Raw genomic sequence first — 44,831 nt, 5'->3', positions numbered from 1 at the left:
CAGCAGTAAATCCCGATGCATCCGTAGCTCAGCTGGATAGAGTACTCGGCTACGAACCGAGCGGTCGGAGGTTCGAATCCTCCCGGATGCACCATATTCTCCTCCTTTGTTTATTCCTTCGACGTTTCGTCAGCAATCACTCTCTCTGTCAGCGACAAAGATCCCCTTTTACGATAAAGTAATGCTTTGTTAATCGTTTAGCGAGAGCACGATGTACGCACAGTATGACGGTTTGATCTTCGACATGGACGGCACCCTCCTGGATACCGAACCCACGCATCGTCAGGCCTGGACCGAAGTCCTGGGCCGTTACGGTATGCGTTTCGATTTACAGGCGATGATTGCCCTCAATGGATCGCCCACCTGGCGTATCGCACAGGCCGTGATTGAGCTGAATCAGGCCGATCTCGACCCGCATCAGCTCGCGCGTGAAAAAACCGACGCGGTAAAAGCCATACTGTTAGACACCGTGCAGCCTTTACCACTCATTGACGTCGTCAAGGAGTGGCACGGGCGTCGTCCTATGTCTGTCGGTACGGGCAGCGAGAGCGCGATTGCTGAAGCGCTACTCAACCACCTTGGCCTGCGCCACTATTTTTCTGCCGTCGTTGCCGCCGATCATGTTAAACATCACAAACCCGCACCGGATACCTTCCTGCTCTGTGCAGAATTAATGGGTGTTCCACCTGCAAAATGCGTGGTGTTTGAAGATGCTGATTTTGGCATTCAGGCCGCGCGTGATGCCGGAATGGCGGCGGTGGACGTTCGCTTACTGTGAGTGACGCGCTGTCACTCGCTTCATTATTCGCCAGCAGTTTTTTAAGCTCCACCCTCTTACCGGGGAATTCGGAAGTGGTGCTGGTGGCGATGCTGTTGTCCGGTGTAAGTCAGCCCTGGTTGCTGGTCTTAATAGCAACAATGGGTAATAGCCTTGGAGGGCTGACTAACGTTATTCTTGGACGTTTCTTTCCGCTACGCGAAAAATCTCGCTGGCAGGAAAAGGCAGTCGGCTGGCTAAAACGCTATGGCGCTGCCACGCTGTTATTAAGCTGGATGCCTGTAATAGGCGATTTACTGTGTCTGCTGGCGGGATGGATGCGCATTTCCTGGGGACCGGTGCTCTTTTTTTTGTGCCTTGGCAAGGCGTTACGCTATGTTTTACTGGCATGGGTAACACTACAGGGTATGACGTGGTGGCACTAATTGGTGGAATGAATTCGCGACCTTCAATCGTCAACCATTACAATTATGCTGAGTGACAATTTTTTGACAGGCGGGAGGTCAAATTGATCCCGGACGTATCACAGGCGCTGGCCTGGCTGGAAAATCACCCTCAGGCACTGAAGGGTATTCAGCGTGGGCTTGAGCGCGAAACGCTGCGCGTAAATGCGGATGGTAGCTTAGCGACTACGGGACACCCGAAGGCGTTAGGCTCGGCGCTGACACATAAATGGATCACAACCGATTTCGCCGAAGCGCTGCTGGAGTTCATCACGCCAGTAGACGGTGATATTGATCATATGCTGACGATCATGCGCGACGTGCATCGCTTCACCGCCCGCAACCTCGGCGACGAGCGTATGTGGCCGCTCAGCATGCCGTGCTATATCGAGCAGGGGCAGGATATCGAGCTGGCGCAGTACGGCACCTCGAATATTGGTCGGCTGAAAACGCTGTATCGCGAAGGACTGAAAAATCGCTACGGCGCACTGATGCAGACGATCTCTGGCGTGCACTACAATTTCTCTCTGCCGATGGCGTTCTGGCAGGCGAAGTGCGGTGAAACGGATAAAGAAGCGATCTCCGCGGGCTATTTCCGCCTGATCCGCAACTACTACCGCTTTGGCTGGGTTATTCCGTATCTGTTCGGCGCGTCACCGGCCGTCTGTTCTTCGTTCCTGCAAGGGAAACCGACCACGCTGCCGTTCGAGAAGACCGAATGTGGCATGTATTACCTGCCGTATGCGACCTCCCTGCGCCTGAGCGACCTTGGCTATACCAATAAATCGCAAAGTAATCTCGGAATTACGTTTAACGATCTGCACGAATATGTGGCAGGCTTGAAGCGGGCGATAAAAACCCCGTCGGAAGAGTACGAAAAAATCGGCCTCGAAAAAGACGGTAAGCGCCTGCAAATTAACACCAACGTATTGCAGATTGAAAACGAGCTGTATGCGCCTATTCGTCCGAAGCGCGTAACGCGCAGCGGTGAAACGCCGTCGGATGCGCTACAGCGCGGCGGGATCGAATACATTGAAGTGCGCTCGCTGGATATCAACCCGTTCTCACCGATTGGCGTTGACGAACAGCAGGTTCGCTTCCTTGACCTGTTTATGGTCTGGTGCGTACTGGCGGATGCGCCGGAAATGAGTTCCGACGAACTGCTGTGTACCCGTGCCAACTGGAATCGCGTGATTCTGGAAGGGCGCAAGCCGGGTCTGACGTTAGGTATTGGCTGTGAAACGGCTCAGTTCCCACTGTCTAAGGTAGGGAAGGATCTGTTCCATGACCTGAAGCGCGTAGCCCAGACGCTGGACAGCGTGTACGGCGGCGAAGCTTACCAGAAGGTCTGCGACGAACTGGTTGAAAGCTTTGATAACCCGGAACTGACATTCTCAGCACGTATTCTGCGTTCTATGATTGAGCAGGGAATTGGTGGCACAGGGCGTTCACTCTCAGCGGAGTACCGTGAGATGCTGATGCAGGAGCCGTTAGAGATCCTGAGCGAAGCGGATTTTGTGACAGAGCGTGATGCGTCCGTTGTGCGTCAGAAAGAGGCCGAAGCGGCGGATACGGAGTCGTTTGAGGCGTTTCTGGCGAAGCAGGCCTGAACCAAAAAGAAAAAGGCCACATCGCTGTGGCCAAAATATACATCTCTGAATTCAGGGATGATGATAACAAATGCGCGTCTTTCATATACTCAGACGCGCATTCTGTAGAAGAGTTCAGTTTATTTTAAAAAAATCACTATCGGAGGTGACGTATGCCGTTATTAGATAGCTTTACTGTCGACCATACCCGTATGGAAGCACCAGCAGTCCGCGTGGCGAAGACCATGAACACGCCGCACGGCGACACGATCACCGTTTTCGACCTGCGCTTCTGCGTGCCCAATAAAGAAGTGATGCCAGAGAAAGGCATTCACACGCTGGAACACCTGTTCGCCGGATTCATGCGCGACCACCTGAACGGCAACGGCGTGGAGATCATCGATATCTCTCCGATGGGCTGCCGCACAGGTTTCTACATGAGCCTGATTGGTCAGCCTGATGAGAAACGCGTCGCGGATGCGTGGAAAGCGGCGATGGAAGACGTGCTGAAGGTGAAAGAGCAGAACCAGATCCCTGAGCTGAACGTTTACCAGTGCGGCACTTACCAGATGCACTCTCTGGAAGAAGCTCAGGAGATTGCCCGTCATATCATCGAACGTGATGTTCGTGTAAACAGCAATGACGAGCTGGCCCTGCCAAAAGAAAAACTTCAGGAACTGCACATTTAGTATCGTGCCTGTGGATGCCCGGTGGCGCTTCGCTGACCGGGCCTACAATCCTGATGACGACAACCACCACCTTCTCCTTTACCCATCGCCCGCTTGTGCCGTTTTCGCATGATTATGCTCATGGCGACAGCGAACCGTGGCATCAGCACGACTGCGCGCAGCTCCTGCACAGCCTCACCGGCGTCGTGCGGGTCGATACCGCATCCGGCTGCTGGGTGGTGCCGCCCGGTCGCGGCGTCTGGCTACCTGCGGGTACGCAGCACGCCTTGCGCATCACCGGCAACGTTGCTGCCCGCACGCTGTTTATCGACCCGCTGGCGCGCGCCGATCTTCCGGCGACCTGCCAGATCGTGCAGATCTCGCCCCTGCTGCGCGAGCTGATCCTGACCTCCCTTACGCTTCCTGAATCTTACGCACCCGGAAGCCGCGATGAACGTGTTTATGAGCTGATCCTCGATGAAATTCGCCTCATGCCGGTACTGCCGTTTCACCTGCCCGAGCCGGAAAGCGAAGCGCTGCGCCACCTCTGCCAGCAGATTCGAATGGCCCCGGGAGAAAGCTGGAGCAGCGCCCAGGCCGCAGGTATTGTGGGGATGAGCGAACGCACGCTGAACCGCCATTTTCAGCAGCAGACAGGCCTGAGCTACGGCGAGTGGGTGAGAAGGGCGCGACTGCTGGAAGCCTTAGTGCGGCTGGCGCAGGGCCAGCCGGTATTACGCGTGGCGCTGGATTTGGGGTATGGCAGCCACAGCGCCTTTACGGCAATGTTTCGCCGGGTAATGGGTCTCTCACCCAGCGATTACTTCAGGAACGACTGACTGCGTTAAAAAGCGCCTGAATCGACGCGCGTGCCACGTCGCTGTCGATGCCCACGCCCCAGCGGCTGGTCCCATCCTGGAACAGGCAGCGGATATAGGCCACCGAGCGGCTGTCGCTGCGTTCGCCTAACGTATGTTCGTGATAATCCTTGATCACAAACGGTGCGTTGATCCAGCGGCTTAAGCCGTGAGCGGCGGCGGAGAGCAAACCGTTTCCCTGGCCTTCCAGCTGGCGGGTGCCCCCTTGCGTGGCGACGCTTGCCGTCAGCCGCAGCTGGCCGTCCTGCTGGCTGTCGCTGCGGTACGATTGCAGCGCTAATGGCGGGCTCGCCACCAGGCCGTAGCGGGCGCGGAACAGCTGCCAGAGCGCATTCTGCGTCATCTCTTTTCCATGGTTATCCGTTTCCTGCTGCACGTGCTGGCTAAAATCCTGTTGCAGGGCGCGAGGCAATTTCAGGCCGTGGTTTTGCTCAATAAGCCAGGCGCTTCCGCTTTTTCCTGACTGGCTGTTCACGCGGATCACCGCTTCATAGGTACAGCCAATATCCTGCGGGTCGACGGGCAGATAGGGCATCTCCCAGCGTTCGCCAGGCTTACGGGCATCGAAACCTTTCTTGATGGCATCCTGGTGCGAGCCGGAGAAGGCGGTGTAAGCCAGACGACCCGCCCACGGATGGCGCGGATGGACGGGCAGCTGGTTGCAGGTTTCTACCGTTTCAACCACCCGATTCATATCACTGAAATCCAGATTCGGGCTAATGCCCTGGCTGTAGAGGTTCATCGCCAGCGTCACCAGGCAGACGTTGCCCGTGCGCTCACCGTTACCAAACAGGCAGCCCTCCACGCGGTCAGCCCCGGCCATGACGGCCAGCTCTGCGCTGGCGACGCCGGTACCGCGATCGTTATGCGGGTGCACGCTGATACAGACGTCACTGCGGCGGCTGAAGTGGCGGCAGAAATACTCGATCTGGTCGGCATAGACGTTCGGCGTGCTCACCTCGACGGTAGCGGGCAGGTTGACGATCATCGGACGCGCCGCGCACGGCTGCCAGATCTCCGCCACGGCTTCACAAATCTCCAGCGCAAACTCCGGTTCGGTAAAGCAGAAGGTTTCCGGGGAGTACTCGTACTGCCAGCAGGTGTCAGGGTTCTCTTCACACAGCTGACGAATCAGGCGCGTCGCGCGCGTCGCCAGCTCGACGATTTGCGCTTTCTCCATGCCGAATACCAGACGGCGGAACAGCGGGGCGGTGGCGTTATACAGGTGAACGGTGGCCTGCTTCGCGCCGCGCAGGGAGTCGAAAGTGCGACGGATAAGATCGTCCCGCGCCTGCGTTAACACCTGAATGGTGACGTCATCCGGGATGCGGTTCTCCTCAATCAACTGACGCACAAAATTGAAGTCCGTCTGCGAGGCGGACGGGAAGGCGACTTCGATTTCTTTAAACCCGCAGCTCAGCAGCAGATCCCAGAATTGCAGCTTGCGCGCGCTGTCCATCGGCTCGGCCAGCGCCTGGTTACCGTCGCGTAAGTCGGTCGAGAGCCAGCGCGGGGCGCGGGTAATAATCTGCTCCGGCCAGCGGCGGTCGGGCAACGAAAGGGTGGGGTAAGGCTGGTATTTGTCGGCGGGTGTGTTCAGCATGGTGCGCTCCTGTTGTCTTTTCACTATCGTGAATCGATTTCAGGCGCGCTGCTTTATCGGAACTGACAATCGCTGTCGCGTTTTGGACAAGGGGGGCGATTGTTGCCCGGTGGCGCTGCGCTTACCGGGCCTACGATCGTAGGCCGGGTAAGGCGTAGCCGCCACCCGGCAACCCGTGCACAGGGCTAGTGCGCCCCACCGCCCCCGCTACCGGCCCCAAACGGTGGTTTGGCAAACCACACCAGCCCCAGCAGGACGATGAAGATCCCCGCCGATATCCAGAAAATCTCGTTTGCCGAGATAATCAGCCCCTGGTTGGTGATCTGCTGGGCAAGCCAGCCGGACGCCTGCTGCTCCGTCATCCCCATCCCCTCAAGCTGGCTATACATCTGCTGAGCGTTAGGGTTGAACGGGTTCACCGCTTCGGTGAGTTGAGCATGGTGCATCGATTCCCGGTTGGTCCACAGCGTGGTGGTGATCGAAGTCCCGATGGAGCCCGCCAGCGTACGGGTGAAGTTCGACAGGCTCGATGCCGCCGCCATCCGCTCAGGCGGTAAGCCGGAAAGCGTAATGGTGGTTAGCGGCATAAAGAAGCACGCTACGGCGAAGCCCTGAATAAACTGCGGCCACGCGGAGGCGCCAAAGTCCATTCCCGGTTCAAACGTATACGCGCGCCAGTAGAAGCACACGGCGTACATGATGAAGCTGAACGTCACCAGCCTGCGCATGTCGAGCTTATGGGCGAAACGGCCAATAATCGGCGACAGCAGAACCGGAATTAACCCCACCGGCGCGGAGGCCAGCCCCGCCCAAGTTGCGGTATAGCCGTACACCTCCTGCAACAGCTGCGGCAGCAGAACAATCGCGCCGAAGTAGAGCATATAGGCGAGGCTGATACAGAGGCAGCCGATGGTGAAGTTTCGCGATTTAAACAGCGAGAGGTCGACTATCGGATTATCGTCCGTCAGCTCCCAGACAATCAGGAAGCTGATGGCCACCACGGCGACCACCGTCAGCACAATGATTTCCGTAGAGGCAAACCAGTCCAGCTCTTTGCCGCGGTCGAGCATGATTTGCAGGCTGCCGATGCCGACAACCAGCAGTGCCAGCCCGATGCCGTCGATCCGCCGCTGTTCGGTCCGCGTTTCGCGACCACGCAGAGACTGTAGCGTCATCAGCACCACCAGCGCACCGATGGGCACGTTGATGAAGAAGATCCAGCCCCAGTGATAGTTATCGCTGATATAGCCGCCGAGGATTGGCCCGCAAATTGGGGCGACGATCACCGTCATCGACCACAGCGCGAGCGCGATGGAGCGCTTGGCGGGCGGATAGTTGTTCAGCAGCAAACTCTGCGACAGCGGAATCAACGGCCCGGCGACAATCCCCTGGATGACGCGGAAGAAAATCAGCATCGTCAGGCTGCTGGACATGCCGCAGGCCCAGGAGGCCAGCACGAACAGGATCGTCGACCAGAGGAACAGCTTCACTTCACCGACGCGCTTCGCCAGCCAGCCGGTGATGGGAATGGAGATGGCGTTCGCCACCCCGAACGAGGTAATGACCCAGGTCCCCTGGCTCAGCGATGAGCCAAGGTTCCCGGCGATCGTAGGGATCGCCACGTTTGCGATGGTGGAGTCCAGCACCTGCATGAATGTCGCCAGCGACAGCGCAATGGTCATAATGACCAGCTGCGCCCCCTCCAGCGGTTTTTGCGGCTTTTGCTGTTGCATAACGCTCACCTTCGGCTTAACCGGCGTTTGCCTTCACGATGTCATCGATCAGCTTATTGACCGGATCGAGGCTAATTTCACGGGCGTTACTTTCATAAGCTGGCGTACTGCGCACCTGGCTTGCGAGGATCTGACCGTCGCGGTTGGCGGTATCGACCGTCACCAGCGTGGAAAGGCCAATTCGCAGCGGATGGTCTGCCAGCTGCTTAGGATCCAGCTCGATACGCACAGGCAAGCGCTGTACCACTTTGATCCAGTTGCCGGTGGCGTTCTGTGCAGGCAGCAGGCTGAACGCGCTGCCGGTCCCCATGTCCAGACCGACCACTTTCCCGGTGTACTTGACGTCATCGCCGTAAATATCGCTGACCACGGTCGCGGTCTGGCCGATACGCATATGCGCCAGCTGGGTCTCTTTGAAGTTCGCATCGACCCACAGATTGTTCGCCGGAACGACCGCCATTAGCGGCGTGGTGGTGCCAATCTGCGCCCCTGGCTGTACGGAACGACGGGAAACGTAGCCGGTCATCGGGCTGACGATTTTGGTACGTTGCAGGGCAAGCCATGCGTTACGCACTTCGGTCGCTGCCTGTTTCACCGCTGGCTGGTTTTCCAGAGAGGTGCCCAACACCATCGCCTGGTTGGCGTTGTACTGTTGGATCGCCACGTCCAGCTGCGCCTGTGCGCTGGCCACCGCGTCGCGGGCGTGCTGCAACTCTTCACGGCCAATCAGGTTGGCGGTGCCGAGAGGAACACGACGATTGAGGTCGCTCTGCGCCTGAGCCAGGGCCGTTTTCTGCACGTCGATATTGGCCTGAAGCTGCTTGCTGTTGATCATCAGCTGGCGGGTCTGGCGAACGCTGGAGGCCAGCGCCGTTTGTGCTTTTTCAAACGCCTGTTGGGCGTCGGTCGGGTCGAGCGTGACCAGCACATCGCCTTTTTTCACAAAGTCGGTGTTATCAGCCCAGACTTTCGTCACGCTGCCTGACACCTGCGCCATGATTTGAACCTGATTCCCTGCCACGTATGCATCGTCTGTCTCTTCAACATGACGCAAGACTAAAAACCAATAGATCCCATATGCCACGGCAATAATAATAAAGAGCAAGGTCAGCAGAATAAGGGCGCTCTTACGTTTGCCCTTTTTGTTGGCCGGTTGCTGCGGGAGGGTGTTCTCCGCATTTGCGCTCATTGTTGTTCTCCACGATCTTTTTATTTTCACATCGGCTGAGCCGACCTGTTGTCAGAAAGGCCAGCAGTTTCACGTGCTGGCCTGTCAGTTTTTCTTTTTAGCAATCTGGAATGTTGAGCGGATCGTCGCGTTAGCGCAGCGCCTCAAGGATGACGCCATCTTCATCCATCTGGTCCAGACGGGTGAGCAGCTTGCGAGTGATGTGCTCAAGCTGGTCGCGCTCGGCGGTGCTGAGGGCAGACCAGAGCTGGTGCAGGCAGTTGTGCTGCGGTGGCAGCACTTCGCGCAAGAATTCGTGACCTTTTTCAGTCAGTTGCAGATGCAGGCAGCGGCGATCGTTATCGCTTTCACGGCGTTCAATCCAGCCGCGCTTTTCCAGTTCATCCGCGATACGGGTCGCATTGGTACGGGATGACCCCAGCGCACAGCTCAGTTCCGACGGCTGAATGCTGTGATTTTCCTGAGACTCCAGCGTAATCAACGCCATAAACAACGTCTCGTTAATCCCCTGCGCTTTCAGCATCTTGTTACGATTTTCCAGCAGCTTACCCTGCATGTGCATGCACAGGCGGGTCAGCAGAATTTCCTGATACGGGAAGTCCTCATGACGACTGGCGCGGAACTTAAGCATTTGTTCAATGGGCGTAAACGAACTATCCATTTTGGGCATAACCTCATTAATTACAGCCGATATAGTAACGACAGTGACAAATAATGTAAATGAATTATTTGTGCGGTTATATCCGCCAAACGTATGTCACCATCAGAAAGCGCCGGGTAAATCCGTGACCCGGTGAGCACAGAGAGCGTGGGGTGTGTACCCGCGAAAGAGGGGATGTGAGGACAGGGGTCTGAACTATTCATGCCGGTAGTAAATATGTCACCCACAGTAAAATTTCTGGGATAAATGATTACCGTTACCTTAACAGATGCAGGCCCCCTTTACACCCCAGGGGGCCCAAAGCAATGTAAAACTTAGTGAATTGCTTCCTGACGGTGATAGCCGCGCCACCATACCAGCAGATTTATCGCCGCGACGATGGCGCCGATGGCGCACACGCCCGTCCAGCCCGCATGCTGCCAGGCGGAGGCTGAGATGAGCGAGCCCGCCGCGCCGCCGATAAAGTAGCTGGTCATGTACCCGGCCGTCAGACGGTTACGGGCATCCGGCTTCACGCGGTAAATCACGGTCTGGTTGGTGATATGTACACCCTGCACGGTGAGGTCGAGCACCAGAATACCGACAATCAGCGCCAGCACGGAGACGTGTCCGTACCAGATGGCCGCCCAGGAGAGCAGGAGTAAAACCAGCCCTGCGGAGGTGGTCATATGAGATTTGCCTTTGTCGGCCAGCCCACCCGCCGGGCGCGCGCCCAGTGCGCCAGCCGCGCCTGCCAGCCCGAACAGGCCAATCACGCCTTCTGAGTAGTTAAACGGCGGTGCGGCGAGCAGAAACGCCATCGACGTCCATAGGATGCTGAAGTTAGCGAAGGTGAGACACCCCAGAACGGCGCGCGTGCGCAGGAGTTTATCCCGGGTGAAGAGGCTGAAAACGGAGGCGAGGAGCTGCGGATAGTTCAGGTGATTTTCCTGCTTCACCTTTGGCAGGCCGCGCCACAGGGCCAGCGCCATGATAACCATCAGCACGCTCGCCACCCAGTAAACGGTGCGCCAGCCACCGAGGCTCGCCAGCAGCCCGGCAACGGTTCGCGCCAGCAGGATGCCCAGCAGCAGGCCGCTCATGATAGTGCCGACCACTTTGCCGCGTTTTTCCGGGGAAGCCAGCGTCGCGGCGAGGGGAACCAGAATTTGCGCCACCACCGAGAACAGCCCCGTCAGCGCGGTGCCGATAATCATCATCGTTAACGACTGGCTGCTGGCGGTGATCAACATCCCGCCCGCCGCCAGCAGCGTCATGGAGACGATAAGCATCCGGCGCTCAAACATATCGCCTAATGGCACCAGGAACAGCAGCCCGGCCGCATAGCCGAGCTGTGCGGCGGTGACAATAAACCCGGCGGAGCTGGCTGAAAGATCGAAGGCGCGTGCGATGGTGTCGAGCAGTGGTTGTGCGTAATAGTTGCTGGCGACGGCCAGACCCGTTGCCACGGACATTAAAAGGATGAGTGCGGGGCTAAGCCCTTGAGTTGTTTTTGTCATTAGTTTCAGGAATCGTGAGTTAAGTGATTATTTTTCCGGAAACATAATAACCAATGATGGTGAATGTTGGGGAATTGTTACGTGGTGGATTGTGCGGTTAAGGTTGGGTGCGGTTTGATCCCCTCACCCCGACCCTCTCCCAGGGGGAGAGGGTGGTCATCGTTCCCTCTTCCCCTGGGAGAGGGTTAGGGTGAGGGAAAATGTTTTACTTCTGCGCCTCAAGCGCCTCTTTCACCCAGCCATCGAACTGCTGCTGGTGGGCTTTGATCCAGCCATCCACGTGGCCTTTGATATCAGCTTCGGATGATTTACCCGCGTGCATCATCGCGTTCTGGGCGTTAATGTCTGCCAGCGGCAGTTTCATCACCGAGAACAGCTTCGCCGCCGCCGGGTTTTTCTCGGCCCAGGCTTTGTTCGCCACAATATGCATGGTGTTCACCGGGAAGCCATAGTTCATGCCGTTTGGCAGTTTGGTGTCGATATCTTTCTGCTCGCCTGGCAGGGAGGAGAAGGGCACCTGCAACCACACCACGTCTTTGCCCGGCTTCAGCACGTCGCTCACCCAGTACGGCGTCCAGGTGTAGTAGATCACCGGCTTTCCTTCTTTAAAGCGGGCGATGGTGTCGGCCATCATCGCAGAGTAATTGCCGTGGCTCACGTCGACGGTCTTCGCCAGATCGAAGGCTTTGTTCTGGTGGTTAATCACCGCTTCACAGCCCCAGCCCGGCGAACAGCCCATCATGTCGGCTTTACCGTCACCGTTGGTATCAAACAGTTTTGCGATCTTCGGATCTTTCAGCTGTTCAATATTGGTGATGTGATATTTATCGGCGGTTTTCTTGTCGATCAGATATCCCTGCGCAGCGCCGGTCACAAAGGTGCCTTCGCGGTAGAATTTCTTGTCACCGCCTGCGGCGGCATACATGTCGTCGTGCAGCGGCTGCCAGTTCACGGCGGTAAAGGTGGCATCACCGGAGGCAATGGAGGTATAGCCCACGTTGTAATCCACTTCGCTGGCGGTATTCACCGTATAGCCCAGTTTCTCCAGCGCACGGCTGACAATCTGGGTCTGGAAGGACTCTTCCGAAATGGTGCTCTGCACCGGCTGCACGGTAATGCCTTTGCCCGGCAGGTCAGCGGCAACTGCGCTGGTGGAGACAAGGGTCGCAAACGCTGTGGCAAAAAGTACGTTATGTCGCATCGTTGTTCCTTATTTTGTAAATGGGCGGGTGAGTAACCCGACAGGGCCGGTGGTGTACCAGCGACGGTTGCCGCGACTACGTGAATCACGACCGACAGCCTGGGTCAGGCGGTCAAGAATGATGGCGAGGATCACAATCCCGACGCCGCCGACGGTCGCCAGCCCCATATCGAGACGGCCAATGCCGCGCAGTACCATCTGACCTAACCCGCCAACGGCAATCATCGAGGCGATCACCACCATCGACAGCGCCAGCATCAGCGTCTGGTTAACACCTGCCATAATGGTCGGCATCGCCAGCGGAAGCTGAACCTTAAACAGCATCTGACGCGGGCTGGCGCCGAACGAGCGCGATGCCTCTATCAGATCCGCAGGCACCTGGTTAATGCCCAGAATGGTCAGGCGAATAATCGGTGGCAGGGCGAAGATTATGGTCACGACCACCCCCGGTACGTTACCGATGCCGAACAGCATCACAATAGGCACCAGGTAAACGAACGCTGGCGTGGTCTGCATCGCATCCAGCAGCGGGCGGATAATCTTCGCGGCCCGGGGGCTGCGCGCCAGCCAGATCCCCATCGGCAGGCCGATCACCACGCAGAACAGCAGGGCGGTCAGCACCAGCGCCAGGGTGATCATCGCCTGAGACCACGCGCCAATCGCGCCGATGGCAATCAGGGAGATGAGCGTGGCGATCCCCATACCCGCGCTGCCGAACTGCCATGCGATCAGCGAGAACAGGATAATCGCCACCGGCGCGGGCATGCCCAGCATCAGCTGCTGGAAGCCGTTCAGGATGTAATCCACCGGGATGCGGATCCCCTGGAACACCGGACGGAAGTGGGTAACGACCCAGTCGATCCCCTCCGTTACCCAGCTATCCAGCGGGATCAGCGTCTTGTGGAACGGATCCATAATATTGAAATGCTCTGGGGCAGGCGCTGGTGCGCTGTTGAGCCAGTCTGCCGCGCCGCCGCCATCGGCAGGCGCAGGCGTCGACCCCCACGCATCGGCAGATTGCGCCGCGCTGTCCGCTGCTTCAGTGGTGCCCCATGGGTTTGATTGATCAGCCATTGTTTGTCCCCTCGCGATCTAAAGCCTGTAGCAGCATCCGCTTTGAGATGATGCCAACGTACTGTTGTTCTTCACCGACGACCGGCACGGCGCACGGCGCCTGACCCACGTGAGAGAGCAACTCGCTGAGCGGCGTTTCGGCGTCCACGGCAAGCGGAGCGTCAATCAACGCCGCATCGATTCCCTGGTTTTCGCTCAGGGCGGTTTTCAGAGAGTCGATGGAGACCACGCCGACAAATTTATTGCCGCGTTCAACCAGATAACCGTATTCACGGTCTTCGTCCTGCAACAGCTTCAGCGCGGAGCGCGGGCCAAAACCTGGCGTTTTACGAATAATGCCGTTTGGTGTTCGACGGGCAATATCTTTCGCACTGAATACGTGGCTAATATCCACGCCGCGGAAGAAGGTGCGCACATAATCATTCGCCGGATTATTGAGAATTTCATCCGGTGTGCCGACCTGCACCACTTCACCATTTTGCATAATGGCGATACGGTCGCCAATACGCATGGCTTCATCCAGATCGTGAGAAATAAAAACAATGGTGCGCTGATGTTTGGCCTGTAATTTTACCAGCTCATCCTGCATCTCGGTGCGAATTAAGGGATCGAGCGCCGAGAAGGCTTCGTCCATTAATAAAATGTCCGGATTAATCGCTAATGCACGCGCTAATCCCACACGCTGACGCATACCGCCGGAGAGTTCATCCGGATACGCATGAGCATAATTTTCCAGCCCGACCTGACGCAGTGCATCAAGGGCTTTTTCCTGACGTTCCTGAGCGGGCGTGCCGGCTAACTCCATGCCAAAGGCGGTATTATCGAGTACCGTCATGTGCGGCATCAGTGCAAATGACTGAAACACCATCGCAATTTTCTTTCTGCGCACCTCGCGGAGTTCGGCGTCTGATATTCTGGCGATATCCACGCCGTCTATCAGCACCTGTCCGCGGGTGGGTTCAATCAGGCGATTGAGAAGGCGAACCATAGTGGATTTACCCGAACCGGATAATCCCATGATGACAAAAATCTCGCCTTCTTCAATGGCCAGACTGGCGTCTTTAACGCCAAGCGATAGCCCGGTTTTTTCCAGAATTTGCTCTTTCGAAAGGCCTTTCTCAATATATTTGAAAGCACGCTGCGGGTGCTCGCCAAATACTTTATAAAGATTTTTCACTTCTAATTTAATTGCCATGCAATAGAGAGTGTCCTGTTATTTGTTTATGTCGATATGATTACCATGGTAAATAGTTAACTGGCATTACCCTAACATACTCAGAATCTGAGACAACCCTGGGCCGGCCTGAGGCCGGAATTTTGCCGCAAGCGAAACGGCTGAATTTCCCATGAATAAAGGGCTGAGGGCGGTTTGAATTTTTCTCAATTTTTTGCTGTTGCATGGGAGAATTTCGCCTGAATCGGTGTGATTCAGGCGAATATGACGGGGAAATTACAGTGTAGTACGTAGTGGAATATTTGGCTGGAAATAATGAAATGCAGAGTTAATTAATGAACGTTAATTCATTCATTAAAAATCCCAGTCCTCGTCTTGCGTCTCCACCGCTTTACCCATCACGTACGACGAGCCGGACCCGGAAAAGAAGTCGTGGTTTTCATCGGCGTTGGGCGACAGCGCCGCGAGGATCGCCGGGTTCACCTCCGCCATTTCTGGTGGGAATAACGCTTCGTAGCCCAGGTTCATCAGCGCCTTGTTGGCGTTATAGCAGAGGAAGGCTTTTACGTCCTCTTCCCAGCCCGTTCCGGCGTACAGCTCTTCGGTATAGCTCAGCTCGTTGTCATACAGATCCATCAGTAAATCGAGGGCAAAACCTTTGAGTTCCTCGCGTTTTTCCGCGCTGACTTTCTCCAGCCCTTTCTGATACTTATAGCCGATGTAATACCCGTGTACCGCTTCATCGCGGATGATGAGGCGAATCAAATCGGCGGTGTTGGTGAGCTTGCCCCGGCTCGACCAGTACATAGGCAGCCAGAAGCCGGAATAGAAGAGGAAAGATTCCAGGAACACGCTGGCGATCTTCTTCTTCAGCGGCTCGTCGGCCCGGTAATATTCCAGCACCAGATCTGCCTTGCGCTGCAATGACGCGCTCTCTTCACTCCAGGCGTAGGCCGCGTCCACGTCTCTGGTCTGGCACAGGGTGGAGAAAATCGAGCTGTAGGAGCGGGCATGGACCGCCTCCATAAAGCTGATATTCGACATTACCGCCTCTTCGTGCGGGGTCAGCGCATCACTCATCAGCGCGGGCGCACCCACGGTATTCTGAATGGTGTCCAGCAGCGTCAGGCCGGTAAAGACGCGGATTGTCAGCTGCTGCTCGGCATGGCTCAGGGTTTGCCAGGCCGGAATATCGTTGGAGAGCGGGACCTTTTCCGGCAGCCAGAAGTTGCTGGTCAGGCGGTTCCAGACCTCCAGGTCTTTATCATCCTGAATTTTGTTCCAGTTAACGGCACTTACGCGTGACAGTTTCATCCTTTCTCCTTACAGCGCGCAGGACACGCAGCCTTCAATTTCGGTGCCTTCCAGCGCGAGCTGGCGCAGGCGAATGTAGTACAGCGTTTTGATGCCTTTCTTCCAGGCGTAGATCTGCGCTTTGTTGATATCCCGCGTGGTGGCGGTGTCCGGGAAGAAGAGCGTCAGTGACAGCCCCTGATCCACATGTTTAGTCGCCTCGGCGTAGGTATCAATGATCTTTTCCGGGCCAATCTCATAGGCGTCCTGGTACAGCGCCAGATTCTCGTTGGTCATAAACGGGGCAGGGTAGTAGACACGCCCGGTTTTGCCTTCCTTACGGATTTCAATCTTCGACACGATGGGGTGGATGCTCGACGTGGCGTGATTGATATAGGAAATGGAGCCGGTTGGCGGCACCGCCTGAAGGTTCTGGTTATAAATGCCGTAGCGCATCACCTCTTCACGCAGCTGTTGCCACATCTCACGCGTCGGCAGGGTGATGCCAGCGCGGGCAAACAGCGCGCGTACTTTTTCGGTTTTCGGCTGCCAGTCGCCTTCCAGATACTGGCTGAAATACTCTCCGCTGGCGTAGCGGGACTGCTCAAAGCCTGCGAACCGCTGGTGGTGTTCGCGCGCCAGCATCATCGAGGTATGCAGCGCATGCCAGGTGATGGTGTAGAAATAAAGGTTGGTGAAATCCAGCCCTTCCGGGCTACCGTAGGCGATGCCCTCCCGCGCCAGATAGCCGTGCAGGTTCATCTGCCCAAGGCCGATGGCATGCGACGCAGCGTTGCCCGCCTCAATGGACGGTACGCTGCGGATGTGGCTCATGTCCGATACCGCCGTCAGCCCGCGAATGGCGGTCTCTACCGTGCGGCCAAAATCGGGTGAATCCATGGTATGGGCAATATTCAGCGACCCGAGGTTACAGGAGATATCCTTGCCCACGTCCGCGTAGTCGAGGTTTTCGTCGTAGCTGGACGCGCTGTTGACCTGCAAAATCTCCGAGCACAGATTGCTCATGTTGATGCGCCCGGCAATCGGGTTAGCGCGGTTCACCGTGTCCTCGTACATGATGTACGGATAGCCGGACTCAAACTGAATTTCAGCCAGCGTCTGGAAGAAATCGCGGGCGTTGATGGTTTTTTTGCGAATGCGATCGTCGGCCACCAGCTCGTCGTACAGCTCGCTTATCGCCACGTCGCCAAAGGCTTTGCCGTAAATCCGCTCAACGTCATACGGTGAGAAGAGCGCCATGTCGGCATTCTCTTTAGCCAGCTTAAACGTGATATCCGGGATCACCACGCCGAGCGACAGGGTTTTGATGCGGATCTTTTCGTCGGCGTTTTCACGTTTGGTATCCAGAAAACGCAGAATGTCCGGATGGTGCGCGTGCAGATAAACCGCGCCCGCGCCCTGACGTGCGCCGAGCTGGTTGGCGTATGAGAAGGCATCTTCCAGCATCTTCATCACCGGGATGACGCCGGAAGACTGGTTTTCGATGCGCTTAATCGGCGCGCCCGCTTCCCGCAGGTTCGAGAGCAGAAACGCCACGCCGCCGCCGCGTTTCGAAAGCTGTAGCGCCGAATTCACCGCACGGCCAATCGACTCCATATTGTCTTCAATACGCAGCAGGAAGCAGGAGACCAGTTCGCCGCGCTGGGCTTTCCCACAGTTAAGGAACGTTGGCGTGGCGGGCTGGAAGCGACCGGAGAGGATCTCCTCCGTGAGTCTTTCGGCCAGCGCTTCATCGCCCTGCGCCAGCGTCAGCGCCACCATCACCACCCGATCTTCAAAGCTTTCTAAATAGCGTTTGCCGTCAAAGGTTTTCAGGGTGTAGCTGGTGTAATACTTCCACGCGCCGAGAAACGTCTGGAAGCGAAAACCGCTGGCGTGCGCCCGTTCAAACAATGCCACCACGAAGGCGCGGTCGTAGCGTGTCAGGACACGCTCTTCGTAATAACCCTCTTTTACCAGCCAGTCGAGACGTTCCTGCTGGCTGCCAAAGACGACGCTGTTCGGGCGTACATGAGCGGCAAAAAAGGCGTCCACCGCCTCATGATCTTTGCCAAACTGAATGCGCCCCTCCCGGTCATAGAGGTTTAGCATGGCGTTTAATGCGTGGTAATCCGGCGTCGCCTGAATCACGCGTTCTGCGGTTGTCGTTGCCAAAATTCGTTCACTCCTTTACGCACGTTCTCTACGTCCTGCTGTGTCCCCATCAGTTCAAAACGATAGAGATACGGCACGCCGCATTTTTGAGAGATGACATCCCCGGCGCGGGCAAAGGCCTCGCCGAAGTTGCGATTGCCTGCGGCGATCACGCCGCGAATCAGCTGCCGGTTATGGGGATCGTTCAGAAAGCGGATCACCTGACGAGGCACAGCCCCTGCGGTGCCGCCACCGCCATAGCTGGGCACCACCAGAATGTAGGGTTCGTCTACCTGAATACGCTCCCGCTCGTTCAGCGGAATGCGTATCGCGGGCAGCCCGAGACGCTCCATAAACCGAAGCGTGTTTTCCGAGCTGCTGGAAAAGTAGACCAGCGTGCTCATGCACTGACGCCCTGAGCGGCAAGGCGGTTGATCATGTCCGGACGGAAGCCAGACCAGCTGGTGTCGCCGGCAACGACAACCGGAAGCTGACGAAACCCCTGCGCCCGCAGGGTGTCTGCCGCGTCGGGCACCTGATCAATATTGACCATCTCAAATGCCACGCCGCGGCTCTCCATCGCCCGTTTCGTGGCGTGGCACTGAACACAATCGTTACGAGTGTAAATAATAATGCTCATGATTCGTATTTCCATTTAGAATGAGAGAACGGCGCGAGTAAACGCGTCATGTTGTGTGTGTCTTGCTAAAGGGAATACTAGATGTAGTTGCGATAATTTTCAACCACACAAGATATGGGAAATACAGATTAATAAGGCCCCAACGATGAGCCTGGCGGGGCAGGGCGGGCTGTGCGGGTTTTTCAGGCTGTCAGGCAAAGAAAAGCCCCGGCGCCTGAGGCGACCGGGGCTGAGAACGCGCGCTTACTTACGCAGGCTAAGTAGGGCGCCGACAAAAATCCCGACCGCCGCGACCGTTCCCAGCGTACAAAGTGGTTTTTCACGTACGAAGGTGGTGGCGCAGCTGGCCATGTCGCAGGCCGCCTGAGTGGTACGTGAGCGGCCATTCATCCTTGCCCGCGTTTCACGCAGCAGAGACTGAGCCTTACGTTTCGCGGCATCTGCTTCGTCCTTCGCGTCAGAGCCCCAGGATTTCAATACGGCTTCCAGCGTGTCCGCTAATTGGCTGACATCGTTACGAATATCCTGTGTGTCGTCATTAATATCGTTTCGGTTCGGTCTGTTAAACATACGATCCTCCATAATTTGTGTTCCCGTTTAGTTTAGTCCAGAAATGTAATATCTGAAGCGAGTCACGGCTTATCGGGCAGTTTATGGAATATTCTGAAAGCCCTGCTAATGCTGAATACTGTAAGGTTGCCGGGCAGGAATGATAATGAGGAAAAGATATGTATTTACGACCCGATGAGGTGGCGCGCGTTCTTGAAAAAGAAGGGTTCACTATGGATGAGGTAACATCAAAAGCGTACGGATATCGCCGTGGTGAGAATTATGTTTACGTCAACCGTGAAGCAAGAATGGGGCGTACTGCTCTCATTATTCACCCGACACTCAAAGACAGAAGCCTGTCATTTGCTGAGCCCGCCTCGGATATTAAAACCTGCGATCATTATCAGCAATTTCCGCTCTATTTAGGCGGCGAGACGCATGAACATTATGGTATTCCGCACGGTTTCAGCTCGCGTATGGCGCTGGAGCGGTTCCTGAAAGGGCTGTTTGGCGACGTACAATAACTCTGCGACTGGCCTGAGCCAGTCGCCTTACCTTACGCTTTTGCCTGGCTATAAGGGCTGACTTTAAACAGGCGGCGGCAGTAGTCAAGAAAGTAACCGTACACCGCACCCATCAGCATGGATACCACGATATTTGAACTTACCGCAGCGGCGATTTGATGCCAGTCTGCGCCCACCGTCAGCAAAATAACCACATACACCGGGGACTGGAACGTTACGTAAGCCAGCACGTCCGCCAGGTTTTTTACCCAACCCGCCGGGCTAATACGCCGGGCTAAACGCATCACTGCATCGCGATACAGGCCGTACGGCCAGGCAATCATGATATTCACCGGAATGGCCACCAGGCGCGACGAGAGGGATTGCTCAAAGGACATTCCCGACAGGAAAATTTCAATCAGCATATTCACGACGGAACAGTAAACGACCATCGCGAACGTATCCGCTACCGCATGGCGCAGGCGAGACTGCGGTGAGAACATGTCTGAACTCCTCGAACAGGACAAAAAAGTGGCGTTTTACCTGCGGCCCTTAGTGCTTTAGGTTGGTTTGTTATGAGTGTATAGCGTATCTCTCTGGCTTTTAACTAACAAGTAGTGATTAATTTTTATTTACTGGCGCTTTAGCCATAAAATTCTCTAAAGTTGTGCATTTTTTGCGCGCTTCGTTATTTTCTCTCCTTGTCCATATTTTATTAAAATAAATCAATGGATTAGTTTATCAGTGCGCGTGTAAAACCTCTGTTGTGTGGGAGAGTGGAGGCGGTTTTTTGAACTGTTTTAAACAGGGGTTTTTGGCCTGGGGAAGGGCGGTATATTACGCATTAAAACAGACATATATTTCGGGGTTATATTAACGGGATATTCTAAAACATTTACAATAATGTCAAAACGTCAGGGTGGGTAGATATCAGAACAAAAATCAATTATTCTGTTGCTTGATTTATGTTATACACACGAAGAAAGGTTTTTCATTATTATGGCTTTAACGTTACAGAATCTTAATAATATTCGTACCCTCCGGGCGCTGGCACGTGAATTATCCATGGATGTTCTGGAAGAAGTGCTGGAAAAATTCCGGATTGTCACTGAAGAAAAACGCAGCGAGCAGGCTGAATTAGAGCGTCAACGCGCTGAACAGCAGGATAAAATTAATGCTCTGCTGGAACTGATGAAAGCTGACGGTATTTCTCCGAGCGATCTGTTAGGCAGTGATCTGGCGCAGGCGGGTCAGCCGACGAAAAAACGTAAAGCGCGTGCGGCGAAATATCGTTTTATTGACGCGAACGGTGAAGAAAAAACCTGGACTGGCCAGGGGCGTACGCCAAAGCCAATTGCAACCGCACTGGCAAACGGTAAATCGCTGGACGATTTCCTGATCTGATGATTATTCGGGCGGTGTATTCCGCCCGTTTATTGACTTAGCAGACGCCAAAGTCACCTTCTTCGGAGTACAGAACCACATCCGCCGCTTTCAGGTGATATTTCTCGCCCTGCTCATTGCTGGCCTGCACAGCCACAATGCTTTCACCATTCACTTCGAGCACTTTCAGTTTCGGACCGCCCTGACGCGGTTGGACATAATCACCGACAGAAAACATAGCACCTCCTCATCATTGTCATGATCTTCACCATAGCCCACGTCCGGGGGCGGGGTACAGCCTAATCTTTCAGATACTCCTTATCAGGTACGTCGGTTCCACGGCATCACTTTCAGCAATCAGCGCGTTTGCCTGCTGCGGCGAAATAAGAGAAAGAGACATTGCGTTTCCTTAAGGTCAATTTCAGAACAGTAGAGCATTTAAGGCGGGGGTTTAAGCCAGTGTAAAGAGGGTAAAGGCAGGTAAAAGCGCGAGAGACGCATGGCAGTTAACCGTAAACTGGCTACGCTTAGAGAAGTGTCTTTTATAATTTTCAATTGGTTAGCTTGCACGGAGTTTTTTATGGGTTTTTGGCGCGTTGTTTTTACGATTATTCTCCCGCCGCTGGGCGTGCTGCTTGGCAAGGGGCTGGGCTGGGCGTTTATTCTGAATATCCTTCTGACCATCCTGGGCTACTTCCCCGGTCTTATCCACGCGTTTTGGGTTCAGACGAAGAGCTAGGTACGCCACAGTAAGTCACTGTAGATCCGGGTCAGCACGCCTTCCGGGCCAAACTGCTGTTTGATCCAGCGCGTGACCTGACCGGTCGCCGCATGCTGCGTGGCGAGCAGCATGCGCGAATCCTGACGTGGATTATTGATCCGCCGCGTTACCAGCAGCCCTTCCTCCACCGCCTCACGCGTCATATATTCCGGTAAAAAGCCAATACCTTCCCCCAGGATCTGACACTGGCATTTCGTGTTGAAGTCCGGCACCAGAATCGCCTCCTGACCGTGAAGCAGCCAGCCCACCTTCTTGTTGATGGTATGCGCGGTGTCCTCGACCATGATATTGGGATACAGACGCAGCTGACTTTCGGAAATGGGCTCCGGGGCGAACGCCAGCGGATGCGTGGGCGCGATGGCAAATACCCAGCGGATCGCCCCTATCTCGGTGTAATCAATGCCGCCGCCGTCCAGCAGCGTATCCGGCGCGCCAATGGCGATATTGGCCTGATTATTAATGATGGAATCCCAGACGCCGTTATACACCTCGGTCGTCACTGTGATCTGGCAGGTGGGAAACTGTTTTTTCAGCACCTGGAGCAAACGCGCGGTATGGCGTGGCGTATACAAAAGCTGGTTTATGCAGATGCGCACCCGCGTCTCAATGCCCTGAGAAATGGTATCAATCCCGCGCTTGATGGCATGAAAGTCATTCAGCAGGTCGGTCGCTTTACGATAAAAATAAAAACCGGATTCGGTCAGCTCAATGCTGCGCGTGTTGCGTACAAACAGCACCACGTCCAGTCCGGTCTCCATGCGTTTGATGGTGTAACTGATGGCGGAGGTGGTTACGCCCAGCTCGGCAGCCGCTTTGCTAAAACTGCCAAAACGTGCCGCGGTGGTGAAGGCCAGCAAATTCTCTTCGGTAAAGATGGAATTCATATTATGGCTCCTGGTGACCATCAGTTTTGAACATATTTTAACAGCGGCGTTACATCATAGTTGATGTCGATCACAGTTCTGGATTTTTACGTAGAACCGCGCTGTGTAAGGCTTTTTCAGCCATAAGGATAATGCAGCCTGAAGCGCGTAAAAGCGGTAAAACATAAGAAAAAGGTTGCACAGACGCACATTTCTCCCGGACCGTTGAATTTAACTCAACAATGAATTGCGTGTCGATGAATCATTTTTAAGCGGATTCTTTTATGACCAGGCTGTTGCTATTCTCAGGTCATCAGAAGTGAAACATAGGGAGTCTGAATATGTCTGCAACTGCACTGGTTACAGAATTTCTGCTGGCGGCAGAAGAGGGCAATATCGACGCGCTAAAAGCCTGCCTGGAGAAAGGCGTGGATATTAACGCGACCAACCGCCAGAAAAGAACCGCCATTATTATTGCCAGCCTGAAAAAGCATTACGCCTGTGTGGAGTTTTTAATTGCCGCCGGGGCGGATATCGATAAACAGGACCAGACCTGTTTTAACCCCTTCCTGATCGGCTGCCTGACCAATGATTTAACCCTGCTGCGCATTGTCCTTCCGGCAAATCCGGATCTCGATCGTCTGACGCGCTTTGGCGGCGTGGGCATTACCCCTGCCAGTGAAAAAGGGCACGTTGAAATCGTGCGTGAGCTGCTGGAAAAAACCGACATCAACGTCAACCACACCAATTTTGTCGGCTGGACGCCGCTGCTGGAGGCCATCGTATTAAACGACGGCGGCGCAAAGCAGCAGGAAATTGTGAAGCTGCTGCTCGATCACGGCGCGAACCCGCACATGACCGATAAATACGGCAAAACCCCGCTCGAACTGGCGCGGGAAAAAGGCTTCAACGCGATCGCAGACCTGCTGCTGGCGGCAGGCGCATAGTGCATTCGGTCAGCCTTCCCCTGGCTGGCCGTTAATCAATAAACGCATTGTTACCGACGTGCATTTAGCACGACGGCGGCCCCCTTTTATCTTAAACAGGTGAAAATAATGCCAACCAAAATCGTCATAAAAAAGAATACGTATTTCGATTCGGTTTCCTTAATGTCGGTTTCCACCAAAGCCAATAAATTGCCGGGCGTCGAGCAGGCGTTTGTGGCGATGGCGACGGAAATGAACAAAGGGGTATTAAAAAACCTCGGGCTATTAACGCCGGAATTAACGGACGCGAAAAACGGCGACCTGATGATCGTTATTAAAGGCGACGCGGCGAATGAGGAAACCCTCGCCGCCATTGAAGCGTTATTCACGCGTAAAGAGCGCACTGGCTCCCATGAAGCACGCTACGCGACGATTGCCAGCGCCAAAACCCATCGTCCGGACAGCAACCTTGCGGTGATTTCCGTCAACGGCACCTTCGCCGCACGGGAAGCGCGCCAGGCGCTGGAAAACGATCTTAACGTGATGCTGTTCTCCGATAACGTATCGCTCGACGACGAGCTGGCGCTGAAGCAGCTGGCGCATGAAAAGGGTCTGCTGATGATGGGGCCAGACTGCGGCACCGCCATTATCAACGGCGCGGGGCTGTGCTTCGCCAATGCGGTGCGTCGCGGGCAGATTGGCATCGTTGGTGCCTCCGGCACCGGCAGCCAGGAGCTGAGCGTGCGCATTCACGAGTTCGGCGGCGGCGTGTCGCAGCTGATTGGCACCGGCGGACGCGATCTCAGCGAGAAGATCGGCGGCCTGATGATGCTCGATGCCATCGACATGCTGGAGGTGGACGACGCGACCCGGGTGATAGCGCTCATCTCCAAACCGCCTGCACCCGCGGTGGCTGAGAAAGTACTGGCCCGGGCACGCGCCTGCCGCAAGCCTGTGGTTGTGTGCTTCCTGGGCCGCAACGAACCGCCTGCCGATGAAGACCGTTTACAGTTTGCTCGTGGCACCAAAGAGGCGGCCCTGAAAGCGGTGCTGCTTACCGGCATTAAAAAAGACACCCTGGATTTACATCCGCTCAACTGGCCGCTAATCGAAGAGGTACGCGCCCGCCTGACGCCGCAGCAGAAGTACATTCGCGGCCTGTTCTGCGGCGGCACCCTGTGCGACGAAGCGATGTTTGCCGCGCTGGAGAAGTTTGACGATGTTTACAGCAACATCCAGCCGGACCCGGCCAGGCGTCTGAAAGATATCAGCGTCAGCCAGACCCACACCTTCCTTGATTTCGGTGACGATGACTTCACCAACGGCAAGCCACACCCGATGATCGACCCGACCAACCGCATCAGCCGCCTGCTACAGGAGGCGCGCGATCCGCAGGTGGGGGTGATCGTGATGGATTTCGTGCTCGGCTTTGGCGCGCATGACGATCCGGTGGGGGTGATGATCGAGGCGATCAAAGAGGCACAGGCGATCGCGAAAGCCGACAACCGTCCGCTGGAAATTCTCGGCTACGTGCTCGGCACCGATCAGGATCCGCAGTCGTTGGCGCAGCAGTGCCAGCTGCTGACTGACGCAGGCGTCATCTGGGCCAGCAGCAGCACCAATACCGGATTACTGGCACGCGAATTTGTCTGCAAAGGGGAGAGAGCATAATGACGACCTTATTCAACCAGCCGCTGAACGTGATTAACGTCGGGATTGCGATGTTCAGCGACGACCTCAAAAAACAGCACGTTCCCGTGACCCATCTCGACTGGACGCCGCCGGGGCAGGGCAATATGCAGGTGGTGGACGCGCTGGATCGGCTGGCGGAAAAACCGCTGGCGGAGAAAATTGCCGCCGCGAACAAAATTGCCCTTGAGCGGATTATTCAGTCCCATCCGGTGCTGGTGGGCTATGACCAGGCCATCAACGTGGTGCCGGGCATGACCCGCACGACCATTCTGCACGCCGGTCCGCCTGTTACCTGGGAGAACATGTGCGGGGCAATGAAGGGTGCGGTCACCGGGGCGCTGGTGTTTGAAGGGCTGGCGAAAGATCTGGACGATGCGGCAAGGATCGCCGCCTCCGGAGATATTACGTTCTCGCCTTGCCACGAGCATGACTGCGTGGGCTCGATGGCGGGCGTCACCTCCGCGTCGATGTTTATGCACATCGTTGAGAACAAAACCTACGGCAACCGCGCCTTCACCAACCTCAGCGAGCAGATGGCGAAGATCCTGCGCATGGGGGCTAACGACCAGAGCGTGATCGAGCGCCTGAACTGGATGCGCAACGTGCTCGGCCCGATGCTGCGCGACGCGATGAAGATTATCGGCGAAATCGACCTGCGCCTGATGCTGGCCCAGGCGCTGCACATGGGCGACGAGTGCCACAACCGCAACAACGCGGGCACCACGCTGCTTATTCAGGCGCTGACGCCGGGGCTGATCCAGGCGGGCTATCCGGTGGCGCAGCAGCGTGAAGTGTTCGAGTTTGTCGCCAGCAGCGACTACTTCTCCGGTCCGACGTGGATGGCGATGTGTAAGGCCGCGCTGGATGCCGCTCACGGCATTGAGTACAGCACCGTCGTCACCACCATGGCGCGCAACGGCTACGAGTTCGGCCTGCGCGTTTCCGGCCTGCCGGGGCAGTGGTTCACCGGCCCGGCGCAGCAGGTGATCGGCCCGATGTTCGCGGGCTATAAGCCGGAAGACTCCGGGCTGGATATCGGCGACAGCGCGATTACCGAAACCTACGGCATCGGCGGCTTTGCAATGGCGACGGCCCCGGCCATCGTTGCGCTGGTGGGCGGCACGGTGGAGGAAGCCATCGATTTTTCTCGCCAGATGCGCGAAATCACCCTCGGCGAAAACCCGAACGTCACCATTCCGCTGCTGTCGTTTATGGGCATCCCGACCGCCATCGACATCATGAAGGTCGCGGGCAGCGGCATTCTGCCGGTCATTAATACCGCCATTGCCCACAAGGACGCCGGGATCGGCATGATTGGGGCGGGCATTGTTCACCCGCCGTTTAGCTGTTTTGAAAAGGCGCTGTTAACCTTCCGCGATCGCTACGTTCTATAAGGTATGCATCCATGAAAAACATGAAACTGGAGTGGAAAAGAGGTGACTGGGCAGCTTATTTCGGGTTGATGACCAACAACCTGACCAATTTGCTGACCATGATGGGGCTGCTCATTTTTGTCGTCGGCATCCCGAAGGAGATTGTTTATGGACGCATCGCGCCAGCCTTCGGGCTGGCGGTGCTGGTGGCGAGTCTTTGCTATACGTGGTTTGGCCTGCAAATGGCGCGCGCCACCGGACGAACGGACGTCACCGCGCTGCCGTCCGGCCCAAGCGCGCCGTCGATTTTTACCGTGACCTTCCTGGTCTTAATGCCGGTTTACCAGCAAACCGGCGATGCGGATTTCGCGATTCAGATTGGCCTGGTGTGGTGCTTTGTGGAAGCGATGATCCTCGCGGGCGGTTCCTTCCTGGGGGAAACCATCCGCAAGATGATCCCGCGTACCGTGCTGCTGTCGTGCCTGTCCGGTCTTGGCCTGCTGCTGCTGGCGATGAACCCGATGTTGCAGGCGTTCGAAGCGCCGACCGTGTCGTTTATCGTCCTGCTGCTGATCTTCATTAACTGGTTCGGTAAAAAGCCGATTTTCGCCCGTATCCCGACCGGCCTGCTGCTGTTAATTGCCGGTACTCTGCTTGCGTGGATCTCCGGCCTGCAAAGCCCGGATGCCATTAAAGCGTCCATGTCATCCTTCGGCTTTAACCCGCCGGAAGTGCACGTGGACAGCTTTATGCAGGGGCTGCCGCACGCGCTGCCGTATCTGGCGTCCGCCGTACCGCTGGGGCTGGCGAACTACATCTTTGACCTGGAGAACATCGAAAGCGCCCATGCGGCAGGGGATGAATACCCGACCCGCAAGGTAATGCTGGCGAACGGTCTGGCCTCGATGCTCGGCTGCCTGATGGGCAATCCGTTCCCGGTCACGGTCTACGTCGGCCATCCGGGCTGGAAAGCGATGGGCGCCAGCATCGGCTACACCCTGGCGTCCGGTGTGACCATGTTCATCGTGCCGCTGTTCGGGCTTGGGGCGTTTATGCTCGCCATCATACCGATGACCGCTATCGTGCCGATTCTGGTGTTTATCGGCGTCGTCACCGCCAACCAGGTGGTGAGGGAGACCCCGAAAGTGGAGGTGCCCGTTATCTTCATCTGCCTGTTCCCGTGGATCGCCAACTGGGCGCTGACCATGATGAACAGCGTGATGAGCGCGGCGGGGACCAGCGCGGCGAAAATCGGCACCGACGTGCTGCACAGCAAGGGGATCTACTACGAAGGCCTGATGCATCTCGGCAACGGCGCGCCGCTCGCCAGCATGCTCTGGGGCTGTATCGCCATCTTCGCCATTATCAACAAACCGCTGCGTGGGGCCGTCGCGGCGGCCGGTGGAGCGCTGCTGGCGCTGTTTGGGGTGATCCACGCGCCGGTGGTGGGCTTTGCCGAGGGCAGTTCCCTGATGTTCGTCACGGCCTACCTGATGATGGGCGGGATGTTTGTGGTGAAGCATGTGCTGGATACCTCTGTTAATCCCCCTCTCCCTGTGGGAGAGGGCCGGGATGAGGGCACCAGAACGCACCTTCTAAAGGAAACAAAATGAAAGAGCTTATGGTCGTCGCCATCGGCGGCAACAGCATTATCAAAGACAACGCCAGCCAGTCGATTGAGCATCAGGCGCAGGCGGTCAAAGCGGTGGCAGAGTCGGTGCTCGAAATGCTGGCCTCGGACTATGACATCGTGCTCACCCACGGCAATGGCCCCCAGGTGGGGCTGGATCTGCGCCGCGCCGAAATCGCCCACGAGCGGGAAGGGCTGCCGCTGACCCCGCTGGCAAACTGCGTGGCGGATACCCAGGGCGGGATCGGCTACCTGATCCAGCAGGCGCTCAACAACCGCCTGGCGGCGCGCGGGGAACAAAAAGCGGTCACGGTCGTCACCCAGGTGGAGGTGGATAAAAACGATCCTGGCTTTACGCACCCGACGAAACCCATCGGCGCGTTCTTCAGCGAGGCGCAGCGCGACGAAATGCAACTTGCGCACCCGGACTGGCATTTTGTTGAGGATTCAGGCCGGGGCTATCGCCGCGTGGTGGCTTCACCGCAGCCGCGGCGCATCGTTGAGTCGGATGCCATCAAGGCGCTGACGCAGAAAGGATTTGTGGTGATCGGCGCGGGCGGCGGAGGCATTCCTGTGGTGCGCAGTGAACAGGGCGATTACCAGAGCGTGGACGCGGTGATAGATAAAGATCTCTCCACCGCGCTGCTGGCGCGCGAGATCCGCGCCGACGTGCTGGTGATCACCACCGGCGTGGAGAAAGTGTGCATCCACTTCGGCAAGCCGAATCAACAGGCGCTGAGCACGGTGAACGTGGCGCAGATGACGCGCTACATGGAAGAAGGGCATTTTCCGGCGGGCAGCATGTTGCCGAAAATCGTCGCCTCGCTGGAATTTTTACGCCATGGCGGCAGGAGGGTAATCATTACCTCGCCGGACTGCCTGCCCGCGGCGCTGCGCGGTGAAACGGGTACCCACATTATTAATGAAGGAAGATAAGATGAGTGAGAATAAAAGCCGCCGCGAGTTTATCAGCCAGAGCGGCAAAATGGTTACCGCCTGCGCGCTGTTTGGCGCCACGGGTTCCGTCGCGTATGCTGCCGATTCAGCAAAGGCAACCTGCGAGACGGGTAAACCGATGAACATCACCGCAAAACATTACTATCTCGACAACGTGCTGCTGGAAGCCGGGTTTAACTTCGACGGCAGCGTGGCGACAAGTACCCGCACCGAGCTGAAAACGCTGGAAATCAAAGACGGGAAAATCGTCGCCCTGCGCGACAACAACAGCCACGCGGACGCGACCCTGCCGCACTTCGACGCGGGCAAAAAGCTGATGCTCCCGGCGATGCGCGACATGCACATCCATCTGGATAAAACCTTCTACGGCGGCCCGTGGCGCTCCCTGAACCGTCCGGCGGGCACCACCATTCAGGACATGATCCGCCTGGAGCAGAAGCTGCTGCCGGAGTTACAGCCCTACACGCAAGAACGCGCCGAAAAGCTGATCGACCTGCTCCAGTCCAAAGGGTCAACCATCGCCCGCAGCCACTGCAACATAGAGCCGGTTTCCGGCCTGAAAAACCTGGAAAATTTGCAGGCGGTACTGGCGCGCCGGGGCGCAGGCTTTGACTGCGAAATCGTTGCCTTCCCGCAGCACGGCCTGCTGCTGTCTCATTCTGAAAAGCTGATGCGCGAGGCGATGCAGGCGGGGGCGCATTACGTGGGCGGGCTGGACCCGACCAACGTCGACGGCGCGATGGAGAAATCCCTCGACACCATGTTCCAGATTGCGCTGGATTATGACAAAGGGGTGGATATCCATCTGCATGAAACCAGCCCGGGGGGCGTGGCGGCGGTGAACTACATGGTACAAACCGTGGAGAAAACGCCGGCGCTGAAGGGGAAGCTGACCATCAGCCACGCCTTCGCCCTGGCGACGCTTAACGAGCAAGAGGTGGATGAGATCGCCACCCGCATGGCGGCACAACAGGTGACCATCGCCTCCACCGTGCCGATTGGCACTCTGCACATGCCGCTGAAGCAGCTGCGTGATAAAGGCGTGTTTGTCATGACCGGTACCGACAGCGTGATCGACCACTGGTCGCCGTACGGTCTGGGGGACATGCTGGAGAAAGCCAACCTCTATGCACAGCTCTATATTCGCCCGAATGAGCAGACGCTTTCGCGCGCGCTGGGCATCGCCACCGGCGACGTGCTGCCGCTAAACGATAAAGGTGAGCGCGTGTGGCCGAAAGCGCAGGATGACGCCAGCTTTGTGCTGGTGGATGCCTCCTGTTCCGCCGAGGCCGTGGCACGCATCTCTCCGCGTACCGCGACGTTCCATAAGGGGAATCTGGTCTGGGGCTCTGTGGGCTAATGTGGTGCCGGGTGGCGCTGCGCTTACCCGGCCTACGGTTCGGAGATTTTGTAGGTCGGGTAAGGCGAAGCCGCCACCCGACAATGCAGTATACTGCTATGCACATTCTTAAAGAGGGATCTGCCATGGCACAAAACATCTACGACAATCCGGCGTTTTTCGAAGGCTACGCTCAGCTTCCGCGCTCGGTGCAGGGGCTGGACGGCGCGCCGGAGTGGCCTGCGCTCAGGGCGATGCTGCCGGATTTAACCGGCAAATCGGTTATCGATCTTGGCTGCGGCTATGGTTGGTTCTGCCGCGCGGCGCGTGAGCTGGGCGCGTCTGACGTCACGGGCGTGGATATCTCCGAAAAGATGCTCGCTCGCGCAGTGGAGCTCACCGCCGATCCACAGATTCACTATCAGCGTAGCGATCTGGAGTCTCTCAAGCTCAACGAGAACAGCCTCGATCTGGTCTATAGCTCGCTGGCGCTGCACTATCTGCCGGAACTGAACACATTATTTGCCCACGTTCAGCGCGCGCTTAAACCCGGCGGTTGCCTGGTCTTCTCTATGGAGCACCCGATTTACACCTGCGCCTCCCGTCAGGGCTGGCTGACGGACAACAGCGGCGAGCGGTTCTGGGGCGTGAACCATTATCAGGACGAAAGCCAGCGCGTCAGCAACTGGCTGGCAGACGGGGTGATTAAATACCACCGTACGCTGGGCACCACGCTTAACGCGCTGATCAAGGCCGGATTAACAATAAGCGAAGTCAATGAGTGGGGACCAACGCAGGCGCAAATTGACGCCTGGCCCGCGCTGGCAGAAGAGGCAGAGCGCCCGATGCTGGTGCTGATCGCCGCCCGTAAGGCTTAATAACCGACTTTATACACCCGCCCGCTCTGCACCCCTTCGACGCTGCGGCGGTAAGCCTGCGCAACGGTCGCGGCGGGAACGCTTTCAAAGCCCGGGAAGAAGCCGTCGTACGCTTCGGCGGATTCGGTCAGCACCGTCGGGCTGATCAGATTAATGCGAATACCGCGCGGCAGTTCACAGGCCGCGGCGCGCACAAACCCTTCCAGCGCGGCGTTAACCGTGGTGGCATTCACGCCCTGGGCAATCGGCTCGTGCGCCACAATCCCGCTTATCAGCGTAATCGAGCCACCTTCGTTCAGGTAGTGCTGGCCGGTCAGCGCCAGACGAACCTGCCCCAGCAGCTTATCCTGCAAACCCTGGTTGAACTCGCCGTCGGTCATGGTTGAGAGCGGGCCGAAGTGCAACCCTCCGCTGGCTGAGACAATCGCATCCACCGGACCGATCTTTTTGAACAGCGCCTGCACGCTCGCCTGCGAGGTGATATCCACCTGATGATCGCCCTGCGTGCGACCCACGCGGATCACCTCGTGGCGACGGCTTAGCTCTTCTGTCACAGCATGACCGACCGTACCGCTGGCACCAATAATGACGATTTTCATAGCAGACTCCTTATGTTGTGAGCCTTCATTCTTTAATAAATAAAAATTCAGATAAACTGGGCTGATGTTAGAAGATTGCTAACCAGAGGTTCGTAATATGGATAAGCTTCGCGGCATGGAGACGTTCATCGCGGTGGTGGAAAGCGGCAGCTTTACCGGCGCGGCGGCCCGGCTGGAGATGTCGGCGGTAATGGTCGGGAAGTATATTGCGCAGCTGGAATCGCAGCTCGGTACGCGGCTGCTGGAGCGCAACACCCGTCGCCAGAGCCTGACGGATGCCGGACGCGTTTATTTCGAAGAGGCCAGGCGCGTGCTGGAGCAGGTCTCGATTGCTGAAAACGCGGTTGAGCGTCTGCGAACCACGCCCGCCGGCACCCTGCGCGTGACGGCGCCTACCTCGTTTGGCGGCTGCGTTATCGCGCCTCTGACGGCCACGTTTTTGCAGCGTTACCCGGAAGTGCGCATCGAACTGGATCTCACCAACCGAATGGTGGATCTGGTAGAGGAAGGGGTCGATCTGGCCATTCGTATCGGTGAGATCCGTAATGAGGATCTGGTGGCGAAATATCTGTGTCCCTACAACATGGTGATCTGCGCCGCGCCGGATTATCTGGCGCGTCACGGTACGCCGCAAACGCCAGCCGATCTGGTGGATCACCTGTGCCTGTCGCACACGGTCTGGACGGCGCGTAACGAGTGGCGGCTGCCGGGAGTGGAAGGCGAAGTGCGCTGGAAGCGTGATGCCGTCTTACGATGCAATGACGGCTACGGCTTACGCATGGCGGCGCGAGCCGGGGCGGGACTCCTGCTGCAACCGGAAGTGCTGGTGGCGGAAGAGCTGGCGAGCGGCAGGCTGGTTCGGGTTCTGGAATCGTTTACGCCCGCGCCGAGGCCGGTGCATTTACTGTGGCGTCAGGATTTGCGGCCGCTGCCTAAGCTAACGGAATTTATTGCCCATATTCTGCTAAGATTGGGCACAATATAAAAAAAGAAGGTAAGTAAAGAATGTCTGCAAACAAACTCGCCAGCAGCGCGCAGGGCCTGCAATCCTCTGCCATCCGTGAATTATTAAAACATAGCAAAATGGCAGGCGTGATTTCGCTGGGTGGCGGTATTCCAAATCCGGACCTGTTCGATCATGAGGGTTTAAAAATCGCTGCTGATGCCGTGCTGTCTCAGCATTTTGGCGAAGCGTTCCAGTATGGCCTGACGGAAGGCGTCCCGGGGCTGCGCGAAGAGATCCAACGCATCTGTGAAGGTCGCGGCATCGCCTGTAAAGCCGATGACGTGGTCATTACTTCCGGCTCGCAACAATCGCTTGACGTGCTGGCGCGGGCGTTAATTAACCCGGGCGATACGGTCGTCGTGGAGCGGCCTACCTACCTCGCCGCGTTGCAGGTCTTTGGCCTGGCGCAGGCGAATTTTGAATCCGTCGGCACCGACGGTGACGGCATGAAAGTGGATGAACTTGAAGCGCTGGTAGCCACCAAAACCATCAAAGCGGTTTATATCGTGCCAACCTTTGGTAACCCGGGCGGCGTGACGCTCTCCGAAGCGCGTCGTAAACAGCTGGTGGAATTATCGAAGCGCTATGACTTCGTGATTATCGAAGACGACCCGTACAGCGAGATCAACTACACCGACGAAGCGTTCCGCCCGCTGATTGCTCATGCCAAAGATATCGGCAATGAGGATAACGTGGTGTACACCTCCACCTTCTCTAAAATCCTCGCGCCGGGCACCCGCGTGGGCTGGGTGCTGGTGCCGGAGTGGCTGAAGCGCGCGGTGGTGAACCTCAAGCAAACCACCGATCTGCACACCAGCACGCTGTCGCAGCTGATGACGTACGAGTATCTGAAAACCGGTCGTCTGGCGAATCAGATTAAAATGATCCGCGAAGCCTATCGCCAGAAATACCAGACGTTCGCAACGGAACTGGAAGCCGAGCTGGGCGACGTGATGTCGTTCCACAAGCCAAAGGGCGGCATGTTCCTGTGGGCGAAAATGAACAACGGCATCAATACGACGAAATGGCTGGAAAAAACGTTGAGCAACGGCGTCGTGTTTGTGCCGGGTGAGTTCTTCTACTGCAACGAGCCGGACCATACCACGCTGCGCATGTCTTTCGTTACCCCAACGGATGAGCAGCTTAAAGAAGCGGTTCGACGCCTCAAAATTTCCCTGTAACGGGATGCGCATAATGGCAGATGCCGTTATGCGCTGTTCCCGTGCAGGGTAACGTCTGGCTTGCCAAGTTTTCGCTTCGCCATGACTTCCGCAACGGTTTTTATCCGGCTTAACTCCTCCTGCGTGCGGGAGTTAGATTGCGCTTCCCAGATATCAACGTTTAGCTGTAAGTTCAGCCAAAATTCAATAGTGGTATTAAAGGCTTTTGCCAGTTTGATCGCCATATCGGCAGTAAGTTTGCGATTGTTATTGACCAATGCGCTTACGGTATTGCGGTGTACATTTAGCATCTCTGCCAGATCGTTGATTTTCAGATTGAGCGGTTCAAGATACTCATACTGCAACACCTCGCCCGGCGTGGTGGGTTTGCGGAGTGCCTGTTGAAGTGTCATAGGTGATGCCTCACTTGTGTTGCGTGTACTTGTGTGGAGAGAGATAGAGATCGTCTGCTTTTCCCGCTGACCAGCGAAATACAAGCCTGTATTGTCTGTTTACCCGGATAGAGGAATATCCCTTCAACGGAGGACTCAATGCTTCATACATATTGCCCGGTGGCGATCGTAAATCCAGGTGCGACATGGCCGCATTGATGATGTCGAGCTTTCTTGCAAGCGCTGTTTCCAGATTCAAAGGAATAACATTGCTCGATCTCCCGTAGAGAAAAAAATCCTCAAGCCATTGATCCCGATAATGATTAATCATAATGCTGGTAAGCTCCAGTCCTTGAAGCTGAGTGGATAGTAATGCACTCCCGCACTGTGCGCAAGTGCGTTTTGTCTGCGAGTAATATTACCCTGGTCATGGCTGAAGGGAAGTGTGATGCATGACTAAAGGTTAATTCTTCGAGGCGGATTCCACGTCTTGCGTGCGGATTAATGCCCGGCGGCGCTGCGCTTGCGCGGGCCTGCGAGAATGTAGGCCGGGTAAGGCGCAGCCGCCACCCGGCGTTTGACTACCGCTCCCTCAGCGCCTCCTTCGCCCGGTTAAACGGTTTGATCATATAATCCAGCACCGTTTTCTCCCCGGTCTTGATATCCACCGTCGCTATCATCCCCGGCACGATCGAGAAGTGCCTGCCCGCCTTATTCACCAGATAATCCTGGCTGGTACGGATAAACACCCGGTAATAGAACACCTCCGGCTTCGCTTCGTCCTGAATAGTGTCCGGCGAAATGGTCTCCACCACCCCGTGTAGCCCACCGTAAATCGCGTAATCGTAGGCGGTGATTTTCACCAGCGCCTCCTGATTAGGGTGGATAAAGGCGATATCCCGCGGCGAGAGGCGGGTTTCAATCAGCAGGTGGTCGTCCACCGGCACAATTTCCATCAGCTCACCGTTGGGCGGGATCACACCGCCAATCGTTGTCACTTTGATGTTTTTCACGATCCCGCGCACCGGAGACTTCACCGTCAGACGGGTAACGGAATCCTCGCGGCCTTTCAGGATCGCTGACACCATATCCACCTCGGCGTTGGCCTTCGACAGCGCTTCACGGGCCTGCACGTAATACTGGGAACGCACGTCGGTGAGCTTCAGCTCCAGGTCGCTTTTCTGCCGTTGCAGGCGCAGCACTTCCACGTGGCTGGCGGCCCCGGTTTTCACCAGCCGCTGGGTTATCGCCAGCTCTTTGTTCGCGAGATCTAACGCGGCGCGCAACTCCCGCTGGGTATCCTCAAGCTGGGCGCGGCGCGAGTTGTAGAGCCGCGTTTCAGCGGCGGTCAGGTCGGTCCATTTCGCCAGGGACGGCGGGAATTTAAGCGGCAGATCGTTCACCTCGGCATACAGACGCGCGCTGGAGGCCAGCGATGCCCGGTAACGCGCCGCGCTTTCGCCGACGTTGGATTCCGAGCGGGTAGGATCCAGCCGCGCCAGCACCTGTCCGGCCTGCACCTGATCCCCTTCGTGCACGTTCAGCTCGGTGAGGATGCCCCCATCCAGCGACTGCAAAACCTGCTCGCGTGAGCTGGGGATCACTTTCCCGGTACCGGTTGAGACTTCGTCCAGCACCCCGAACCACGCCCAGACGCCAAGCACCACAAACATCAGCAGGGAGAAGAAAACAATGCGCCGGGCACCGGTATAACCGCTTTCGGAGTCGAGCGCGTTATCCAGATCTTCTACTGCGGCAACGTCACGCTGACTGATTTTCATTTTTCCACTCCCGTCCGGTTGCCTGCTGCTGTTGCTGCATTCGGCTGTTGTTCAGCGCCTGGGCTTTTGGCGCGTCCATCACCAGCATGCCATCTTTGAGTACCACCACGCGCTCCACCAGCTCCAGCACCGGCACGCGGTGGGTCGCGACAATCAGCGTGCGGTTGCCAAGCCACGCTCCGAGGCGCTGAATAAATTCCCGCTCGGTATGCTCATCAAGGGAAGCGGTCGGTTCGTCCATCAGCACGATATTCGGATCGCGCAGCAGCATCCGCGCCAGCAGAACAGACTGCCGCTGCCCGCCGGACAGCCCGACGCCGTTCTCCATAATCGGGTAATCCAGCCCCTTCGGCAGCTTCTGCACAAAGCTGGCCGCGCCGCACATCTCCAGCACCTCGAAGATCTCTTTATCGGTGGCGCGCGGCATGCCGAGCGTGATGTTCTCGCGCAGGGTGCCGTAAAACAGCCGGGCGTTCTGGGTCATAAAGCCAACGTTTCGCCGCACGTCAGCCACGTCCAGATGCGGCAGGCTGAGGTTGTCGAGCCGCAGTTCACCGCCCGCCAGATCCATCCCGCCCGCCATCGCCTGCAACAGGGTTGATTTGCCCGCGCCGTTGCGCCCGAGGATCGCCACTTTCTCGCCCGCTTTGATCTCCAGACGGTTAATGCGCAGCGCCATGCGCGGATCTTCCGGGTGATAGCGAAACTGCGCCTGCTCGAACAGGTAATGTCCGCGCAGCACGTCCTGACGGATCGGCGTCTCTTCGCGCTGATTCTCGGTCGGCAGCTGCATAATGCTGTCCAGCCCCTCTTTGGCCGCCTTCACCTGCTGCCAGCGGGCCAGCACGCCGCACAGCGTCGCCATCGGGGCGATCATCCGTGAGGCGAGCATTGAGGCGGCCACCACTGAACCGGTGGTTAAGGTGCCGTCGATCACCATCGGCGCGCCCACCACGATCACCCCGGCATACACCAGGCTCTGAATGGTCATCCCCCAGCTGATCAGGTTCTGCGTCAGCTCGCGAGTGCGCAGACCGGATTCGGCGGTGATCTGGATATAGCTGTTCCACTGCTGCAAAAAGCGGTTCTCCGCCTGCATCAGCTTGATGTCCTCCAGCCCCTGCACGCTCTCCACCAGCACCGCGTTGCGCAGGGTCGATTCATGCGCCGACTGCTTCGCCAGCTCCGCCAGCTTCTTTTGCAGCAGCAGGCCGGGCAGGACCATGATCACCGCCGCCACCGGGGCGATCCACGCCAGCTGCGGGGCGATGATCGCCAGCACAATCACAAACAGGATAAAAAACGGCAGATCGACGATGGTGGAGATGGTGGAGGAGGTGACCATCTCGCGGATCTGCTCCAGCTCGCGCAGCTGGGAGATAAAGCTGCCGGTGGATCGCGGAATGGCGCTGTGGCGCAGCCGCAGCGCGTGGCCGAACACCCGATCCGAGACGCGCAGATCCGAGCGTTTACCCAGCAGATCCATAATGTGTCCGCGCGCCACGCGCAGCACAAAGCCAAACAGCGTGGCGATCAGCACCCCGATGGTCAGCACATAGAGCGTCGGATAGGACTGGGCGGGGATCACCCGGTCATACACCTGCATGGAAAAGACGATGCCCGAGAGGGAGAGCACGTTAATGAACAGTGCCGCCAGCATTACCCAGCTGTAAGGGCGAAGGTCGCGCATCACCAGCCGGTAGAGCCAGTCCGGGCGGTATTTGGAGATATAGGCATCCACGCGGCTGTCCTTCAGCGCCGCCAGCGGACGCAGGGCGATGACGTGGCGGATGGCAGGCAGCATCGCGCTCATCGACAGGCGGTTGGTGTGCGTGCTGTCGTCGAAAAAGCTGACCTCAAGCGTATCCTCGCCGTCGAAATTGTCGATCACGCCGATTTTACCGTCGTTCAGCTCCACCACCACCGGCAGACGCCAGCTGTTGATGGCGTGCTGATCGGCCGTCAGCAGCTGGAATGTCAGCCCGGCTTCACGGGCGAGCTGCGTCAGCGCGGGCACCATCGGTTTGCCTTTCAGCCACGGCGCGCCGGCGATCAGCGAGCCTGGCGAGCAGGCAACGCGATAGCGCGTCGCCACATAGCCAAACGCCTGCGCCCACTGCTCCAGCGCCTCATCCGTCATATTTTCACCCTGCGGAATATCGCGTTGCTTCATGGCTGGATCTCCACGGTCTGGATGGTGCGGTTTTCAAGATCGAACGCGTGACGCAGGCGCCCGGTGTTGTACAGACAGTTGAGCTGAAGCTGATGCAGCTGTCCGGCGGTTTGCTGTTGGGTAAAGCGCGCCTGATACACCTCCTGCTCGGCGTTGAGCACGTCGAGCAGCGGGCGGGAACCGAGATCGAGATACTGCTGCTGATACAGCTCGCGGGTGCGGGCGCTGAGCGCTTCCTGACGGCCCTGGATCTGAAGCGTGCTCATCAGGCTCATCACCTGGCTGCGCGCTTCCAGCAGTTTTTGCCGCACCTCAAGACGGGTGCGCTGGATGGTGGACTGGGCGGATTCCACCGCGTGTCCGGCGGCGTTACGCCGGGCGGTGAGGCCGCCGCCCTGATAGAGCGGCATCTGCACTTTTACCCACGCGGAGTACTGGGTGCGGTCCCGCGTTTCGTTGCCGGCGTAGCGGTCGTTCAGGTAGTGACGAACTTCCGGCTCCAGCGAAACGGTAGGGGTCATTTGCGCGTTGGCATAGTCGAGATTAGCCTGCGCGACGTTGGCCTGCGCCCAGGCCGCTAATACCGAGGGCACCAGACGATCGTCCGGCTCGGCGATGTCGCAGCTGCGGGCCAGGCTCTGCGGAAAGTCATTGCTGACCGCGTTCAGGCTGTCCCAGCCCAGCAGGCTCATCAGCGTGGCGCGCGAGCTGTCGAGGCTGGCCTGATACTGCATCAGCTGCGCACGCGCCCCTTCGATGCGGGCGTCGGTCTGCACCACGTCAGAGAGTGACGTTGCGCCTTCATCATTACGTTGTTTCGTCAGGGTGCCGATGGAGGACAGGGCATCCAGCTGTTCTTTGGCGGTCTCGACCATCTGCTGCCAGGTCTGCACCTGCACCATGGCGATGGCGGTATCGTGGGCGATGGTGTCGATGCTCACCAGCACGTTGGCCTGCTGCTGGGCGACGCCCGCGTTTTCCGCGCGTACCTGGCTTGCGACTTTGCCGAAGTCGTAAAGCATTTGCGAAAGAGAAAGCACCAGCGAAGGGGTAAAGCCATTATCGTCACCGTCGTGGCTATAACCGTTATCCATGCCGGCGTTAATTTGCGGATAATATTTCGATTTGGCGACGTCCACATTTTCGCTCTGCTGATAAAGTTTGCCGACGGCTTCACTGATGGCCGGATGCCAGGTCACGGCGCGGTTAACCGCTTCATTCAGCTGTAGCGTGCCGGGGGCGGCTTTGCTGGCTACGGGCGCCACGCGACCATTTAAAGAGGGGAGTTCCTGCGTTTCGCTTAATTGTCCGGTATTAATCATCGCCGCAGGGTTTGCCGCGATAGCGGGCACAGATATCAGGCAGCACGAGAGCCACCAGTAAGGCATCTTCTTTCCCATGTCTTGTCCCTAATAAAAAAGTACTGCTTTTTTGTTTATGCCCGGGCGCTGTGCGCGCCCGGGTCATTTCTTGCAGGTGCTATCAGGTAATGATGTGTTGCTGGTTTACAAGCTCGTCGTAGGTGGTCTGAACGTTGTCCAGCGTAACGAGCGCAGATTTAGTGTAGGCGGCTCCCGTGCCGTCACGGTCGATGGAGATCACAGTATTGTTACCGCTTTGTGAAACAGACACATAGTTCCCCAGCGTCGACGCACTACCGTTCCAGCCCACCAGCAGATCGCCAATGTCGATCTTGTCTCCCTGCGTGAGGGAGAAGTTCGTCCAGTGGTCGCCCGTGCTGTTACCTGCGGTAGCGTTACCCGCCGTATTGTTCAACACCTGATAAATCAGCGTGTCGCCGTAGGCCGTGCCGCTAATCACATCGTTATGCTCCGAACTGACAAACTTCGGCGCCATGTCAATGGTCAGCGACGCGGTATCCGTGGTGCCGCTGGCGTCGGTCAGGGTGTAGTTAAAGACCTCCTTGCTGGTAATGGTAGAGAGCGAGATCCCCGGGTTAAGGGTATAGGTGTAACTGCCGTCAGCGGCAATCGCCAGCGTCCCGTAGTGGCCCGTGATGTTGGACATCGTGCTGCCGGTGTACGGATCGAGCGTGGTGGTAACGCCGTCGAAGCCGGTAATGCTCACGCGGGTATCCACCGAGTGCAGCTGGTCCATCGCCCCTGCGGAACCGGTGCCGTCGAAGATATTGCCGTCAACGGTGTGGGTGCCTGTGGCGTCGAACTGCGACAGGGAGTAGGTCGTGCCGTTTACGCTTGGGGTAATGGTGATGTTCCCCACGCTCAGCCCCGGTACGCTGCCGGTAAAGTTCAGCGTATAGGTCCCGGCGTTGAGATCCAGCCCGGTCAGCGGAACGTCGATGCTGCCGCCCAGCAGTGAGCCTCCGCTGAAGGAGCCGCTGCGAATCACATTCGTCCCGTCAGTGATTGACCAGTTCACCGTCAGTCCGCCCAGCGACAGCAGCGAGGCCACGTTAAAGTGCAGCGAGGCGTTATGCAGCGCGGTGTTTGCATCCACCACGAAGGTTCCGCTTCCGCTGCCCTGCGTTGACCCCAACAGGGCGGTAGTCCAGCTGGCGGTGCCGACGGAGGTATCCGTATAGGTTGACGTATGGTGAACCGACGTGACGTCCATCGCGGTGCTGACATCGTTTACCGCATCCATTGGGCGCGCGGTTGGGGTGATGTTCAGCGATGCCGTGTCTTTCGAGCCGTCAGGCGCGGTGATGGTGTAGACGAAGGTATCCGGCGTGCTGATATGGTCCGCGCCGACCCCGCTGTCCAGGGTGTAGGTGTACTCCCCGGCCGCGTTGATCCGCAGCGTACCGTACTCGCCGGTGATCTCCGTCAGACCGCTGCTGTTCACCGCCACGCCGTTAACGTCGGAGACTACGGTACCCGCTGGCGCAATATCATCCGCCAGTACATCCCCGGTCGTGCTCTCGCTCACGCTTGCCACGCTGTAGACATGATCCTGCAAGACGTTCAGCGTGTAGGCCGTCAGCGCGGTGATCCCCGCCGCCGTATTGAGCAGGAACAGGTACTCGCCGGCGGGCAGATTCAGCGTCAGCTGCGAGGAGGTGCCGCCCAGCAGCGGCGCGCGCAGCCAGCCGGGTTCAACGCGCATCTGCTCGAAGGTCTGCGTCGCATTGTTGAACTTATAGATGTAGAGGTCGAACACCGAGGCCAGCGCCACGCCGCCCACGGACGCCTGAACGGTCATGGTGCGGGTGGTGCCTTCTTCCACGTTATAGATGATCGGGTTGGCCAGATCGTCCAGCAGGTTCAGCCCCAGCGTATTGCCAAGGTTGATCCCCACCAGGGTAAAGCCGCCCTGCGACGAGGTGCCGTTGTTAATCGCCTCCACGGTGGTATCGAAGGTCAGCGAGGCGGTATCGTCCACGGCCACGATACCGCTGCTGCTGGTGCCTTCGCCCAGCGACAGAACCAGATTTGCCGAGGCGCTGGTGCCGTTGTGGGTGATGGTGTAGGTAAAGTTCTCCGTGCGCCCAATGACGGCGGCGCTGGTGTTGGTCAGGTTATAGGTATAGCTGCCGTCCAGGTTGATGGTCAGCGTGCCGTACTGCCCCTGAATCACCGTGCCGTCAGCCGTGACGCTGGTGGTGGTGCCCTGGGCGTTGGTGACCGCGGTGACGGTGGTGCCCGCCGGGGCGTTGTCGCTGCCTGCGGTTGGATCCACGTCGGTGATGACGTTCCCGACAACGCTGGTCTCGCCGGACACGGTGCCTGCGCTGGTCTCTTTCACCGCCACATCGAGGCTGGTGTAAGAGCCGGTTGCCAGCAGGTTAGTGTTGTAGCTCAGGACGCGATACTGACCATCCGCCAGGCCGGTCAGGTTCAGCGACACCCCCGTCGCACCGAGGGTCAGCAGGTCAGCGAACTGCGGCTGTCCGGTGTCGACCACGGTGGTCCAGGTGTTGTTGGCGGCGTCAAAGCGCTGTACCACCAGCTCAAGGGTATTGAGCAGGGAGAGTACGGCCCCCGTGGCGTTGGCGTTCACGGCAATATCCGCACTGCCGCCGCTGCCGACGGTGAAACCTACCTGCGCGGTGTCGTTGCCGAGCAGCGTCAGCACGTTACCTACGGCGCCCACCAGCAGGAAACCATAGTCGCTGTACTGCGAGTTGGTCACCGTTGCGGTGGTTGTCAGCGCCAGCTCTTCAACGTTGGTGCTGGCTGAGAGCGGCACCACCGGCGCAAGGGCTGAGCCGGGCAGCGAGACGTTGCCTGCCGCGTCGGTGGCGGTGATTTGCAGCGTCTGGCCTTCCGTCTGTTTATTGAGGAAGGTGTAGCTCCAGGAGCCGTTGCTGTCTGCCGTGGCGGTGACCGTTGAGTTATCCGCCAGACGGATGGTGACGGTACTGCCCGCTTCGGCGCTACCGGTCAGTACACTGCCGTCTGCGTTGAAGGTCCCGGTCGGGGCCGTTGGCGCAGTGAGATCGACAATGACGGTGGTCGAGGTGGAAATCGGGCTGGTGCCCGAGCCGTTGCTCGCCGTGGCGGTGAAGGCATGCGGCCCTTCGCTCAGCACCGGCGTGGTGAAGCTCCAGTTGCCGCTGGCATTTGCGGTGACCGTGCCCATCAGCACCCCGTTGTTATAGAGGGTGATAGTCGCGTTTGGCTGCGCCGTGCCGCTCAGGGTTGGCGTGGTGTCATCGGTGGTTTTCCCGTTGGTCAGGTTGCCCGTCACCGTGCCAACGTTATCGTCGATGTTAGCGATAACCGGCGCGTTCGGGATCGTGGTGATCGGGGCAATCACGGAGGTGGTGATACCTGCGTTACCGGCCTTATCGGTAGCAAAGACAATCAGTGACTCCCCGCCGGTCTGTGGAGGGGTGAGGGTGGCGCTGAAGTTTCCGCTGCCGTCCGCGACGGCCGTTCCAAGCACGGTTCCGGTGCTGCTGGTAATGGTGACGGTACTTCCTGCTTCCGCCGTACCGGTAACCTGCGTCCCGTTGGTGATCACCGCCAGCCCGGTTGGGGCTGGTGGCGGCGTCAGGTCAACGTTGATCGTGATAATCGGCGATGGCGCGCTGGTATTGCCCGCGGCATCGGTGGCGGTGGCGGTGAAGTTATGCGCGCCTTCGGTCAGCGTGGTGCTGGTTTGCGGCAGCGTCCAGTTGCCGTTGGCATCGGCAGTGACGGTTCCTACCAGCGTCGTGCCGTCGTAAATACGTACGGTGGCATTGGCTTCCGCCGTACCGTTTAAGGTCGGACGGGTGTCGTTGGTTGGGTTGGTGCCGGTGACAGGGCCGGTTACGGTTCCCACATCATCCACAATCGAGGTGATTGCCGGTGCGACAGGGGCGGTGGCATCCACATTGATGGTGTAACCCCCGGTCTGCGCGCTGGCGTTGCCCACGGCGTCGGTGGCGGAGAAGGTCAGATTATGCGGCCCGTCAGCCAGCGGGGTGGACGGCGTAAAGCTCCACGCGCCGCCGGTGGCGACCGCGGTGCCAATCTGTACCCCATTGTCATAGATGGTTACCGTCGCGCTGGCTTCTGCCGTACCGGTGAGCGTTGGACGTGCATCGTTGGTTAACCCGCCGTTGGCGACAGGCGTCGCAGCATTACCGACGTCGTCGGTGATGCTGGTCAGCACCGGTAGCGCTGGCGGCGTGGTGTCAATGGTCAGGCTGAAGTCGGCGGACGGCGTGCCGGTGTTCCCCGCCTGATCCGTTGCTTCTGCGGTAAAGGTGTGTGACCCGGTGCCCAGCGGCACGGTGATATCCACGGTCCAGTTGCCGTTAGCATCGGCAGTACCGGTGCCCACCAGCGTAGTGCCTTCGTAGATATTCACGGTGGCCAGCGGCTCGCTGGTCCCCACCAGGCGCGGGAGAGGATCGTTCGTGGTCTGGCCGGAGCCAATCGCCCCGGTGATGGTGCCAACATCGTCAATCGCCTGGGTGATAACCGGCGCGGCAGGCGCAGTCGTATCCACAACCAGCGTAAAGCCTGGTGAGGCAGGACTGACGTTGCCCGCGGCATCGGTTGCCGTGGCGGTCCAGGTGTGGCTGCCGTTTGCCAGCGTGCCGGTGGTGAAGCTCCATACGCCGTTGGCATCAGCCACGGCGGTGCCCACCTGCTGACCATTCTCATAGATGGTGATGGTCGCGTTGGCTGCCGCAGTGCCGTTCAGCGTTGGCGTGGTGTCGTCTGTGCTTTGTCCCGAGGCGACCGGGCCCAGCACGGGACCGGCATTGTCGGTGGCAGGGGTAAAGACTGGTGCGTCGGGCACCGACGTATCCACCGTCAGGTTGAACGGTGGCGAGGTGACCCCGGTATTGC

At 57.7% G+C, this 44,831-nt stretch carries 40 protein-coding genes and 1 tRNA gene (1 of these 41 cut by a window edge); 18 read left to right on the top strand and 23 right to left on the bottom strand.

Features of this window, described 5'->3' with window-relative positions; genetic code table 11:
* The first annotated feature begins 17 nt into the window (after positions 1-17).
* From L379_RS05735 to L379_RS05760, 6 genes are all read left to right on the top strand, one after another.
* A tRNA-Arg gene (locus tag L379_RS05735) sits at positions 18-94 on the top strand.
* Between the two features lie 117 nt (positions 95-211).
* Positions 212-778, top strand: coding sequence for a fructose-1-phosphate/6-phosphogluconate phosphatase (gene yqaB / locus L379_RS05740; protein ID WP_015571665.1), 567 nt, complete (start codon positions 212-214; stop codon positions 776-778).
* A complete protein-coding gene (locus L379_RS05745) occupies positions 775-1,203 on the top strand; it encodes a YqaA family protein (RefSeq protein ID WP_017692791.1) in 429 nt (142 codons plus the stop codon). Before yqaB ends, L379_RS05745 begins: the two co-directional genes overlap by 4 nt.
* Positions 1,204-1,286: 83 nt before the next feature.
* Complete coding sequence (gshA, locus tag L379_RS05750) at positions 1,287-2,831, top strand: glutamate--cysteine ligase (RefSeq protein ID WP_032654750.1); 1,545 nt, start codon at positions 1,287-1,289, stop codon at positions 2,829-2,831.
* Positions 2,832-2,983: 152 nt separating this feature from the next.
* Positions 2,984-3,499, top strand: a complete 516-nt coding sequence (gene luxS / locus L379_RS05755; RefSeq protein ID WP_017382778.1) for an S-ribosylhomocysteine lyase — start codon at positions 2,984-2,986, stop codon at positions 3,497-3,499.
* A gap of 53 nt (positions 3,500-3,552) precedes the next feature.
* A complete protein-coding gene (locus L379_RS05760) occupies positions 3,553-4,317 on the top strand; it encodes an AraC family transcriptional regulator (RefSeq protein ID WP_003862181.1) in 765 nt (254 codons plus the stop codon).
* On the opposite strand, the gene leuA is transcribed toward L379_RS05760, so the two are convergent.
* From leuA to L379_RS05825, 13 genes are all read right to left on the bottom strand, one after another.
* Entirely contained in the window at positions 4,304-5,959 is a 1,656-nt protein-coding gene (gene leuA, locus L379_RS05765; RefSeq protein ID WP_032654746.1) for a 2-isopropylmalate synthase, read from the bottom strand. The two genes, L379_RS05760 and leuA, sit on opposite strands and share 14 nt — an antisense overlap.
* Positions 5,960-6,144: 185 nt before the next feature.
* Positions 6,145-7,692: a multidrug efflux MFS transporter permease subunit EmrB gene (gene emrB, locus L379_RS05770; RefSeq protein WP_006811709.1), complete on the bottom strand. Its 1,548-nt coding sequence runs from the start codon at positions 7,690-7,692 to the stop codon at positions 6,145-6,147.
* Positions 7,693-7,708: 16 nt separating this feature from the next.
* Positions 7,709-8,881: a multidrug efflux MFS transporter periplasmic adaptor subunit EmrA gene (gene emrA / locus L379_RS05775; RefSeq protein WP_032654743.1), complete on the bottom strand. Its 1,173-nt coding sequence runs from the start codon at positions 8,879-8,881 to the stop codon at positions 7,709-7,711.
* Positions 8,882-9,011: 130 nt separating this feature from the next.
* The gene (gene emrR, locus L379_RS05780) at positions 9,012-9,542 is read right to left on the bottom strand and encodes a multidrug efflux transporter EmrAB transcriptional repressor EmrR (protein ID WP_017694792.1); all 531 of its coding nucleotides are present in this window, start codon (positions 9,540-9,542) and stop codon (positions 9,012-9,014) included.
* A 314-nt stretch (positions 9,543-9,856) separates the two neighbouring features.
* Entirely contained in the window at positions 9,857-11,041 is a 1,185-nt protein-coding gene (locus L379_RS05785; RefSeq protein WP_017692795.1) for an MFS transporter, read from the bottom strand.
* A gap of 205 nt (positions 11,042-11,246) precedes the next feature.
* Positions 11,247-12,242 (bottom strand): glycine betaine/L-proline ABC transporter substrate-binding protein ProX, encoded by a 996-nt coding sequence (proX, locus tag L379_RS05790; protein ID WP_017382774.1) that lies wholly within the window; start codon positions 12,240-12,242, stop codon positions 11,247-11,249.
* 9 nt (positions 12,243-12,251) lie between these two features.
* Entirely contained in the window at positions 12,252-13,316 is a 1,065-nt protein-coding gene (gene proW / locus L379_RS05795; protein WP_015571659.1) for a glycine betaine/L-proline ABC transporter permease ProW, read from the bottom strand.
* Positions 13,309-14,511 carry a glycine betaine/L-proline ABC transporter ATP-binding protein ProV gene (gene proV, locus L379_RS05800; protein ID WP_022649131.1) on the bottom strand — a complete coding sequence of 401 codons (1,203 nt, stop codon included), beginning with the start codon at positions 14,509-14,511 and terminating at the stop codon, positions 13,309-13,311. Before proV ends, proW begins: the two co-directional genes overlap by 8 nt.
* Before the next feature lie 333 nt (positions 14,512-14,844).
* A complete protein-coding gene (gene nrdF / locus L379_RS05805) occupies positions 14,845-15,804 on the bottom strand; it encodes a class 1b ribonucleoside-diphosphate reductase subunit beta (RefSeq protein ID WP_017382773.1) in 960 nt (319 codons plus the stop codon).
* A 9-nt stretch (positions 15,805-15,813) separates the two neighbouring features.
* Positions 15,814-17,958, bottom strand: a complete 2,145-nt coding sequence (nrdE, locus tag L379_RS05810; RefSeq protein WP_032654741.1) for a class 1b ribonucleoside-diphosphate reductase subunit alpha — start codon at positions 17,956-17,958, stop codon at positions 15,814-15,816.
* Entirely contained in the window at positions 17,931-18,341 is a 411-nt protein-coding gene (gene nrdI, locus L379_RS05815; RefSeq protein ID WP_015571656.1) for a class Ib ribonucleoside-diphosphate reductase assembly flavoprotein NrdI, read from the bottom strand. Before nrdI ends, nrdE begins: the two co-directional genes overlap by 28 nt.
* Positions 18,338-18,577: a glutaredoxin-like protein NrdH gene (gene nrdH, locus L379_RS05820; RefSeq protein ID WP_017382770.1), complete on the bottom strand. Its 240-nt coding sequence runs from the start codon at positions 18,575-18,577 to the stop codon at positions 18,338-18,340. The genes nrdI and nrdH overlap by 4 nt, the downstream gene beginning before the upstream one ends.
* A gap of 243 nt (positions 18,578-18,820) precedes the next feature.
* A complete protein-coding gene (locus tag L379_RS05825; RefSeq protein WP_017382769.1) occupies positions 18,821-19,147 on the bottom strand; it encodes an ElaB/YgaM/YqjD family protein in 327 nt (108 codons plus the stop codon).
* A 158-nt stretch (positions 19,148-19,305) separates the two neighbouring features.
* On the opposite strand from L379_RS05825, the gene L379_RS05830 reads away from it, so the two are divergent.
* On the top strand, positions 19,306-19,650 hold the full coding sequence (locus L379_RS05830) for a DUF2002 family protein (RefSeq protein ID WP_006811693.1): 345 nt from the start codon (positions 19,306-19,308) through the stop codon (positions 19,648-19,650).
* 32 nt (positions 19,651-19,682) lie between these two features.
* Here L379_RS05830 and alaE read toward each other — a convergent pair whose 3' ends face one another.
* A complete protein-coding gene (gene alaE, locus L379_RS05835) occupies positions 19,683-20,132 on the bottom strand; it encodes an L-alanine exporter AlaE (protein WP_015571653.1) in 450 nt (149 codons plus the stop codon).
* A 496-nt stretch (positions 20,133-20,628) separates the two neighbouring features.
* On the opposite strand from alaE, the gene stpA reads away from it, so the two are divergent.
* Positions 20,629-21,033 (top strand): DNA-binding protein StpA, encoded by a 405-nt coding sequence (gene stpA, locus L379_RS05840; RefSeq protein ID WP_022651717.1) that lies wholly within the window; start codon positions 20,629-20,631, stop codon positions 21,031-21,033.
* 37 nt (positions 21,034-21,070) lie between these two features.
* Here the strand turns inward: stpA and L379_RS05845 are convergent, their stop codons facing one another.
* Positions 21,071-21,250 carry a hypothetical protein gene (locus L379_RS05845; protein ID WP_032654739.1) on the bottom strand — a complete coding sequence of 60 codons (180 nt, stop codon included), beginning with the start codon at positions 21,248-21,250 and terminating at the stop codon, positions 21,071-21,073.
* Positions 21,251-21,592: 342 nt separating this feature from the next.
* Between L379_RS05845 and L379_RS05850 the strand changes: the two genes are divergently transcribed.
* Positions 21,593-21,751, top strand: a complete 159-nt coding sequence (locus L379_RS05850) for a YqaE/Pmp3 family membrane protein (protein WP_003862203.1) — start codon at positions 21,593-21,595, stop codon at positions 21,749-21,751.
* Here L379_RS05850 and L379_RS05855 read toward each other — a convergent pair.
* Positions 21,748-22,677, bottom strand: coding sequence for a LysR substrate-binding domain-containing protein (locus tag L379_RS05855; RefSeq protein WP_023295311.1), 930 nt, complete (start codon positions 22,675-22,677; stop codon positions 21,748-21,750). The genes L379_RS05850 and L379_RS05855 overlap by 4 nt on opposite strands.
* A 320-nt stretch (positions 22,678-22,997) precedes the next feature.
* Here L379_RS05855 and L379_RS05860 point away from each other — a divergent pair, with 320 nt between their 5' ends.
* The 7 genes from L379_RS05860 (at position 22,998) to L379_RS05890 (ending at position 31,451) form a co-directional block, all read left to right on the top strand.
* Positions 22,998-23,603 (top strand): ankyrin repeat domain-containing protein, encoded by a 606-nt coding sequence (locus L379_RS05860; protein WP_015571649.1) that lies wholly within the window; start codon positions 22,998-23,000, stop codon positions 23,601-23,603.
* A gap of 108 nt (positions 23,604-23,711) precedes the next feature.
* Positions 23,712-25,253, top strand: a complete 1,542-nt coding sequence (fdrA, locus tag L379_RS05865; protein ID WP_032654738.1) for an acyl-CoA synthetase FdrA — start codon at positions 23,712-23,714, stop codon at positions 25,251-25,253.
* Entirely contained in the window at positions 25,253-26,668 is a 1,416-nt protein-coding gene (locus tag L379_RS05870; protein ID WP_032654737.1) for a YlbE family protein, read from the top strand. The genes fdrA and L379_RS05870 overlap by 1 nt, the downstream gene beginning before the upstream one ends.
* A gap of 11 nt (positions 26,669-26,679) precedes the next feature.
* On the top strand, positions 26,680-28,260 hold the full coding sequence (locus L379_RS05875; protein WP_032654735.1) for a hypothetical protein: 1,581 nt from the start codon (positions 26,680-26,682) through the stop codon (positions 28,258-28,260).
* A complete protein-coding gene (locus L379_RS05880) occupies positions 28,257-29,213 on the top strand; it encodes a carbamate kinase family protein (protein WP_032654733.1) in 957 nt (318 codons plus the stop codon). Before L379_RS05875 ends, L379_RS05880 begins: the two co-directional genes overlap by 4 nt.
* A gap of 1 nt (position 29,214) precedes the next feature.
* The gene (locus L379_RS05885; protein ID WP_032654730.1) at positions 29,215-30,594 is read left to right on the top strand and encodes an amidohydrolase family protein; all 1,380 of its coding nucleotides are present in this window, start codon (positions 29,215-29,217) and stop codon (positions 30,592-30,594) included.
* A gap of 125 nt (positions 30,595-30,719) precedes the next feature.
* Positions 30,720-31,451, top strand: coding sequence for a class I SAM-dependent methyltransferase (locus L379_RS05890; RefSeq protein ID WP_017382760.1), 732 nt, complete (start codon positions 30,720-30,722; stop codon positions 31,449-31,451).
* On the opposite strand, the gene L379_RS05895 is transcribed toward L379_RS05890, so the two are convergent.
* A complete protein-coding gene (locus L379_RS05895) occupies positions 31,448-32,050 on the bottom strand; it encodes a short chain dehydrogenase (protein ID WP_032654728.1) in 603 nt (200 codons plus the stop codon). The genes L379_RS05890 and L379_RS05895 overlap by 4 nt on opposite strands.
* A gap of 97 nt (positions 32,051-32,147) precedes the next feature.
* Here L379_RS05895 and L379_RS05900 point away from each other — a divergent pair, with 97 nt between their 5' ends.
* Entirely contained in the window at positions 32,148-33,035 is an 888-nt protein-coding gene (locus tag L379_RS05900) for a LysR substrate-binding domain-containing protein (protein ID WP_032654725.1), read from the top strand.
* A gap of 20 nt (positions 33,036-33,055) precedes the next feature.
* Entirely contained in the window at positions 33,056-34,237 is a 1,182-nt protein-coding gene (locus L379_RS05905) for an aminotransferase-like domain-containing protein (protein ID WP_017382758.1), read from the top strand.
* Between the two features lie 26 nt (positions 34,238-34,263).
* On the opposite strand, the gene L379_RS05910 is transcribed toward L379_RS05905, so the two are convergent.
* From L379_RS05910 to L379_RS05930, 6 genes are all read right to left on the bottom strand, one after another.
* Positions 34,264-34,629, bottom strand: coding sequence for a HigA family addiction module antitoxin (locus L379_RS05910; RefSeq protein WP_032654721.1), 366 nt, complete (start codon positions 34,627-34,629; stop codon positions 34,264-34,266).
* A gap of 10 nt (positions 34,630-34,639) precedes the next feature.
* On the bottom strand, positions 34,640-34,939 hold the full coding sequence (locus L379_RS0124275; RefSeq protein WP_032654718.1) for a type II toxin-antitoxin system RelE/ParE family toxin: 300 nt from the start codon (positions 34,937-34,939) through the stop codon (positions 34,640-34,642).
* A 250-nt stretch (positions 34,940-35,189) separates the two neighbouring features.
* Positions 35,190-36,389 (bottom strand): putative HlyD family type I secretion protein, encoded by a 1,200-nt coding sequence (locus L379_RS05915; protein WP_017382757.1) that lies wholly within the window; start codon positions 36,387-36,389, stop codon positions 35,190-35,192.
* Positions 36,370-38,562, bottom strand: coding sequence for a type I secretion system permease/ATPase (locus tag L379_RS05920; protein ID WP_032654716.1), 2,193 nt, complete (start codon positions 38,560-38,562; stop codon positions 36,370-36,372). Before L379_RS05920 ends, L379_RS05915 begins: the two co-directional genes overlap by 20 nt.
* Complete coding sequence (locus tag L379_RS05925; RefSeq protein WP_023295304.1) at positions 38,559-39,962, bottom strand: TolC family outer membrane protein; 1,404 nt, start codon at positions 39,960-39,962, stop codon at positions 38,559-38,561. Before L379_RS05925 ends, L379_RS05920 begins: the two co-directional genes overlap by 4 nt.
* Positions 39,963-40,044: 82 nt before the next feature.
* A protein-coding gene (locus L379_RS05930; RefSeq protein ID WP_032654713.1) for a BapA/Bap/LapF family large adhesin crosses the window boundary here: on the bottom strand, positions 40,045-44,831 show its end. It continues 6,637 nt past the right edge of the window; only the last 4,787 of its 11,424 coding nucleotides appear in the window; its start codon lies off the right edge, out of view; it ends in the stop codon at positions 40,045-40,047.

Source organism: Enterobacter sp. MGH 33, assembly GCF_000534535.1.
Taxonomy (GTDB): domain Bacteria; phylum Pseudomonadota; class Gammaproteobacteria; order Enterobacterales; family Enterobacteriaceae; genus Enterobacter; species Enterobacter hormaechei_C.
This window is presented reverse-complemented; position numbering and strand designations above follow the sequence as displayed.

What these genes read in the sequence shown, in the direction of transcription:
- yqaB (WP_015571665.1), top strand. Translation starts at nt 212, where the DNA reads ATGTACGCACAGTATGACGGTTTGATCTTCGACATGGACGGCACCCTC.
- luxS (WP_017382778.1), top strand. Translation starts at nt 2,984, where the DNA reads ATGCCGTTATTAGATAGCTTTACTGTCGACCATACCCGTATGGAAGCA.
- L379_RS05760 (WP_003862181.1), top strand. Translation starts at nt 3,553, where the DNA reads ATGACGACAACCACCACCTTCTCCTTTACCCATCGCCCGCTTGTGCCG.
- leuA (WP_032654746.1), bottom strand. Translation starts at nt 5,959, where the DNA reads ATGCTGAACACACCCGCCGACAAATACCAGCCTTACCCCACCCTTTCG.
- emrB (WP_006811709.1), bottom strand. Translation starts at nt 7,692, where the DNA reads ATGCAACAGCAAAAGCCGCAAAAACCGCTGGAGGGGGCGCAGCTGGTC.
- emrA (WP_032654743.1), bottom strand. Translation starts at nt 8,881, where the DNA reads ATGAGCGCAAATGCGGAGAACACCCTCCCGCAGCAACCGGCCAACAAA.
- emrR (WP_017694792.1), bottom strand. Translation starts at nt 9,542, where the DNA reads ATGGATAGTTCGTTTACGCCCATTGAACAAATGCTTAAGTTCCGCGCC.
- L379_RS05785 (WP_017692795.1), bottom strand. Translation starts at nt 11,041, where the DNA reads ATGACAAAAACAACTCAAGGGCTTAGCCCCGCACTCATCCTTTTAATG.
- proX (WP_017382774.1), bottom strand. Translation starts at nt 12,242, where the DNA reads ATGCGACATAACGTACTTTTTGCCACAGCGTTTGCGACCCTTGTCTCC.
- proW (WP_015571659.1), bottom strand. Translation starts at nt 13,316, where the DNA reads ATGGCTGATCAATCAAACCCATGGGGCACCACTGAAGCAGCGGACAGC.
- proV (WP_022649131.1), bottom strand. Translation starts at nt 14,511, where the DNA reads ATGGCAATTAAATTAGAAGTGAAAAATCTTTATAAAGTATTTGGCGAG.
- nrdF (WP_017382773.1), bottom strand. Translation starts at nt 15,804, where the DNA reads ATGAAACTGTCACGCGTAAGTGCCGTTAACTGGAACAAAATTCAGGAT.
- nrdI (WP_015571656.1), bottom strand. Translation starts at nt 18,341, where the DNA reads ATGAGCACGCTGGTCTACTTTTCCAGCAGCTCGGAAAACACGCTTCGG.
- nrdH (WP_017382770.1), bottom strand. Translation starts at nt 18,577, where the DNA reads ATGAGCATTATTATTTACACTCGTAACGATTGTGTTCAGTGCCACGCC.
- L379_RS05825 (WP_017382769.1), bottom strand. Translation starts at nt 19,147, where the DNA reads ATGTTTAACAGACCGAACCGAAACGATATTAATGACGACACACAGGAT.
- L379_RS05830 (WP_006811693.1), top strand. Translation starts at nt 19,306, where the DNA reads ATGTATTTACGACCCGATGAGGTGGCGCGCGTTCTTGAAAAAGAAGGG.
- alaE (WP_015571653.1), bottom strand. Translation starts at nt 20,132, where the DNA reads ATGTTCTCACCGCAGTCTCGCCTGCGCCATGCGGTAGCGGATACGTTC.
- stpA (WP_022651717.1), top strand. Translation starts at nt 20,629, where the DNA reads ATGGCTTTAACGTTACAGAATCTTAATAATATTCGTACCCTCCGGGCG.
- L379_RS05845 (WP_032654739.1), bottom strand. Translation starts at nt 21,250, where the DNA reads ATGTTTTCTGTCGGTGATTATGTCCAACCGCGTCAGGGCGGTCCGAAA.
- L379_RS05850 (WP_003862203.1), top strand. Translation starts at nt 21,593, where the DNA reads ATGGGTTTTTGGCGCGTTGTTTTTACGATTATTCTCCCGCCGCTGGGC.
- L379_RS05855 (WP_023295311.1), bottom strand. Translation starts at nt 22,677, where the DNA reads ATGAATTCCATCTTTACCGAAGAGAATTTGCTGGCCTTCACCACCGCG.
- L379_RS05860 (WP_015571649.1), top strand. Translation starts at nt 22,998, where the DNA reads ATGTCTGCAACTGCACTGGTTACAGAATTTCTGCTGGCGGCAGAAGAG.
- fdrA (WP_032654738.1), top strand. Translation starts at nt 23,712, where the DNA reads ATGCCAACCAAAATCGTCATAAAAAAGAATACGTATTTCGATTCGGTT.
- L379_RS05870 (WP_032654737.1), top strand. Translation starts at nt 25,253, where the DNA reads ATGACGACCTTATTCAACCAGCCGCTGAACGTGATTAACGTCGGGATT.
- L379_RS05875 (WP_032654735.1), top strand. Translation starts at nt 26,680, where the DNA reads ATGAAAAACATGAAACTGGAGTGGAAAAGAGGTGACTGGGCAGCTTAT.
- L379_RS05880 (WP_032654733.1), top strand. Translation starts at nt 28,257, where the DNA reads ATGAAAGAGCTTATGGTCGTCGCCATCGGCGGCAACAGCATTATCAAA.
- L379_RS05885 (WP_032654730.1), top strand. Translation starts at nt 29,215, where the DNA reads ATGAGTGAGAATAAAAGCCGCCGCGAGTTTATCAGCCAGAGCGGCAAA.
- L379_RS05890 (WP_017382760.1), top strand. Translation starts at nt 30,720, where the DNA reads ATGGCACAAAACATCTACGACAATCCGGCGTTTTTCGAAGGCTACGCT.
- L379_RS05895 (WP_032654728.1), bottom strand. Translation starts at nt 32,050, where the DNA reads ATGAAAATCGTCATTATTGGTGCCAGCGGTACGGTCGGTCATGCTGTG.
- L379_RS05900 (WP_032654725.1), top strand. Translation starts at nt 32,148, where the DNA reads ATGGATAAGCTTCGCGGCATGGAGACGTTCATCGCGGTGGTGGAAAGC.
- L379_RS05905 (WP_017382758.1), top strand. Translation starts at nt 33,056, where the DNA reads ATGTCTGCAAACAAACTCGCCAGCAGCGCGCAGGGCCTGCAATCCTCT.
- L379_RS05910 (WP_032654721.1), bottom strand. Translation starts at nt 34,629, where the DNA reads ATGACACTTCAACAGGCACTCCGCAAACCCACCACGCCGGGCGAGGTG.
- L379_RS0124275 (WP_032654718.1), bottom strand. Translation starts at nt 34,939, where the DNA reads ATGATTAATCATTATCGGGATCAATGGCTTGAGGATTTTTTTCTCTAC.
- L379_RS05915 (WP_017382757.1), bottom strand. Translation starts at nt 36,389, where the DNA reads ATGAAAATCAGTCAGCGTGACGTTGCCGCAGTAGAAGATCTGGATAAC.
- L379_RS05920 (WP_032654716.1), bottom strand. Translation starts at nt 38,562, where the DNA reads ATGAAGCAACGCGATATTCCGCAGGGTGAAAATATGACGGATGAGGCG.
- L379_RS05925 (WP_023295304.1), bottom strand. Translation starts at nt 39,962, where the DNA reads ATGGGAAAGAAGATGCCTTACTGGTGGCTCTCGTGCTGCCTGATATCT.